Origin of the sequence: Sorangium sp. So ce834, assembly GCF_051521425.1 — a bacterium.
Lineage (GTDB): Bacteria > Myxococcota_A > Polyangia > Polyangiales > Polyangiaceae > Sorangium > Sorangium cellulosum_D.
This window is the reverse complement of the sequence record NZ_CP150351.1, coordinates 11165178-11221410: the sequence shown is the minus strand read 5'-3', so window position 1 is coordinate 11221410 and position 56233 is coordinate 11165178. Positions and strand designations below refer to the sequence as shown.

Annotated in this window: 49 protein-coding genes (2 of these 49 only partly in view); 21 read left to right on the top strand and 28 right to left on the bottom strand. The window is 72.0% G+C overall.

Annotated elements, in window-relative coordinates; translation table 11 throughout:
* The 4 genes from ychF to WMF20_RS41245 all read left to right on the top strand — a co-directional run.
* A protein-coding gene (gene ychF, locus WMF20_RS41260) for a redox-regulated ATPase YchF (protein ID WP_129579393.1) crosses the window boundary here: on the top strand, nucleotides 1-1028 show its 3' portion. It extends 64 nt beyond the left edge of the window; 1028 of the gene's 1092 nt are visible here — the last part of the coding sequence; its start codon lies beyond the left edge, outside the window; the stop codon is at nucleotides 1026-1028.
* A 238-nt stretch (nucleotides 1029-1266) separates the two neighbouring features.
* Entirely contained in the window at nucleotides 1267-1671 is a 405-nt protein-coding gene (locus WMF20_RS41255) for a hypothetical protein (RefSeq protein WP_437607173.1), read from the top strand.
* A gap of 144 nt (nucleotides 1672-1815) precedes the next feature.
* A complete protein-coding gene (locus WMF20_RS41250) occupies nucleotides 1816-2454 on the top strand; it encodes a hypothetical protein (protein ID WP_129579391.1) in 639 nt (212 codons plus the stop codon).
* Nucleotides 2451-3077 (top strand): hypothetical protein, encoded by a 627-nt coding sequence (locus WMF20_RS41245; RefSeq protein WP_061623024.1) that lies wholly within the window; start codon nucleotides 2451-2453, stop codon nucleotides 3075-3077. Before WMF20_RS41250 ends, WMF20_RS41245 begins: the two co-directional genes overlap by 4 nt.
* Nucleotides 3078-3132: 55 nt before the next feature.
* On the opposite strand, the gene WMF20_RS41240 is transcribed toward WMF20_RS41245, so the two are convergent.
* Complete coding sequence (locus WMF20_RS41240) at nucleotides 3133-3660, bottom strand: DUF4142 domain-containing protein (RefSeq protein ID WP_129579390.1); 528 nt, start codon at nucleotides 3658-3660, stop codon at nucleotides 3133-3135.
* Between the two features lie 307 nt (nucleotides 3661-3967).
* Between WMF20_RS41240 and WMF20_RS41235 the strand changes: the two genes are divergently transcribed.
* The gene (locus WMF20_RS41235) at nucleotides 3968-4240 is read left to right on the top strand and encodes a hypothetical protein (RefSeq protein ID WP_129579389.1); all 273 of its coding nucleotides are present in this window, start codon (nucleotides 3968-3970) and stop codon (nucleotides 4238-4240) included.
* Between the two features lie 43 nt (nucleotides 4241-4283).
* Here the strand turns inward: WMF20_RS41235 and WMF20_RS41230 are convergent, their stop codons facing one another.
* From WMF20_RS41230 to WMF20_RS41200, 7 genes are all read right to left on the bottom strand, one after another.
* Nucleotides 4284-4640 (bottom strand): 2Fe-2S iron-sulfur cluster-binding protein, encoded by a 357-nt coding sequence (locus tag WMF20_RS41230; protein ID WP_437607172.1) that lies wholly within the window; start codon nucleotides 4638-4640, stop codon nucleotides 4284-4286.
* Nucleotides 4640-6649 carry a Fe-S protein assembly chaperone HscA gene (gene hscA, locus WMF20_RS41225; RefSeq protein WP_437607171.1) on the bottom strand — a complete coding sequence of 670 codons (2010 nt, stop codon included), beginning with the start codon at nucleotides 6647-6649 and terminating at the stop codon, nucleotides 4640-4642. The genes WMF20_RS41230 and hscA overlap by 1 nt, the downstream gene beginning before the upstream one ends.
* Complete coding sequence (gene hscB, locus WMF20_RS41220) at nucleotides 6646-7182, bottom strand: Fe-S protein assembly co-chaperone HscB (RefSeq protein ID WP_129579386.1); 537 nt, start codon at nucleotides 7180-7182, stop codon at nucleotides 6646-6648. The genes hscA and hscB overlap by 4 nt, the downstream gene beginning before the upstream one ends.
* Nucleotides 7183-7238: 56 nt before the next feature.
* Nucleotides 7239-7703, bottom strand: coding sequence for a HesB/IscA family protein (locus tag WMF20_RS41215; protein WP_437607170.1), 465 nt, complete (start codon nucleotides 7701-7703; stop codon nucleotides 7239-7241).
* 48 nt (nucleotides 7704-7751) lie between these two features.
* Complete coding sequence (iscU, locus tag WMF20_RS41210; RefSeq protein WP_129579384.1) at nucleotides 7752-8201, bottom strand: Fe-S cluster assembly scaffold IscU; 450 nt, start codon at nucleotides 8199-8201, stop codon at nucleotides 7752-7754.
* A gap of 83 nt (nucleotides 8202-8284) precedes the next feature.
* On the bottom strand, nucleotides 8285-9502 hold the full coding sequence (locus WMF20_RS41205) for an IscS subfamily cysteine desulfurase (RefSeq protein ID WP_437617214.1): 1218 nt from the start codon (nucleotides 9500-9502) through the stop codon (nucleotides 8285-8287).
* 17 nt (nucleotides 9503-9519) lie between these two features.
* Nucleotides 9520-10140 (bottom strand): MerR family transcriptional regulator, encoded by a 621-nt coding sequence (locus WMF20_RS41200; RefSeq protein WP_237244580.1) that lies wholly within the window; start codon nucleotides 10138-10140, stop codon nucleotides 9520-9522.
* A gap of 1149 nt (nucleotides 10141-11289) precedes the next feature.
* On the opposite strand from WMF20_RS41200, the gene WMF20_RS41195 reads away from it, so the two are divergent.
* Together WMF20_RS41195 and WMF20_RS41190 are read left to right on the top strand one after the other, a co-directional pair.
* Nucleotides 11290-12801 (top strand): glycosyltransferase family 4 protein, encoded by a 1512-nt coding sequence (locus tag WMF20_RS41195; protein ID WP_437607169.1) that lies wholly within the window; start codon nucleotides 11290-11292, stop codon nucleotides 12799-12801.
* 64 nt (nucleotides 12802-12865) lie between these two features.
* Nucleotides 12866-13612 carry a class I SAM-dependent methyltransferase gene (locus WMF20_RS41190; protein ID WP_437607168.1) on the top strand — a complete coding sequence of 249 codons (747 nt, stop codon included), beginning with the start codon at nucleotides 12866-12868 and terminating at the stop codon, nucleotides 13610-13612.
* 63 nt (nucleotides 13613-13675) lie between these two features.
* Here WMF20_RS41190 and WMF20_RS41185 read toward each other — a convergent pair whose 3' ends face one another.
* The 4 genes from WMF20_RS41185 to WMF20_RS41170 all read right to left on the bottom strand — a co-directional run bounded on the left by WMF20_RS41185 (nucleotide 13676) and on the right by WMF20_RS41170 (nucleotide 20486).
* Nucleotides 13676-15211: a heparinase II/III domain-containing protein gene (locus WMF20_RS41185; protein ID WP_437607167.1), complete on the bottom strand. Its 1536-nt coding sequence runs from the start codon at nucleotides 15209-15211 to the stop codon at nucleotides 13676-13678.
* Nucleotides 15208-16473, bottom strand: a complete 1266-nt coding sequence (locus tag WMF20_RS41180; RefSeq protein ID WP_437607166.1) for a glycosyltransferase family 4 protein — start codon at nucleotides 16471-16473, stop codon at nucleotides 15208-15210. The genes WMF20_RS41185 and WMF20_RS41180 overlap by 4 nt, the downstream gene beginning before the upstream one ends.
* A 142-nt stretch (nucleotides 16474-16615) precedes the next feature.
* Complete coding sequence (gene wzy / locus WMF20_RS41175) at nucleotides 16616-18184, bottom strand: O-antigen polysaccharide polymerase Wzy (protein WP_437607165.1); 1569 nt, start codon at nucleotides 18182-18184, stop codon at nucleotides 16616-16618.
* 13 nt (nucleotides 18185-18197) lie between these two features.
* Complete coding sequence (locus WMF20_RS41170; RefSeq protein WP_437607164.1) at nucleotides 18198-20486, bottom strand: GumC family protein; 2289 nt, start codon at nucleotides 20484-20486, stop codon at nucleotides 18198-18200.
* A gap of 288 nt (nucleotides 20487-20774) precedes the next feature.
* Between WMF20_RS41170 and WMF20_RS41165 the strand changes: the two genes are divergently transcribed.
* A complete protein-coding gene (locus WMF20_RS41165; protein WP_437607163.1) occupies nucleotides 20775-24239 on the top strand; it encodes an FG-GAP-like repeat-containing protein in 3465 nt (1154 codons plus the stop codon).
* A 158-nt stretch (nucleotides 24240-24397) separates the two neighbouring features.
* Here WMF20_RS41165 and WMF20_RS41160 read toward each other — a convergent pair whose 3' ends face one another.
* Both WMF20_RS41160 and WMF20_RS41155 read right to left on the bottom strand, forming a co-directional pair.
* A complete protein-coding gene (locus WMF20_RS41160; RefSeq protein ID WP_129579376.1) occupies nucleotides 24398-25660 on the bottom strand; it encodes a hypothetical protein in 1263 nt (420 codons plus the stop codon).
* Between the two features lie 59 nt (nucleotides 25661-25719).
* Nucleotides 25720-28359: an O-antigen ligase family protein gene (locus WMF20_RS41155; protein ID WP_437607162.1), complete on the bottom strand. Its 2640-nt coding sequence runs from the start codon at nucleotides 28357-28359 to the stop codon at nucleotides 25720-25722.
* A gap of 157 nt (nucleotides 28360-28516) precedes the next feature.
* Between WMF20_RS41155 and WMF20_RS41150 the strand changes: the two genes are divergently transcribed.
* Both WMF20_RS41150 and WMF20_RS41145 read left to right on the top strand, forming a co-directional pair.
* Nucleotides 28517-29848 carry a phage head spike fiber domain-containing protein gene (locus WMF20_RS41150; RefSeq protein WP_437607161.1) on the top strand — a complete coding sequence of 444 codons (1332 nt, stop codon included), beginning with the start codon at nucleotides 28517-28519 and terminating at the stop codon, nucleotides 29846-29848.
* Nucleotides 29849-29873: 25 nt separating this feature from the next.
* Nucleotides 29874-30509 (top strand): phenylalanine--tRNA ligase beta subunit-related protein, encoded by a 636-nt coding sequence (locus WMF20_RS41145; RefSeq protein WP_437607160.1) that lies wholly within the window; start codon nucleotides 29874-29876, stop codon nucleotides 30507-30509.
* Between the two features lie 41 nt (nucleotides 30510-30550).
* On the opposite strand, the gene WMF20_RS41140 is transcribed toward WMF20_RS41145, so the two are convergent.
* Both WMF20_RS41140 and metK read right to left on the bottom strand, forming a co-directional pair.
* Nucleotides 30551-31873, bottom strand: coding sequence for a hypothetical protein (locus tag WMF20_RS41140; RefSeq protein ID WP_437607159.1), 1323 nt, complete (start codon nucleotides 31871-31873; stop codon nucleotides 30551-30553).
* Nucleotides 31874-32213: 340 nt separating this feature from the next.
* A complete protein-coding gene (gene metK / locus WMF20_RS41135; RefSeq protein ID WP_437607158.1) occupies nucleotides 32214-33461 on the bottom strand; it encodes a methionine adenosyltransferase in 1248 nt (415 codons plus the stop codon).
* A gap of 417 nt (nucleotides 33462-33878) precedes the next feature.
* On the opposite strand from metK, the gene WMF20_RS41130 reads away from it, so the two are divergent.
* The gene (locus tag WMF20_RS41130) at nucleotides 33879-34274 is read left to right on the top strand and encodes a YbjN domain-containing protein (protein ID WP_237244578.1); all 396 of its coding nucleotides are present in this window, start codon (nucleotides 33879-33881) and stop codon (nucleotides 34272-34274) included.
* A gap of 16 nt (nucleotides 34275-34290) precedes the next feature.
* Here the strand turns inward: WMF20_RS41130 and WMF20_RS41125 are convergent, their stop codons facing one another.
* The gene (locus WMF20_RS41125) at nucleotides 34291-34659 is read right to left on the bottom strand and encodes a PDZ domain-containing protein (protein WP_437607157.1); all 369 of its coding nucleotides are present in this window, start codon (nucleotides 34657-34659) and stop codon (nucleotides 34291-34293) included.
* Nucleotides 34660-34780: 121 nt separating this feature from the next.
* Between WMF20_RS41125 and WMF20_RS41120 the strand changes: the two genes are divergently transcribed.
* Nucleotides 34781-35728 (top strand): CDP-alcohol phosphatidyltransferase family protein, encoded by a 948-nt coding sequence (locus WMF20_RS41120; RefSeq protein WP_437607156.1) that lies wholly within the window; start codon nucleotides 34781-34783, stop codon nucleotides 35726-35728.
* 63 nt (nucleotides 35729-35791) lie between these two features.
* Here the strand turns inward: WMF20_RS41120 and WMF20_RS41115 are convergent, their stop codons facing one another.
* The 5 genes from WMF20_RS41115 to WMF20_RS41095 form a co-directional block, all read right to left on the bottom strand.
* Nucleotides 35792-36499, bottom strand: a complete 708-nt coding sequence (locus WMF20_RS41115; protein WP_437607155.1) for an NTP transferase domain-containing protein — start codon at nucleotides 36497-36499, stop codon at nucleotides 35792-35794.
* A complete protein-coding gene (locus tag WMF20_RS41110) occupies nucleotides 36496-37059 on the bottom strand; it encodes a thiamine pyrophosphate-dependent enzyme (RefSeq protein WP_129579368.1) in 564 nt (187 codons plus the stop codon). The genes WMF20_RS41115 and WMF20_RS41110 overlap by 4 nt, the downstream gene beginning before the upstream one ends.
* Nucleotides 37056-37568 (bottom strand): thiamine pyrophosphate-binding protein, encoded by a 513-nt coding sequence (locus WMF20_RS41105; protein WP_437607154.1) that lies wholly within the window; start codon nucleotides 37566-37568, stop codon nucleotides 37056-37058. The genes WMF20_RS41110 and WMF20_RS41105 overlap by 4 nt, the downstream gene beginning before the upstream one ends.
* A 4-nt stretch (nucleotides 37569-37572) precedes the next feature.
* Nucleotides 37573-39237, bottom strand: coding sequence for an isocitrate lyase/phosphoenolpyruvate mutase family protein (locus WMF20_RS41100; protein WP_129579366.1), 1665 nt, complete (start codon nucleotides 39235-39237; stop codon nucleotides 37573-37575).
* A 181-nt stretch (nucleotides 39238-39418) separates the two neighbouring features.
* Nucleotides 39419-39745 (bottom strand): 2Fe-2S iron-sulfur cluster-binding protein, encoded by a 327-nt coding sequence (locus WMF20_RS41095; RefSeq protein ID WP_437607153.1) that lies wholly within the window; start codon nucleotides 39743-39745, stop codon nucleotides 39419-39421.
* A 118-nt stretch (nucleotides 39746-39863) separates the two neighbouring features.
* Between WMF20_RS41095 and WMF20_RS41090 the strand changes: the two genes are divergently transcribed.
* On the top strand, nucleotides 39864-41123 hold the full coding sequence (locus tag WMF20_RS41090) for an NAD(P)/FAD-dependent oxidoreductase (protein WP_437607152.1): 1260 nt from the start codon (nucleotides 39864-39866) through the stop codon (nucleotides 41121-41123).
* Nucleotides 41124-41190: 67 nt separating this feature from the next.
* Here the strand turns inward: WMF20_RS41090 and WMF20_RS41085 are convergent, their stop codons facing one another.
* From WMF20_RS41085 to purQ, 4 genes are all read right to left on the bottom strand, one after another.
* Nucleotides 41191-41583 (bottom strand): hypothetical protein, encoded by a 393-nt coding sequence (locus WMF20_RS41085; protein ID WP_437607151.1) that lies wholly within the window; start codon nucleotides 41581-41583, stop codon nucleotides 41191-41193.
* 61 nt (nucleotides 41584-41644) lie between these two features.
* The gene (locus tag WMF20_RS41080) at nucleotides 41645-42982 is read right to left on the bottom strand and encodes a DNA methyltransferase (protein WP_437607150.1); all 1338 of its coding nucleotides are present in this window, start codon (nucleotides 42980-42982) and stop codon (nucleotides 41645-41647) included.
* Nucleotides 42960-43757 carry a zinc ribbon domain-containing protein gene (locus WMF20_RS41075; RefSeq protein ID WP_437607149.1) on the bottom strand — a complete coding sequence of 266 codons (798 nt, stop codon included), beginning with the start codon at nucleotides 43755-43757 and terminating at the stop codon, nucleotides 42960-42962. The genes WMF20_RS41080 and WMF20_RS41075 overlap by 23 nt, the downstream gene beginning before the upstream one ends.
* Nucleotides 43754-44479: a phosphoribosylformylglycinamidine synthase subunit PurQ gene (gene purQ, locus WMF20_RS41070; RefSeq protein ID WP_061625438.1), complete on the bottom strand. Its 726-nt coding sequence runs from the start codon at nucleotides 44477-44479 to the stop codon at nucleotides 43754-43756. Before purQ ends, WMF20_RS41075 begins: the two co-directional genes overlap by 4 nt.
* Before the next feature lie 93 nt (nucleotides 44480-44572).
* Here purQ and WMF20_RS41065 point away from each other — a divergent pair, with 93 nt between their 5' ends.
* On the top strand, nucleotides 44573-45181 hold the full coding sequence (locus tag WMF20_RS41065; RefSeq protein ID WP_437607148.1) for a CPBP family intramembrane glutamic endopeptidase: 609 nt from the start codon (nucleotides 44573-44575) through the stop codon (nucleotides 45179-45181).
* An 82-nt stretch (nucleotides 45182-45263) separates the two neighbouring features.
* Here WMF20_RS41065 and WMF20_RS41060 read toward each other — a convergent pair whose 3' ends face one another.
* Nucleotides 45264-46559 (bottom strand): response regulator, encoded by a 1296-nt coding sequence (locus tag WMF20_RS41060; protein ID WP_437607147.1) that lies wholly within the window; start codon nucleotides 46557-46559, stop codon nucleotides 45264-45266.
* A gap of 155 nt (nucleotides 46560-46714) precedes the next feature.
* Here WMF20_RS41060 and mnmA point away from each other — a divergent pair, with 155 nt between their 5' ends.
* From mnmA to ftsH, 7 genes are all read left to right on the top strand, one after another.
* On the top strand, nucleotides 46715-47872 hold the full coding sequence (mnmA, locus tag WMF20_RS41055; protein WP_129579359.1) for a tRNA 2-thiouridine(34) synthase MnmA: 1158 nt from the start codon (nucleotides 46715-46717) through the stop codon (nucleotides 47870-47872).
* A complete protein-coding gene (locus tag WMF20_RS41050; RefSeq protein WP_129579358.1) occupies nucleotides 47869-48522 on the top strand; it encodes a hypothetical protein in 654 nt (217 codons plus the stop codon). Before mnmA ends, WMF20_RS41050 begins: the two co-directional genes overlap by 4 nt.
* A 190-nt stretch (nucleotides 48523-48712) precedes the next feature.
* Complete coding sequence (locus tag WMF20_RS41045) at nucleotides 48713-50965, top strand: protein kinase domain-containing protein (protein WP_437607146.1); 2253 nt, start codon at nucleotides 48713-48715, stop codon at nucleotides 50963-50965.
* Nucleotides 50962-52344, top strand: coding sequence for a class I SAM-dependent RNA methyltransferase (locus WMF20_RS41040; protein ID WP_437607145.1), 1383 nt, complete (start codon nucleotides 50962-50964; stop codon nucleotides 52342-52344). The genes WMF20_RS41045 and WMF20_RS41040 overlap by 4 nt, the downstream gene beginning before the upstream one ends.
* A 142-nt stretch (nucleotides 52345-52486) precedes the next feature.
* Nucleotides 52487-52723 carry a hypothetical protein gene (locus WMF20_RS41035; RefSeq protein WP_437607144.1) on the top strand — a complete coding sequence of 79 codons (237 nt, stop codon included), beginning with the start codon at nucleotides 52487-52489 and terminating at the stop codon, nucleotides 52721-52723.
* Nucleotides 52720-53724 (top strand): tRNA lysidine(34) synthetase TilS, encoded by a 1005-nt coding sequence (gene tilS, locus WMF20_RS41030; protein ID WP_437607143.1) that lies wholly within the window; start codon nucleotides 52720-52722, stop codon nucleotides 53722-53724. Before WMF20_RS41035 ends, tilS begins: the two co-directional genes overlap by 4 nt.
* A 162-nt stretch (nucleotides 53725-53886) precedes the next feature.
* Nucleotides 53887-55833 carry an ATP-dependent zinc metalloprotease FtsH gene (gene ftsH, locus WMF20_RS41025; protein WP_129579353.1) on the top strand — a complete coding sequence of 649 codons (1947 nt, stop codon included), beginning with the start codon at nucleotides 53887-53889 and terminating at the stop codon, nucleotides 55831-55833.
* A 148-nt stretch (nucleotides 55834-55981) separates the two neighbouring features.
* Here ftsH and WMF20_RS41020 read toward each other — a convergent pair whose 3' ends face one another.
* Nucleotides 55982-56233: the 3' end of an alginate export family protein gene (locus WMF20_RS41020; protein ID WP_437607142.1), read on the bottom strand. The gene runs 1218 nt beyond the window's last position; 252 of the gene's 1470 nt are visible here — the last part of the coding sequence; its start codon lies beyond the right edge, outside the window — the gene reads right to left on this strand; its stop codon occupies nucleotides 55982-55984.

Below are 56233 nucleotides of genomic sequence, written 5' to 3'. Positions count from 1 at the left end.
TGACGGCCGCGAAGGCCGAGGCGCAGAACTACCCGTTCTGCACGATCGAGCCCAACGTCGGCGCCGTCCCTGTCCCTGACGATCGGCTCGCGACGCTCGCGAAGTACATCAAGAGCGAGAAGATCGTCCCCGCCATGGTGCGGGTGGTCGACATCGCCGGGCTCGTGCGCGGCGCGAGCACGGGCGAGGGGCTCGGGAACAAATTCCTGAGCCATATCCGCGAAGTAGACGCGATCCTCCACGTGGTCCGCTGCTTCACGGTCGCCGACGTCGTGCACGTCGACGGCGGCGTCGATCCGATCCGCGACATCGACACGATCGAGACGGAGCTCATGCTGGCCGACCTCGGCTCGCTCGAGGGGATGCTGGAGCGCACGAAGAAGCAGGCGAAGGGCGACAAGGAGCTCCTGCCGAAGATCGCCCTCATGGAGCGGTGTCTCGAGGCGCTCCAGGCGGGCAAGCCGGTCCGCGGCCTCTCCTTCGACGACGAGCAGCGGAAGGTCGTGAAGACGTTCGGGCTGATCACCTCGAAGAAGGTCCTTTACGTGGCGAACGTCGACGAGTCCGACGTCTCCGGCACGGGCCCGCTCGCGGCGAAGGTGCGCGAGCGCGCCGCCTCCGAGGGCAGCGGCGTCGTGCCGGTGTGCAGCAAGCTCGAGGCCGAGCTGAACGAGCTCGCGCCCGAGGAGCGCGCGGAGATGCTCGAGAGCCTGGGCATGAAGGAGCCGGCGCTCGCGACGCTCGCGCGCGAGGCCTACCGGCTCCTCGGCCTCCAGAGCTACTACACGGCCGGTCCCAAGGAGATCCGCGCCTGGACGATCCCGGTCGGGTGCACGGCGCCGCAGGCCGCGGGGGTCATCCACACCGATTTCGAGAAGGGCTTCATCCGGGCGGAGGTCTACAGCGTGGACGACCTCGTCGAGCACCGGACCGAGGCCGCCATCCGCAGCGCCGGCAAGCTGCGTGTGGAGGGCAAGACGTACGTCTTCCAGGACGGCGACGTCGCGCACTTTCTCTTCAACGTCTGACCTGTCCGTTTCTCGAGCGCGCCCGCTCGCCGCCGCCGGTCCTCCCGAGCGCGCGCTGCGCCCCTGGCTGGCGCAGCGCCCCTGCTGTGCGCGTGCCCCTGCTTCGCGGGCGGCGCGGCATCGCCATTGCTCCTCGGCCGTGTGCGCGGGCGCGGTGTGCCGGCCGCGATCGCCGGCGTTCCGGCCCCGACCGCCGGCGTTCCGGCCGGCCTTGCGCCTCGTGAACGGAGGCAGGGCGGTGCCCAGGGCGAGCGGCGGCGCGTGGTCTGTGCTGGTTCTCCTCACCTCGCCGGCGGGCGCCGCGGCGGGCTGCGTCGTTGCCGCGGCCGACGTCCCGCCCGAGGAAGCGGGCGCTCCGGACCCGGGCGGCGACGCGTCGCTGGCGCCTCCTCCGCCCGCGCCGTGCGCGCTGCCGCACGGGTTTTCGGCGGGCGCGCCGCCCCGCTTCCCCGCGACGCCCGCGCCGCCCCTCGGCCACAGGCCCGCGGCGGCTCCCGGCGACGACGCCTTCGGTCGCTTCGTACGGTCCACCGTCGCGTTCTGCGGTCCCGACGAGCGGCCGTACTTCCTCCGCTACCGCTTCTACCTCACCGGCCCGTTCTCGGGCCGCTGGCGGCGCCCGCCTCTCGCCCAGCCGCTCTGATCCGAGCGCGCCGCGCCGCCGCGCCCCGTGGCCGGCGCCCTCGCCGCGCGCCGCCTCCACGGCGGCAGCGCGGCGTCCGGTTTTTTGACCCCCCGGATCCGCTCGGCTACCTCCTTCGCCTTCACGGGACGAAAGGACGATCATTTGGGCGCACTCAAAGGATCCATCTCATTCTCGAAGTTCTATGTCCGCGGCGACCTCCCCGAGGGGTTCCGCGACAAGTTCGTCGAGCGAATCCGGCTCCGCGCGTTCCGGCCGCTGACGGTCGACGAGGACGCGGAGCAGCGCGCCGGGTGGTGCTCCATCGAGAACCCGCTCGATTGCGAGCTCGATCACGGCAAGATCTTCTTCAACTCGTACCTCAACCTCGGCCTCAGGACCGATCGCTGGCAGGTGCCCGCGGCGCTCTTCAAGGCGCACTTCGCCGAGGCGGAGCGGGAGCACCTCGCCAAGCGCGGCCGCGAGAAGCTCGGGCGGCGCGAGAAGGAGGAGCTCCGGGCGGTCGTGTCGAGGAAGCTCCGCGCGCAGCTCATGCCGGTGATGAAGGTGGTCGACCTCTCCTGGAACCTGGAGGCCGGCGTCGTGCGGTTCTGGAACCAGTCGCCGCGCGCGCACGAGGGGCTCGCGGAGCTCTTCGAGGACACCTTCGAGCTCGATCTCGTGCCCGAGAGCCCCTACACGGCCGCCCGCGAGCTCGGCCTGACGACCGAGCAGCTGGCCGCCTTCGAGGTGCTCAAGCCCACCGTCTTCCACGCCGAATCGACCCTTGGAGGTGCCCTGTGAGCCTCGCCGAGCTGATCGAGCAGCGCCGGTTCGTCGGCCGCGAATTCCTTGTCTGGCTCTGGTTCGAGAGCGAGCTCTTCGAGGGCCGCTTTTCCCTCGACGCCCTCGGCGTCTGCGAGCTCTGGCTCGAGGGGCAGATCACGCTCGTCCAGGAGAAGGAGCAGAGCCGGCTCAAGGGCGCGGCGCCGAGCAGCGCCCCCGAGGCCCACGAGGCGCTGCGCCAGGGCAAGCTCCCGTCGCAGGCGCGCGTCCGCGTCACCCGCGGAGAGCTCGAGTACGCGTTCCTCTTCAACGCCGACGCGTTCGCGCTCGCGGGTGTCAAGATCCCGAGCGTCGTCAAGGACGCCGTGGACGAGCAGTTCTACGAGCGCATGTACCTCATCGAGGAGCTCGAGACGCTCTTCACCGCGCTCTACGGCGAGTTCCTCGCGCTGCGCCTGAGCGCCGCGTGGGAGACCGGCGTTTTGCCGTTCCTCCGCGCCTGGGTGCGGGGCGAGCCGATCGACGCGGCCGCGTACCAGAAGCTCCGGGGCAAGCTCGCGCCGGTCCGCGGCGCGGCGAGGTCGAGGACGACCCCGCCGCCCGCTGCGGCGCCCGAGCGCGCGGCGCGCGTGGTCGCCTGAGCCGGCCCTCGGCCGAGCGCTGGCCGCGCTGCGCGCGGCCGGCGCGCCCGCGCCGCTACTTCCCCTTCACCTTGCCGTGGATCTGCTTCGCCATCGCGAGGTGCTCGCGGAGCTGCGGGAGCGTCGCGGCGGCGAAGCCCTTCACATCGGCGTCCTTCGCATCCTTCGAGGCCTTCTCGAACTCCGCGACGTCGTGCTCGTGGTCGTCGACCATCGCGCTCATGTAGGCCCGGTCGAACTCGGTCCCTGTCTTCTGCGACAGCTTGTCGACCTTCTCGCGGTGGTCCTTGTCGAGCTCCTGCGGCACGAGCACGCCCTTCTGCTGCGCGACCTGCGCGAGCCGCTTGTTCGCCGCGGAGTGGTCGTCGATCATCCGCTGCGCGAAGCGCTTCACCTCCGGGCTCGCGGCGCGCTGCTGCGCGGCCTGCCCGAGCCGCACCTCGAGGAGCCCTCCCTGGCCAGCCTTCTCGACGAACTCCCGGTCAGACTTGCTGAGCTTGACCTCGCCGGCCTGGCCCTGATGCCCTGTCGAGCCCTGCCCCTGCGCAGCCACCGAGGCCGGCAGGATCGCTGTCCCGATCAAGATGGTAAATAGAACAGGCTTGAGCATTGCAGTCCCCTCCTTGTCCCGGCCCCGCCGGGCGGCCGCGTCGAGCGCCGCATGGACCCGGCGCGGCCGGGCTCCACGGCACGGGCACCCCGGTCGAGCCACCCGTGATCTGTCGTGAGATCCCGGCGCTCTGGCAAGGGGCAGCGGGCACGGGGCGGCCCGCCGCGGCCGCACGGCGGCGCGCGCGCTCGGCGTCGGCGTGGCCTTGGGCGCCTCGTCGAAGGGCAAACGACCCCCAAGAACTGGGCCCAGGCTGCTCGCTCATCTACCCTCGGCGCCTGTGGTCGGCGATTTCTTCAAGCGCCTCACGAACGGCATCGTCTTCCTCCTCGCCGCCCTGACCTTCTTCCTCGTCCCCATCGGCAGGAAGACGGCCGCGCAGCACCTCGTCGCCATCGTCTCGACGCCGCCCGCCAGGGAGGCCGCCTCGGCCTTCGCCCACATCGCTCGCCGCATCACCGCCGAGGCGCGCTCCGAGCTGGACAAGCTCCGCAACCCGCCGCCCGCGCCGCGCGAGCCGAAGCCGCCGGCGAAGGCGAGACCGCCGTCGTGACCCCGGCCCTGGCCGGCCCGCGCTGGGCGGGCGTGCGGAGGGCTCAGCCCTTGCGCGGATCCTTCACGTTCGGGTGCTCGTTGTAGAACGCATCGAGGCTCTCCCGGGAGATCTCCGCCTCGATATCGCCGTCCCTCAGGATCTTCGCCTGACAGCCGAGGCGGCTGCTCGACCGCACGTCGAACGCCTTGTCGAGGATGTCCTCCTCGTCCTCCTCGGCCTCGCTGAGGAGCTCGCGCCCCTTCGTGACGTACACGTGGCAGGTGGAGCACGCGCAGACGCCGCCGCACGCGTCGCCCTCGGGGGCGCCCACGGACTTCGACGCCTGGAGGACGGTCGATCCCACCGGGACCTCGACCTCCCACGCGCGACCGTGCGCCAGAAAGCGGACCTTCGCCATCAGCTCCTCCTCGCTTCGACGGCGGCCTGCGCCGCGCTCGCGCCGCCCGCCTCGACCGTCTCGCGGCCCGCGTCGTCCCCGCGGTGCTCGGCCAGGTGCGCGTCCACGCCCTTCGCCGCGGCGACCTTCGCCTCGACGTCCTCGACCTGCTTGCCCGCGATCGCCCTGGCCACGGCGCGGTCCATCCGCCGCCCCGCCCACGCGCGCGTCGCGTCGTCGAGCGCCTCGGTGCGCGCCAGGATCAGCCCCGGCTTCTCCCCGCGGATCGCCGCGTCGAGGGCGCTCAGCGCGCCCTCGATCGCCTCGCGCTCGCCTGGCGCGAGCAGGTCGGCGTCCGCGGAGAGCGCCTTGCGCGTCGCCATCGCCACGCGCTCGCCCTCGACCCGCGCCTCGACCAGCCGCCGCTTGAGCAGGTCCTCCTCGCCGTGGTCCAGCGCCGCGAGGAGCATGTTCTCCACCTCCTCGTCGGTGAGCCCGTAGCTCGGCTTCACCTCGACCTTCTGCTCGACCCCGGTCGTCAGCTCGCGCGCGGTCACGCCGAGCAGCCCGTCGGCGTCCACGCGGAACGTCACCTCGAGCCGCGCCATGCCCGCGGGCATCGGCGGGATCCCCTTCAGCACGAAGCGCGCGAGCGACCTGCAGTCGGCGGCGAGCTCCCGCTCGCCCTGCACGATGTGCAGGTCGAACCCGGTCTGGTTGTCCGCGTAGGTCGTGAAGACCTGCCGCGCCCCGGCCGGGATCGTCGTGTTCCTCGGCAGGATCTTCTCGGCCACGCCGCCCATCGTCTCGATGCCGAGCGACAGCGGCAGCACGTCGAGCAGGAGCACCTCGTCCGCGCGCTCCATCGAGCCGGCCAGGATGTCGGCCTGGATGGCCGCGCCGAGCGCGACGACCTCCTCCGGATCGATGTCCTTGAGCGGCTCCCTGCCGAAGAGCTTCGCCACGTACTCGCGCACGTACGGCACGCGGGTCGCGCCGCCCACGAGGATCACGCCGTCGACGTCCGAGGCCTGGACGCCCGCGTCGCGGAGCGCGCGGCGGCAGGCCGCGCCCGTGCGCTCCACGATCGGCGCGATGAGCGCGTTCAGCTCGTCGCGGGTCACGGTCACGAGCTTCGACGCCGGCTGGCCGTCGCCCGCCTCGCCCGCCTGCACGGGCAGCTCGACCTCGACCCGCTCCGCGTCGGTCAGCGCGTGCTTGATGCTGCGGGCGGTGTCAAGCGCGAGCCGCACCACCTCGGGCGTGCGCCGCGCCGCGCCCATCTCCTGGAGCAGCCGCTCGGCGAGCGCGCGGTCCATATCGTCGCCGCCGAGCGCGCTGTCGCCGCCGGTCGACTTCACCTGGAAGACCCCGTCGTCGAGCAGGAGGACGGTGATGTCGAACGTCCCGCCGCCGAGGTCGTAGACGGCGAACAGGCCGTTTTGCTGCTTGTCGAGCCCGTACGCGAGCGCCGCGGCCGTCGGCTCGTTGAGCAGGCGCAGCACCTCCAGCCCGGCAAGCCGGCCGGCGTCCTTGGTCGCCTGCCGCTGGGCGTCGTCGAAGTAGGCCGGCACCGTGATCACCGCGCCGCCCACGGACCGCAGCTCGCGCTCGGCCGAGGTGCGGAGCTCCCTCAGGATCTCCGCCGACACCTCGACGGGCGTCACGACCCGGTCGCGCACCTTGAAGCGCACGCTCTTCGCGTCCTCGGGGCCCTTCGGCTCCACGAACTCGTACGGCCCGAGCCGCCGCGTCTCCGGGTCGTTCGCGCCGCGGCCCATGAAGCGCTTCACGCTGACGATCGTCTCGCGCGGGTGATTCTGCGCCACCCGCCGCGCGCTGTAGCCCACGATCGCGTTACCGCGCTCGTCGTAGTGCACCACCGACGGCACGAGCCGCTCGCCGTTGCAGTCGTCGATGACCACGGGCCGGCCGTCGCGCACGCGGGCGACGAGCGAGTTGGTCGTCCCGAGATCGATGCCGATCGGGCTGGGCCTTGCCTTGGGGTCGAAAATTTCGAGGAGGGTCATGTCTGATCCGCGAGTTCTTCTTCGATTGCGCTCACTTCGTCGAGGAAGCGCCGGATGTAGCGGAGCTCGCTCAGCATGGCGAGCACGCCCTTCATCCGTTCCGGGTCGTCCCCTGCGGCGGCGAAGGCCGCCTGGATGGCGGCGAGGGTCGCCTGCTCGCGCGCCCGCATCTCGTCGCCGAGTCGCGCGATCCGCGCGCGATCGCGCCGCTTCGACGCCTCGGAGAGCTCCTCGCGCGACTCCATCATCTCCATCAGCAGGGCGGGGGAGGCCTTCTGCTCGCCCTCCTCGCCCCGCGCGATCCCGGCGCGCTGGAGCAGCGCCTCGGCCCGGCGGATCGGATCCCTGAGGACGCGCAGGGCGTCGTTCGCCTCGATCGCGCGCCCCAGCGCGAGCCTCCGCTCGGCCGCGGGGGCGCCCGCGTAGCGATCGGGGTGGAGCGCGCGCGAGAGATCGCGGTGGCGCTGCTCGAGCGCGCGCAGGTCGAGGTCGAACCGAGGCTCGACGCCCAGGATATCGAAGGGATCGGTCATCACGTGCTCTGGGGAGGAGCGCCTCGGCGGCGAGGGCGGGCGCTCCCTGCGGCGGCTCAGGCCACCGTGAACGAGTGCCCGCAGCCGCAGCGCGTCGCCTCGTGCGGGTTCTTGAACTTGAAGCCCTGGTACATGAGCGTCTTCTCCCAGTCGAGCACCGAGCCGCCCAGGTAGAGGATGCTCTTCTTGTCGCAGAGGACGCGCACCGTGGCCTTGCCCGGCTCCGCGAACTCCAGGACGAGATCGCCGGATCGCGGCGGTTTGTCCTCGAACTCGATGACGTAGGAGAACCCGGAGCAGCCGCCGCCGCGGATCCCGACCCGGATGGCGCCCTCGGGCGTGCCGCGCTTGGCGAGCTGGGCGCGAATGGCCTGGACCGCCGCGTCGCTCACCGAGAGCGTCCGCTTCGGCTTGGCCTCGGCCTCTCCCGCGGCCCCGCTGCTCTGCGCGGGCGCGGCGGGCGCGGGGTGGGCCCCGCTGTCCGCGGCTCTGGTCGTGGTCGTCTCCTCGCTGCTCTGCATGGCGCTGCTCCCTCTCCGGTGCTCCGGGCCGCCCCGGAAGCCGGTGTGTTACTCCGCGCTCGCCGTCGCGGTGCCCTCGGCGGCGCCCGCGGGCGCGGCGCCGCCGAGCTCCTTCTTCGCCTTCTGCTTGGCCCGGAAGTCGGCGATCGCGCTCTTGATCGCGTCCTCGGCGAGGACCGAGCAGTGGATCTTCACCGGCGGCAGGTGGAGCTCCTCGGCGATCATGCTGTTCTTGATCGTCTCCGCCTCGTCGATCGTCTTGCCCTTCAGCCACTCGGTGGCGAGCGACGACGACGCGATCGCCGACCCGCAGCCGAACGTCTTGAACTTCGCGTCCTCGATGACGCCGCCCTCGCCGACCTTGATCTGCAAGCGCATGACGTCGCCGCAGGCCGGAGCGCCGACGAGCCCGGTGCCGACGCGCTCGTCATTCTTGTCGAGCGTGCCGACGTTCTGGGGGTTCTCGTAGTGCTCGATGACCTTATTGCTGTATGCCATGGCTCTCTCCTCGACCGTTTCCTTTCGTCTCGAAACCTTGCCTTGACGGGCCGGCGCCCTCTGCGCCGACGCTCATCCGACGCTCAGTGGGCCGCCCACTGCACGGAGTTGAGGTCGATCCCCTCTTTGTGCATCTCGTAGAGCGGCGACATGTCGCGCAGCTTGTTCACCTTGCGGATCACGAGGTCGGCGACGTGATCGACCTCTTCCTCGGTGGTGAAGCGCCCGAGGCCGAAGCGGATGGACGAGTGGGCCAGGTCGTCGCCGATGCCCATGGCGTGCAGGACGTAGGAGGGCTCGAGGCTGGCGCTCGTGCACGCCGAGCCGCTGGAGACGGCCACGTCCTTGATCGCCATCATCATGGCCTCGCCCTCGACGAAGCTGAACGAAACGTTGAGGTTGCCCGGCAGCCGCCGATCGGGCGAGCCGTTCAGCTGGATGGCGTCGAGCTCCTTCCAGAGCCGGGTCCGGAGCCGCTCGCGCAGCGACAGGATGCGCGCCGACTCCGCCTCGCCCTCCTCCATGAGGATCTCGGCGGCCTTGGCGAACCCGACGATGCCGGGCACGTTGAGCGTGCCGGATCGCATGCCGAACTCGTGGCCGCCGCCGTCCATCTGCGCGGTGATCCGGACGCGCGGCTTCGACCTGCGCACGTAGAGGAAGCCGATGCCCTTCGGCCCGTAGATCTTGTGGGCCGTCACCGACGCGAGGTCGACCCCCATCTGCTCGACGTTGAAGGGGATTTTCCCGACGCCCTGCACCGCGTCGCTGTGGAGGAGGATGCCCTTCGACTTCGTGATCTTGCCGATCTCGGCGATGGGCTGGATCGTGCCGACCTCGTTGTTGGCGAGCATGATCGAGACGAGGATCGTCTTGTCGGTGATCGCCTTGGCGACGTCGTCCGGGTCGACCATCCCGTACTTGTCGACCTTGAGGTAGGTGACCTCGTAGCCCTGCTTCTCGAGCCGCTTGCAGGTGTCGAGCACCGCCTTGTGCTCGATGACGCTCGTGATGATGTGGTTGCCTTTGTCCTTGTAGAACTCGGCGACCCCCTTGATGGCGATGTTGTCGCTCTCGGTCGCGCCGGAGGTGAAGACGATCTCCTTCGGGTTCGACGCGCCGATGAACTTGGCGAGCGTCTCGCGAGCGTGGCTGACGGCCTCCTCGGCGGTCCAGCCGAAGACGTGGCTCCGGCTCGCGGCGTTGCCGAACTTGCTGTTGAAGTACGGCAGCATGGCGTCGAGGACACGCGGATCGACCGGCGTCGTCGCGTGGTAGTCCATGTAGATCGGAAGTTGGATGGCCATGGTGTTCTCGCTCAGCGGTGATTCGAGCCCTGGCGGCACTGCCCATTGCCGCCGCGGATCCCGGCGACGAGCTCGGGCTCAGCCTTGCTCTTGTCGTGAAGATTACAGTTCGTGCAGGCGGCGACGAGCTCTGCCGGGTCGCACGTCTCGCAGGTGTCGAGGTAGGCGAGGCTCGCGACGAGCTCGTGTTCGAGGTTCTCGAGGTGCGCGATCTGCTCCCGCACCTCTTCGAGTTTTTGCTGGTAGACGTCCCGGATGCGCGACATGGCGCCGGGGGCCGACGAGGACGACTCCCAGGTCGAGACGATCTGCTGGATCTGGCTCAGCGACAGGCCGAGGTCGTGGAGCTTGCCGATCCACCGGACCCGGGTGAGGGCGGCGTGGTCGTAGAGCCGGTAGCGCCCCTTGGAGCGGGCGTGCGGCCTGAGCAGCCCGACCTCCTCGTAGTGGTGGATGGCCCGCACCGTCTTCCCGGTCGCCTTGGCGATGTCGCCCACCTGCAGGAGGCGCTCGTCTTCCTCAGCCTCGGCGCAGCCCCCGGTCCGGGAGCCGTCCGTTCTGGACGGGCTGGACAGGATGGGCCCGTCGATGCTGTGCTCGTGCGCGACAGGGAGGTGGTGCCGGGTCGTCATGGGTGCGCCAGGTTGAAACCATGACCCTTACGTATGCGTGAGGGTTGCGGACCTTCTAGGGCGCTGGACGGAGGCTGTCAACCGGCTTGTACTGCTACCGACACGGGGCGGCGCCCAGGTTGCCGGCCTGGCGTCCCAGGTTGAGGCGCCCGCGGCAGCGTCCCAGGTTGAGGCCGCCGGCGTCCCGGGTTGAGGCGGCCGCGGCAGCGTCCCAGGTTGAGGCCGCCGGCGTCCCGGGTTGAGGCGGCCGCGGCAGCGTCCCAGGCTGAGGCCGCCGGCGTCCCGGGTTGAGGTCGCCCGCGTTCCAGGTTGAGGTCGCCACCCGCACGTCCCGGGTTGAGGTCGCCCAGGTTGAGGTCGCCCGCGTCCCAGGTTGAGGTCGCAAGGTCGCCCGCGCGGCGTCACGAGGCCCTGCACGAGGCCCTGCACGTCGAGCAGCTCGGCCTCGATCGCGCCCAGCGACGGATCACGGCGAAGCCGCTGGCGCTGCGCGCGCCGGAGCGGCGGGCGGAACTCTCCGTTGCAGGTGGAGCCAGGATGTCACGCTGTGACAGGATCCCCGCAACCGAAGAGACATCCCTGGAAGATACATTCCTGGGGTGATGCAAGGATGCCTATGCCGGCCGGCGTGGCTGAGCTCGGCAATCCCATCCTCGAGCCAACGCCGCCGTGTTTAGGGAGCGCCCGAGCACCGACGTCGCCGGCAGCTCGTTCCCGATCATCGCACCTGGACGAACGGTGAGGTGCATTGTGCTCGCCGCACAGACCGTCGGAATCGAACGATCAGCAAATGAGACTTGCCTATTGGCTGCCGACGAGCCGCGCGACAACAAGGGAATCGACGGACGCCGAGGTTGTATTTTTCCGCTCAGCGACCGCCACGAAATGCCTCATAATGCAACTGTTTACAGTGTGGGTGTAAAATGTATGATCTCTCACCGCGACGGAAGGTTGGCTTACTAGGGCTTTTTCTTACCTGCAGCACACACTTGTGTCCGTAACCTGCTCGACGGGTTGTCTCGGGCGCATGATTGAGGTAGTAGGGGCACATCGACCAAGGCTTTTCTGGCGTTTTATGATGACGAGCTATGAATATCGCGCTCCGCGCTGCACCAAAGGGGGGGCGGACTCCCAAAGGGAAGGAGAGCGATGGTAAGTACGCTCACTGCGGTCATCCTTGCGCTGGTGCTCTCCTGGGCGGCGACGCCGCTCGCGCGCAGGTTTGCGTTCGCTGTGGGGGCGGTCGATGAGCCGACCGCGCGCCGCGTGCACACCCGCCGTATCCCGCGCCTTGGCGGGCTCGCCATCGTTGCAGGCTTTTTGCTGCCGCTTTTCATCCTCGTGGCGCTGCAGACAGACATCGCGCTTCAGTGGTTCTCGCAGCACTCGCTCGTCGTGGGCCTGCTGGCGGGCGGGCTGACGATCGCGGCGGCAGGCGCCTGGGACGACACCAAGGGGATGCGCGCGCGGCACAAGCTGCTCGCGCAGATCCTCGCGGCGTCGATCGCGTGGATCTTCGGGCTCCGCCTCGAGTGTGTGACGCTGCCGTACTTCGGCCACGTCTCCTTCTGGCCGCTGTCCTTTCTCGTGACGATCCCGTGGTTCGTCGCGATCATCAATGCGGTCAACCTGATCGACGGGCTCGACGGGCTCGCCGCGGGCGTGGGCTTCTTCGCGTGCGTCGCCAACTTCATCACCGCATACCTGGGCGGCTACCCGGGCAACCTGGTGATTTGCCTGCTGGCGGCGACGCTGGCGGGCGCGATCGTCGGCTTCCTGTTCCACAACTTCCACCCCGCGACGATCTTCATGGGCGACACCGGGAGCATGTTCCTCGGGTTCATGCTCGCGGCGATCCCGCTCTTCGGCGTGGGCACGCACAAGGGTGGCACCGCGCTCGCGGTCCTCGTGCCGCTGCTCGCGCTGGGCTTGCCGATCTTCGACATGATCTCGGCGATGGTGCGGCGCTTCATCGCTCGCAGGCCGATCTTCTCGGCAGATCGGTCGCACATCCACCACAAGCTCCTCGATAAAGGCCACTCGCACCGCGGCGCGGTGCTGATCCTCTACGGGCTGAGCCTGCTCTTCACCGTGATGGCGCTCGTGGCGTACGTCGGCCGCTCGCACGAGATCGGCTTCGCGCTGGTGGCCTGCAGCGCGGTGCTCTTCATCGTGGTGCGCGCGGCGGGCTCGTTCGCGCTCTTCGGAGCGCGCCCCGCCGCCGCCAAGCGCTCGCGGGAGGCGGTCGTCGAGGCGCTGCGCCGCGCCGTGCCGCGGGCGCTGATCGAGATCGAGACCGCGAGCGGGCCCGAGCGGCTGCGCGTGGTGCTCGAGCGCTTCGCGGCCGAGGCGCGGCTCCTGGCCATGGAGGTGAGCTCCAAGGGCGCGAACGGCAGCGCGCGCGTGAAGCCCTGGGCCTGGACGCGGGACATGGCGACGCCGCTGCAGCTGCGCGAGGCGGTCGCCGCGGTGTTCACCTTCGAGCTCGCGGGCGAGACCGTCGAGCTGCGGTTCCGCTGGGACAGCGAGGAGAGCGCGGTCAATCCGCAGGCGGACATGTTGCTGCAGCTCGTGGCGGACTCGGCGGAGCGGCTGCTGTTGCGCCGGCCGTCGTCGCGCACGCTCGAGCCGCTTCCGCAGGGGCGCCTGTCGGTGGTTTGAGCCCTTCGTCCAGCGGCTTTCGGAGCTCGTATGCCCGCGCCCGTAGGACGACCCAGGAGATACAGTGGAGCTCATTCGTAAAGTCGTCGACTTCAACACAAAGGCGAACGCGCTTTATTACCGGTTCACGGATCGCCCGCACTACTGGAAGGTTTACCAGGGGTTCGTGGACGAGGCGGTCCTCCCAGCGAAGGACGTGATCCACCTCGGCTGCGGGCCGCTGTGGTTCGGCAAGGTGGCGACGGTGCCGCTCGACGGAAAGACCATCTACGCCGTCGATCCGGACGAGGAGGCGCTCGCGAGGAACCCGGCGCCACAGCACATCTGCGCGTTCGGCGAGTCGGTCCCGCTGCCGGACGGTTGCGCCGACGTGATCGCCGCGGACCACCTGCTCGAGCACCTCCAGAACCCTGAGGCGGTGCTGCGCGAGGCGCATCGCCTCTTGCGTCCGGGCGGGCGCTTCGTGTTCACAGCGCCCAACCTCCTCTCGTACTCGGGGCTCGCGACGCACCTGACGCCGCAGTGGTTCCACGATTTCTATGTGGGCCGGCTGCGCAGGTGGAGCGGCAGCAAGAACTCCAAGCCGTACCAGACCTACTTCCGCATGAACACCCTGTGGGCCGTACGCCGCATCGCGAAGCAGGCGGGCTTCCGCGTGGACAAGCTCTATACGGGGGTCGATCATCCGGCCTATACGGTGTTCTTCCCCGGCATCCACCAGACAGCGGTGGCGCTGCACGTGCTGCTGGCGAGGGTCGAGGCGCTCGCGCCGTTCCGCATCACGCTCACGGGGAGCCTCGTCCGGGAGTAGGGGGCGCCTTCGCGCTCGGCCGCGAGCTCGTCGTCGCGGCCGGGCGCTCTCGGGCGGGGCGCGTCACCACCGGACGCGAAACCCGCCGCGAAAGCCGCCCCGGACCTGGAAGCTCGCCGAGAAGACCGCCGCCGCCCGCGGCTGCCGGAAGCAGGGGAACCACACGCCCGAGCTCCGCTCCGGCGTGAGCGCTCTGCCCTCGATCGCGATCGATCGAGCCCGCAAAGCGGCCTCATCGAGCCTGAGCCGGGAGCACCCGCTCGTCTGGCCGCCGAGGATCTCGTCGTGGATCGCGAGCTCCCGCTCGGAGAGCTCGAGCGCCCGTCGATGCACGGGGGCTCCGGGGAGGAACCGGTATCCGTTGTGCTCTGCCTCCACGGCGACATGCGCGCGGGCCTGCTCGATCCGGCGCACCTCGGCGTCGGCTCGGCGGCCGACGCGGAAAGCGCTCCACACCTCGCTCGAGTCGGCGTCACCGAGCTCGATGGTGTTGTGCGCCCGCGTGGCCCGGGTCTCCTCCCGATCGCGATCCGCCTTGTAGCTGGAGACGCCATAATCGACGACGGCGCGCTCGCCCCCGATCCACAGCTCGAACGTGAGCGCGTCGGCGTGCACGTGTCCGGGCTGATAAGACGCCCCGTCCGCCCCGGCGTCGAACGCGAGCCAGGCCCGATCGCCATATCGCAGGATCACCCAGCCGGTCGCGGCGAGACGATGGAGCGAGGGCGCGTCGTCCGGCGCTGCGCCGGGCGCTCGGGCCGGCTCGAAGAGGCCGAGCTCCGCGCCGAGGCCGAGGACGCGATCGAGCTCGGGCGCGGCGTCGAGCGCGGCGTCGTTGAACAGAGGATAGGTGCCGTCCGGAGCGCGGACCGCCGCGGCCCACGAGAGCGCCCTCGCCGCCGTCGTCCGCCAGAGCTCGGGCACCTCGCGCCCGGACGCTTGCGCGAGCTCGATCGCTTCGAGCAACGCGGCCGTCAGCGCGAGGTGGTACGAGGCGGAGAGCTCGAAATGCCCGCCGTCCTCCAGGAACTGCTCCGGCAGCTGCCAGGCGAGGAGCGCCGAGCCGAGCTTCCACCACGCCTCGGCCTCGATCCCCTGGGTCACCGCGCCGCCGCACACGAGCCCGATGGCGTTCTCCACCAGATGATTGCCGAGCAGGTGCAGCTCGAGGCCGAGCGCGATGGCCCGACAAGCGCGCCCGAGCTCGGCCGAGAGCCCAGGACGCCCGAGGCGCGCGGCGACCGCGAGCCGACGGGCGCGCACCGAGGCGGGGAACGGGTGCGACGCGATGGGGTCGTCCCACGCGCTCGGGGCCTCGAGCGTCGGATCGGCCCCGAGCTCGTAGCCATAGGCGCGCTCGTACGCATGCAGCAGCGATCCCTCGGGGATCGCGGCCAGGCGCGCGCCGCCGCGCGCTCGTTCGGCGTCCGCGAGGGCCGCGAAGCGCGCGCGCGGCGGGGCGAAGCCGGGGCGGACGCGCGGAGATCGCGCCGACGTGGGGACCTTGCCGAGCGCGCGCTGACCGAGCGCGAGCGGGCGGGCGAGCACTTGAATCGGGTGGAGCTGCGCCACGGTACGGGCGATCCGCGGGAGGTTCATGCCCTGTTTCTCCCTTGTTCCCCTCGAGATCCCGAACGAAGGAGCACGCGCTCCAGCACCTCGATGTATTCGCGCGCGAGCGCGTCGCGATCGAACGAACGGATGACGTAGGACCGCCCCGCTTCCCCCATGCGGCGCCGCCTGTCGGCGTCGGACGCGAGCTCGACGATGGCCCGCGTCATCGCCGGCACGTCCTCGGGCGGAGCAAAGATGCCGGCGCGCGCCTCCTCGACGATCTCCCGTGCCTCGCCGTCGACCGAGATCACGACCGGGCGCGCCATGGCGAGGATCTCGAAGATCTTCGAGGGGATCACGGTCTCGAACAGCTCGGTCTTGCGCAGGGGAACGAGGCAGATGTCGGCGGTGGCGTACACCTCGGTGATCGCGTCGCGCGGGAGCGCGCCGAGGAACGTCACGTTGGTGAGCCCGAGCTCACGGGCGCGCGCCTCCAGGCTCGCCCGCTCCGCCCCTTCTCCGACGAAGAGGAAGCGAATGTCGTCGCGCGCGAGCAGGCCTTGGGCCACGTCGAGCACCGCGGAGAGGCCGTGCGCCATCCCGTGCGTGCCGACGTACGCCACCACGAGCCGGTCCCCGAGGTCGAGCTTCGCCCGGAGCGGCGTGTCGCGCGGCGACGGCGTGAACCGGCCGAGATCGACGCCGTTGCGGATGACCTCGATCTTGTCGGCGGGCACGCCCCGGGCGACGAGGCGCTCGCGGAAGCTCTGCGTGACGACGACGACCTCGTCGGCCGCCCGGTAGAGCTGCTCCTCGACGACCGTGAGCCCACGCACGACCGGATGCCCTGCCGGGAGCGCGCCCACGGCCACGATGGACTCGGGCCAGAGGTCGCGCACCTCGAAGACGAACGGCAGCCGGCGGAGCGCGGCGAGCCCGTAGCCGGCGACGGCCGTCAAGAAGTGGGGGCTCGTCGCGATGAGCACGTCGCTCGGAGGCAACGCGAGCTGCGCGAGCGTCAGCGCGGAGGCGGCGAACGACCCGTACGCCAGCGAGCGCCGCACCGTGCCCCGGTTCGGGGCGGCGTAGATCCACGTGCGGAGGACCCGCACTCCATGGAAGTCCTCTTCGATGCGGACCCGACCTCGGTACTCGGGCGGGACGACCCCGGTCGGGTGGTTCGGAAGGCCTGTGAGGACGGTGACTTCGTGTCCGTCGCGACGCCACGCTCGGGCGAGCTCCGAGACGCGCGCCGCGGGGGCGCCCGGCTCGGGTGGGAAGTAAGGGGAGACGTAAAGGATGCGCATGATCAGCGTGGCGCTTCAGGCCAGGTCCTCGTTGGGGGTTGGTTCGGCCGTTCTCCTGGCGGAGCCGCTCGTGCCCGCGGCCGCCGCAGCCTCGGACCGAGGCGGAGCGGGCCGCCGGCACCCGGACGGCGACGGGGAGGCCCTACGGGCCCGACGAGGACGGCTGGCCGAGGCGTCTGTGGCGCAGGGGCCGCTCATATCCATGGCGCACTTTAGCCATGGCAGCGAGCTTGCGCCGCACGAGCTTGGCGAACGACGCCGTCACGAGCGCCACGAGGACGCCGATCCCCAGCGTGAGCGTGATTTTGAGCAGGGCGGTGAGCTCGCCCCGGAACTGATTGTACGCGAAGGACGCGAGGCACGCGCCGGTTGCCCGGCCAAGGAGCGACGTCTCGCGCGCGGCTGCCACGACGAGCGGCAGCATGAAGAAGACGCCGCACATCACCGAGATCTGGATGAACGTACCGACGAGGCCGAAGTTCACGTACCCCTCGGCGGCGGCGCTCATCGCGTAGCCGCCGCCGCTGCGCGCAAAGTCCGGATCCTTCCACATCACGTAGCGCTGCGACAGGGCGAGCGGCCGGTCCTGCCAGAGCGGGCTGGGAACAAGGATGAGCACGGCGTTGACCCAGCTCTCGCCCGGGTAGTTCACGAGGGGAGGCTCCTCGTTCACGATGCTTGCGAGGTTGTCGTAGACGCGCTGGAGCTCGACAATATCCAGCACGTTCTCGGTCTGCTCGAGGCGCGCGGCCGCCGACTCGAGCTGCGCGTCGAGCCCGCTGCCCTGCTTGAAGCGGAAGCCGTCGATCGCAATGCCGTAGAAGATGGCGCACACCACGCCGATGGCCAGCCACAGGCGCCGGATCTGGATACCGAAGGCATGCAGCCCGAGCCCGACGGAGGCGACGGCAAAGATGAGAGCGCCTCGCCGCCCCGTCGCCGTATAGATCAGGAAGCTCAGGAGGAACAACGCCCCGGCGACGGACACCAGCGTCGGGACCCGTAGGCGGGCCTTGCGGAGCGACGCGAATCGGAGAAAGAAGTAGACGGCCGCGAGCTGGATCAGGTACCAGCCCGAGATCAGGATTCCCTTGCCGAACCCTTCGAGGTAGGTGTCCGCGTAGCTCAACGTGAAGAACCTCCTCACGCCGATCGAGGCGATCCACGCGAACACGAGCCCGAGCCCGAGCACTCCGACCACCATGTTCCCCCAGTCGTGGTCCAGGATTGCCTTCGGCTTCTGCATCGGCACCAGGCGCTCCAGGTTCGGCGCTTCGGGGGGCCGGCTCAGGGCGGTGCACACGAGCGCGCATCCGGCTGCGCCGGCGTAGGCCACCTCCATGGCCGCCTCGTCGCGGCTCGACAGATGGAGTGTGCTGGACATCAGCAGGCGCAGGACGGGCGTGTAAGCGACGCTGAGGAAGTACGTGACCGGCACGTACGTCTCCGGATCGAGCGGATGGAAGCGGGGACCGCCGGCGCGCGCGAGCGACGGGACGAGCATCAGGATCACGAGGCCGATCGTCCACCCGAGCCCGTCGCCGAGCGACCCCTCAAGGACGGGGCCAAGCGCCGCGAGGGCGGCGACGAGGATCGCCACCCAGAGCCGGACGCGGGGCGCCCTCGCCCGGTCGGGGGCTGCCTTGACGACGCGACGAGCGCCGCGGGTGCGGGGGAGCCCCCGACCGCCGGGGAGCCTCAAGGACAGCAAGGGCCGGCGCTCCTCAATTCGGCAGGGGCGGCGGAGGCGGCTCCGCGGGGCCTCCGGGCGCCGGTTCGGCAGGCGTCTGGTAGTAACCGTCGCTCTTGTAGCCGTAGTAGTGATAGACGCCGTACTCTTTCCGGTTCAGGTCGACGGCGTTCAGCACGACCCCCACGGTCTTGCCCCCGACGTCGTAGAGCGCCCGGATGCCGTGGCGCGCGAAGTCGCGCGTCGTGATGGCCGCTCGCACGACGAGCACGGTGCCGTCGACAAGCGTGGACAGCACGGTGCCGTCGGTCACCGCGACCAGGGGAGGGCTGTCGATGAGCACGCGGTCGAAGCGGCCTTGGAGCTTGCGGAGCAGCGCCTTGAAGCGATCGCTGTGCAGGAGCTCCGCGGGGTTCGGCGGGATGGGGCCCGCGGGGATGACATAGAGGTTCTCCACCTCCGTCCTGAGCGCGCTCTCGTCGTCGATGACCGAGTCGTCGAGCAACGCGCTCGTGACGCCGATCTCCATGCCTTTCCCGAAGATCTGGTGGAGGCGCGGTTTGCGGAGGTCGCAATCGATGAGGACGACCTTCTGCCCCGCCTGCGCCATGGCGACGGCGATGCAGCAGCACGCCGTCGTCTTGCCCTCCGCGGGCCCGGCGCTCGCGACGAGCAGCGTCTTGTAGGGGCGGTCGGGCGCCATGAAGAGCAGGTTGGTCCGGATCGCGCGGGCCGCCTCGGCGATCCCGCTCTTCGGTTGATCGTGGACGACGAGCTCGCGACGGCCCGGCTGGCCAGCGCGCCTGCCGCGGCGGTTCGCCCTGCGGAGCTCGGCCTCCCGCTTGTTCCCTCTGTCGAACGCCGGCAAAAGGCCCAGGAGGGGCAGCCCGAGCTCCCGCTCCACCTCATCCGGCGTCTTCAGGGTGCGATCGAGCAACGCCCGCCCGAGCGCCGCCCCGATCCCGAGGAGCAGCCCGGCGAAGATGCCGACCGCGATGTTGGTCGCGACGCGGGGGCGCAGCGGGTCGATCGGGCGGCTCGGCCGGTCGAGGACGCGGATGTTGTTCACCCGCATCATCCGCTGCAGGTCGCTCTCCTTCGTGCGCTCGAGCACGAGCTGATAGAGCTTCTCGGTGTTGTCCTTCGTCCTGCGGAGGCGGTCGTACTCGATCTTCAGCGAGTTCAGCTCGAAGGCCTGCTTCCTCGCGTTCTCGAGCAGCGCCGCGAGGCCCCCCTCCTGGCGCTTCACGATGGCGAGATCGCGGCTCACCGCTCCCTGAACGTTCTTGACCTCGGCGATGAGCGCGCTCCTGTTGGCGGCGATCCGCTCGTTGGCCGCGCGGACGTCCGGGTGATTCTCGCCCTTGCCGGAGCCGATGAGCGCGTCGCGCTCGCGGACGCACTCCTCTTGCCGCGCCCGCAGCATCTGGAGGACCGGGCTCTGGATGAGCTCGGAGGCGGGGAGGTCGGTCGGGCTGTTCGGGTCGACCTTCGACAGCTCGAGGCTCCGCGCGGAGAACTCCTCCCGTCGCGTGCGCACGGACGTGAGGGCGTCGTTGATCTGCTTCATCTCCTCGCGAAGCAGGTTGGTCTGATCCTCGAAGTCCACGTCGAGGATGTTGTTGCTGAGCTTGTACTCGTGGAGCGAGGTCTCGCTCGCCTCCAGGTCGTTCTTCAGCTTGTCGAGCTGCGTCCTCAGCCAGTCGACGGCCGAGTTCGTCGAGGCGACCGCTTCATCGAGGTTCTGCTCGATGTACACATCCATCAGGGTGGCGAGCACGCGCTGCGCGCGCTCGCGATCCGCATCGTTGTAACGCACGATCGCGAGGCGGCTGTCCTTCACCGGCTCGACCAAGAGCCGCTCGAGCAGCAGGTCCGCGGCCTCCTCCGGGGTCACGGACTTGGGCGCGGGGGCCGCCGCCTCCTTCGGGAGGTTCTCCAGGAAGTAAGTGTCGTTCTGCAGGCTTAGCTGGGCGACGACCGCGAGCGCCACCCGCGTCGAACGGATGATCTTGTACTGGGTCTCGTAATAGTCGCGGTTGTTCCAGTACGACCCAGCGCCCATGTCGACCACCGCGTCGACCCCGCGGCCGAGCGGCCGCGGAGGATTCGGATCGAACAGCACTGTCGCCGTCGACTGATAAATTTTCTTCTGTCCGAGCGTGTAGAAGGTGACGCTGAGGGCGACGAAAATCATCGTCGCGAGCGCGGTGGCCCAGTGCTTGCTGACGATGCGCCAGGCGGCGACGAGATCGAACGAGCGCTCGGCCGAAGCGTCGTTCGGGGACAGGGAAGGCGAGGGGGCTCTGAATTCGTCAGCCATAAGTCGTACGCTCTAGGCGCGTTTCCCAGGGTAGGGGGCCGCGCGGAGGGCTAAGGTGCTCCCCAAGTCCCCAAAATTCAAGCCGGCGTTCCGAATTGGGCGGGAATGTAGTATAACATGCGCACCTCGGGCTGTCCACGGCCCGAGCGCCCGGGCGGCGGCGCGGAGAAGTGCGCGCTGGGAGGACTTTTGCTCGCTGCTGCCGCTCCTCCGGGATGGATTACACTTCGGCCGCGTGCGCAGCGCTACGCTCGCTCGCTGAGGACAAGCAGAATGACACGGTCATCGATGGTCACGCGTGCAGGCGCGATGGCGGCGTGCTCCGCGCTCCTCTTCGCCGGCAGCGACGCGTTTGCAGACTGGCCTTCTGCCCGTCACGACCCGCAGCGCACGGGCGCCACGTCGTCCACGAGCAATATCGCCAAGCCGGCTCCCTACTGGCGATCGTACCTGGGCGGTACGCTCACGTCGAGGAGCATGTTCGCGGGCGACGTGAACCAGGATGGCGAGATCGACCTGCTCTTCGCTTCCGGAGGGCGCGTGACGCTCTCCGATCCGCAGGGCTTCACCCGCTGGAGGACCCCTTCGATGGACTTCCGGGGGCTGCAGGCCGTCGAGGATCTCGACGGGGACGGGCTGCTCGAGGTGGTCGCCGTGACCGGCGCCGGGGCGGCCGTGCTCGACGGAGCGAGCGGGGTCATCCTCTGGATGGAGCACGCCACGGAGCTCGGCGTGCTCGGCGCAGCGCGCCTCGCGGACTTCAACGATGACGGCCACCTCGATCTGTTCCTCGACGAGTGCGGCTGCTGCGCGGTGAAGACCGACAGCCCGGGCGTCATCTACAGCTTCGCGCGTGGGTTCAGCGCCGTGGAGACGCTGCCCCCGCCGCCGCGACGCGTGCACTGCAACGCCGCCATCGATACGGTCGGCGACTGGGACGGGAACGGAACAGCCGATCTCCTCGTGTCCTCTCACGACCGGCTGTTCTTCGTCTCCGGGTCTGGGGACGTCTTCGCGGAGTCCGGGCTCGTCGGAATGCACCTCGGGGGCGCGATGTGCGAGGCCGTGACGCTGGGCGACCCCCCGGGCCGCCAGCAAGCGCTCTGCTTTCAGAATCGGGTGTTCGGCGCGCAGGGGGCGCGCGAGGTCTCCCTGCTCGCGTACAGACCGGGCGAGAGCCCGTCGCTGGCCGTCGCGTGGCGAAAGACGCTCAGCCCCAACGACGGCGGCGACGCCCGGGCGCCGACGCGCCTCGCCTGGGATCTCGACGGCGACGGCGCGCTCGAGGTGCTGGCGAGCGGCAAGATGGGCGAGACGTGGACGTCCTTCGTGCTCGACGCGGCCACCGGCGCCGAGCTCGCCGTCATCCCCGACGAGATCGTGCAGGGAGCGGTCCCGGGAGAGGCCGGCGCCGAGCAGTGGATCCTCACCTCGCGCGACGAGCGCGTGTCGGCGTTCCGGTTCAGCCGCGCGGCAGGGCAGCGGGTCGAGCGGCTCTGGTCGCTCGACGGGGAGCTGGTCCGCACGCGGTACGACTGGGAGCGAGCGCAGCACACAGGGCTCAGCCAGTCGCTGATCATGCCGGATCTCGACGGCGACGGGCGCGGCGAGCTCGTGCTCGAGTCGACCTCGGCGCCGGTGGCGGTCACCGCGTACGCGACGCGCGCAGGCGGGGCCTCGCCGGCCGCGGCCTACCGGGTCGACCTCGGCGTCGGCGTCGCGGCGCTCGACGCGCCGGCGGCGACGTCTCCGGCGTCGCCGCGGCTCATGGTCTCCCGCGAGGACGGCTTCCTCACGCTGCTCGACGCCTCGCTCGCGCCGACGAACCTCCTTCACGAGGGGCGCGAGGTCGTGCCGGGGCTGCGCGTCGGCGGCTACCTCGCCGGCCCCGGCGCGTACGTGAACTTCGGCCGCGCTCCGATCGCGGCGAAGCTGTCGCCGGGGGACACGGCCGACAGCGTGGTCGTCGTCGACAGCCGGGGCGATCTCCTCCGGATCGCGTCCGAGGACGCGAGCAACGTCGCGCCGGCCAAGCCGGCCTGGCGCGTCGTCGACGCGTTCGGCGCCTCGATCTGGCCCGCCGATGACAGCTCGCCAGCCACCCTCGCGTGCTTCCGGCGGCGCCACCCGCTCGTCGATCCGCCGAGGTACGCCGTCGTGGCGCTCGACGCGAACGGCAGGCAGACGAGCGAGACCGCGGTGCAGAAGCCGCCCGCGTGGGACGTGCTGCACGGAGACCTCGACGGCGACGGGGCGCCCGAGCTCGTGGCGCTCACGGTCGACGCCGCCTACCGCACCGAGATCCTCGCGCTCGATCGGAGCGGCGGGGTGCGTTGGAAGGATGACTTCAGCGCCTCGGCCGGGACGCAGGCCGTCGCGATCGCCGACTGGAACGGAGACGGGGGGGAGGACGTGGTCGTGGCGATCAACTCCGCCCGGGTGCTGTCGGGCCGGGACGGCCGCGCCCTCCGCGAGAGCACGGAGCGGTTTCCCTACTTCATGCCGATCCTCGCCGACGTGTCGGGAGACGAGCAGCTCGAGATGACGCTGCAAGGAGGATATAACCCCGAGCGAACGCTGCCGCACGATCTGAGCTCCGCGCTCTGGAAGGGCCCCGCGAACAGCCGGCCGTACCCGCACGGCGCGATCGCGAGGTGCGGGGGGAGGTCGCTCCTCGTCGAGGGGTCGTACTTGCACCCGGCGCGCCTCACGTTCACCAAGCTCGACGGCCCCGGCGCTGGCCAGTCGAGCTCCGTCGTGCTCGCCGGCGATACCCTGTTCCCCGACGAGCAGGCCGCGGAGCAGGCGGGCGCGGTCATGGGCCAGCTCAGCGACGCCGCGATCTCGCAGAACCTCACCGGGCTCCCGTCCGCAGGTCCCGCCGTCGTGATCGGCTCCACGAACGGCTTCCTCTACGCGGTCGACGCGTGCTCGGAGCGCCTCCTGTGGTCGTACGCCTTCGGCGAGCCGGTCGGCTCGCCGATCCTCGCGGACACCGACGGTGACGGCCACGACGACATCGTCGTGAGCGTCGCGGACGGCTACCTCTACAACCTGCGGCACGAGATCCTGCCCGCGCCCGAGTTCGTTTGGGAGATCGACCCGAGCGTGAGCGGCTCTAGCGAGGACGTCGACGAGATCGAGACCCGAGACACCCTCCACGTGAAGTGGTCGAAGGTCCCGACGGCCACGTCCTACCAGGTGGCGATTGTGGGCGGCCAGGGGAACTACGTGAGCTCGCCGCCATGGCGGGACGTCGGTGACGTCTCCGAGGCGTCCATCGACGGATTGCCGCTCCTCGACGGGGCGAAGTACTACGTCGGCGTCCGCGCGGTCTCCGCCGCCGGGCTCTCCCCGGACCGCGGCTCGGACGGGGTGATCGTGCGCATGCCGCAGGGCGAAGGGGGCGCCGGTGGTGGAGGCGGCGCCGGCGGGTCTGGGGCCGGCGGGGCCGGCGGGGCCGGCGCGGGCGGCGCGGGTGCCGGTGGGGCCGGCGCAGGCGGCGCGGGGGCCGGCGGCGCTGGAGGGTCCGGGGCCAGCGCGGGCGGCGCCGACGGCGCGCTGCCGGTGGACACGCTCCTCTATGGCCGGGGCTGCGCCTGCTCCGATGCGCCCGGGCAGCCCGGCGCCTCGTGGACGGCCGGCCTCGGCGGCGTCGCGCTCGCGCTCATCGCCCTCGCCAGGGCCCGCGCCACGGCGGCCGTTCCGGCGCGCCGCTGCGCTGCGCGCCGCGGAAGCGCCGCGCGATCCTGAGCGGTTTTCGCCCGTCTCTGGTACATGCGTTACAGAGCGTCGGTCACACGCACAGGAGACGGGTCCAGCTCGGCGTTTTCGGCGCGGAAGCGCACTCCAGTGCGCTGAGCACCGAAAACGTCGAGATGGGCCCGTATCCGAAGCGGGTGACCGCCGCTCTAGAAGCTCACGCCCTGCCCGAGCGCCAGCGCGGCGGCGAACGCGGCGATGAGCAGGAACATCGCTCCGAGCGTGTAGCGTCGCACCGGCGCGTCGAGCACGAAGGCGAGGCGCGCCACGCCGACCAGCACCGACGGGCCGAACACGCCGAAATGGCGGACCAGGGGCGCCGGCGCCAGAAGAAGGCATCCGGCCATACAGGCGCTGCTCAGCACGCTGCCGATGGGGAGCGCGCGGCGCGAGCGCGGGCCGGAGAAGTAGACGCACAAGGTGTCGGTGACGAGCGGGCCCGCCACGGAGACCAGCATCGTCGCCGTCATGGCGTCTCGCGCAGCCCCCGTATGGGGGATCCCGGGAATCGGGATCGCAAAGAGCGCGTAGATGAGCGCGCCGGCGGCCCAGAGCGCGACCCCTGACGGCAGCCAGGCGCGCAGGGCGCGCGCTTGCCAGGTCGCCTCGTCTCCCGAGCTGCTCGCGCCCGAGACGGCACGCGCGGCGAACGCCTGGGAGGCGTTCGAGAGGGCCAGGGCGAACGACCAGTAGAGCACCTGCTGCCCGACGCGATGCTCGCCGATGTGCTCCTGGTTCACGCTGAGCGAGATGGGATAGACGACCACCGTCGCGAAGGTCGCGATCGAGTACGGGATCGACCGCCGGATGATGCTCATCGCGTAACGGGCCGCGCGCCGGAGCCGGGTCGGGCGCAGCAGGAGCAGCGCGGGCGAGGCGCCGGCGAGCCCGATGGCCGTGGCGACGGCGCCAGGGAGGCCGGCCAGCGCGCCCAGCATCGACGCGCCAGGCGAGAAGACGAGGAGCACCGCGAGCGACCGAAGGTACCGGCCCTCGCGCTGGAAGAGCGGCCAGAGGCTGGGCGAGGCCGCGGCGAGCAGCGAGCACGCGCTGAAGAAGGCGGTGACGAGCCCCGCCGTGCCGCCCAGCCCGAGGGCGAGCTCGTGGGCGAGCGTGATGCTGAAGGCGAGCGCGGCGATCATCGCGAGCGCGCCGCCGGCGAGCGCGCGGCCCGCCCTCGTCGCGAGCGCGCGCGTCCGGCGCGCCAGGATGGGGGAGAGGCCGGCGTGGACCAGCGAGACGACGACCATCCCGCGCGACATGTAGTTGGCGAGCGCGGCGAGGGCCGCAGGCTGGCTCGAGAGCGCGAGCACCCATTGCGCAGCGAGCGAGAGGGCCCGCGGCAGGAGGACGGCGAACGCGACCCCCGTGCCCCCGTGCATCAGGGCGCGCAGCAATGACGACAGCTTCACGAGGCGCTTCGCTGGAGGCGGACAGAGTCGCGCATGACCACAGGGGGCGCGCAGTCTACCTACGGCGCGAGCGTAGGCGCCAGGGCCTTACCCCGCTCGTCGAGGATCCTCCGGCGCAGCTCGGCGTCGTTGCCGCCGCGGCGCTGCAGCAGGCGCTCCAGCGCGCTCGCGGCCTCCACGTGCGCGCCGGCCGCGCTCGCGGCGTCGGCGAGCTTGCGGAGGCGCTCCTCCGTCGGCTCGTCCTGCGCCGCCCGCGCGTAGTAGGTCACGGCGGACGAGTAGTCCTTGCGCGCGGCGAGCAGGTCGCCGACCCAGGTCGCCGCCGACGCGCACTCCGCGTGGGAGCTGCACGCCGCCGGCATCAGGTCGCGGAGCGCCGGGAGGAGCCGCTCGGACGAGCCCAGCTGCGACGCCGCGACGACCCGCAGGCGGAGGCAGCCGAGCCGATTGTCGAGCCGCTCGCAGCTCTCCGCGAGCAGCTGCTCCGCCTCCGCGCTCTTCTTGCGCGCGAGGAGGAGCCGCGCCCGCAGCTGGACCGCGAGGTACGAGTCGCTCTTCGTCCCCTGGATCGCCGCCGCGTGCGCCTCGACCTGCCGCTCGCAGGTGCCCCGCTGCGCCTCGTCGCCGCCGCAGCGGGCGGAGGTCGGATCCTCGAGCATCGCGAGCAGCGCGGTGCCCGCGGCCCAGCGCGCGCCGATGCGCGACGGGTCGCGCGCGACCGCCTCCTCCGCGCAGCGCAGGCGCACGTCGAGCGCCTCCCGGCGGTCCCCCACGATCGCCATGCGCTCGAGCATCTCGACCCCGGCCTTGCCCTCCGGCACCGCCCGCAGCAGCTCCTCCCAGCGCTCGGTCCATTGCCGGGCGAGGACCGCGGCCGTGCCGGTGACGTTGGCGTCGTCCTCCACCGCGAGGCGGAGGCTCAGGAGCGCCTGCTCCTTGGCGCCGCGCGACGCGAGCACCTCCGCGAGCAGGAGGTGGGCGCGGCCGTGGCGGCGCGAGCGCTCGAGCGTGCGCTGGAGCCACGGGATAGGGCTCTCGATCCGGCCCTGCAGCACGGTCACCGCGCCGAGCAGCGGGAAGTAGGGCTCCGCGGGGTGGCGGAGCATCGCCGCGCGGAGCCCCTCGCGGAAGCGCGGCCAGCCGGCGCCGCTCGCCGCCCCGGCGTCGCTCACGGCGCGGAGCTCCCGGCGGTCGTGGTCGACGTCGCGCCAGCCGAAGCGCAGCATCAGCGCGACGAGCGCGAGCCCGGCGGCGGCGGCGCACGCCGCCTCCTGCCACGGTCGCCACCCCTCGGGGGCGGCCTCGTCCGTCGGAGCGCCGCGCCGCGGGCGCTCGCGGTGGGCCTCGCCCCAGAGCGAGCCCAGGGTCGCCGCCAGCGCGATGGTGACGCCTGGGACCTCGAGCCCGAGATCCAGCAGGTTCTGGAGGAGGAGCACCACGCAGCCGACCCACGCGCCCAGCGCCGCCGTGCTCCCGCGGAGCGCGATCTTGCTCGGGCGAAACGCGACGCCGAGCGCGACGAGCGCGGCGGCCGCCGCCGGGACGCCCCACTCGGCCGCCCACTGGAGCGCGAAGTTCTCCGCGTGCGTGAACACGATGTTCCCCGGCTCCTGCCGGTAAGCGGGGAACACCGTCTCGAAGGCGCCGCGCCCGATGCCGAAGAGCCAGTGGTCCGCGAGCAGCGGGAGCGTCGCGTAGAACAGCGACAGCTTGTTGAGGTTGTCGTCCGCGATCTCCGAGAACGTGCGGTTCGTGGTGGCGAGCGCGGCCAAGAGCGCGCCGCCGGCGATGGCGAAGCTCAGCAGCCAGGCCGCCGGGCGCTGGATGCGGGCGCCCGAGCGCCGCCTGCCGCGCCGCCGCCGCGAGAGCAGCGCGAAGAGGGCGAGGCCGAGCGGCAGCACGAGCAGCCCTCCGCGCGAGGACGCGATGATGCCGACCCCGACGATCGTGGTGATCCCGACCCCGGCAGCCCAGGCCGGCAGGAGCGGCCGGCTCGTGAGCAGCAGCCCGACCCCGGAGAGGATTCCGAGGTTCAGGTACCCGGCGAGGTTGTTCGGGTTGAGCAGCGGACCGATGTGCCACGCCGCGACCGAGAACCGCGGTTGATACAGGCCAAAGACCTTCGTCGCGCCGAGCAGCCCGTGGGCGATCGTCGTGAGCGCGGCGAGGAACGCGCTGCCGAAGACGAAGGTGATTCCAAGCCTCGCGCCGTGCCGCCCGCCGACGAACGTCGCGGCGATGAAAATGCCGGAATACGTGAGCCATTTCACGGCCTCGACCAGCGTCGCCCCCGGATCGAGCGAGATGCTGGCGTACCGCGGCGCCGCCTCGCCGAGCGGCATCAGGGCGCGCGACCAGATGTCGGCGCTCGCGGGCGAGAGGCGCTCGAGCCACGCGAGCGGCAGGGGCACGGCCTGCAGCAGCGTATAAGCGGTCAAGCCGAGCAGCGTGAGGACGGGCAGCGTCCTCACCAACGATCGTCCCTCGGTGAGCGCGCCGGCGCGGAGCGAGAGCGCGGCGGCGATCGTCGTGATCGAAGACACCAATGCCAGCGTGGGCGTATGGACCGCGCCGATGGCGAGCACGGATCCGGCGATGGCGGCCGCGAGGAGCCACGGGATCACCCGCTCGGCGAGCGGCGGCGCGGCGCCTCCTGGTCGGCTCCACGCCGCGGCGCCCATCGAGCGCCGGCGTTCCATGGGCGACCTCGGCTTCGAGCGGGGGTAGTCCGGATCCACAGCCCGCCAGGGTAGTCGATCTCGGTCGCGAAGGGACGAGATCGATCACGGCATGACAGGCTCGATGGGCCCGGTGCCAGGATTGACAGCGAGAGAGTGGGAGGACAATCATCACGCCATGAGAGCCGCCGCGCTCCGCCGCGCATCAACGGTCCTTCCGTTCGCGGTCCTCGTCGCGAGCGCGGGGGCCGCGTGCACGCTCGACGTGCAGGGCACGGGAGGGAGCGGGGCGGGCGGCGCCCCCGCCTCGCCGGGCGATGACGGGGGCGGCGGCGAGGGGAGCGTGGACGGCCTGCCGAACGGGATGCTCTACGGGTGGTCCGCGAGCGCCCCGGCGCAGCCGGGGATCTACGAGCTTCCAGGGTGGCTGACGCTGGAGAGCCCCACTCCGGACAAGACCGTGCAGATCGGCGAGGGCGCCCTCGTGAGCGGAATCGCCGCGCACGCGGCCCGCGCCCGCCGGATCCGGGACGACGGCCCCTATGGGCTCAGCCTCGAGAGCGCGCGCGAGAACCGGATTCCGCTCTCGACTCCGTTGCAGCGCCCATGGCGCACGTTCCACGAGGCCAGCCTCGCGGAGGCGCGCGGGCCGGACGGCGAGGTGTCCGCCGGGCGCGTCTCCGATGAAGACACCGCGCAGGCCGCTGCAGCCTATGTGCCGGTCGACCGCAGCGACGGGTCGACCTCGACCGTCTCGGGCTGGGTGGGCGACGTCGAAGGAGAGGAGGGCGACTTCGCGTGGATACGGGCCTTCGCGTTCGACGAGGCCGCCCAGAACGATGAGCGCGCGAGGGTGCCCGCGCCGGCGCGCGCGTGGCGCCGCGTCGACCTCACCGGCGTCGAGACCGCCCGCGCCGGGCAGATCTGGGTCTATCCCGCCGCGGGCGACGACGCCCGGCAGAGCGCGGCGAGCTTCGCGTTCTTGAGCCTCGAGTCGGCCCGATACCCCTCGTCGGCCATCCCCACCTCGGGCAGCGCGCGGCGGCGCGAGGCCGACGTGCTGTATGCCAACAACGCCGAATGGTTGATCTGGAAGGGGTGGTTCAAGGCGATTCTCGAGTTCGCGCCCAACTACGCCTCTGGCGAGCAGCTCGCCGATCACGACCTCCTCTACATCGACTCCGGAACCCGGGTGTTCCTCCGCGCCTCGGACGGCGCCGTCGTGATGACCGTGACGGGCGCCGACGGCTCCGCGAGCCTGGCGACGGAGAGCCTCGCCTGGGAGCGCGAGCAGGCCTTCCAGGTCGAGGTCTCGAGCTCGCCGTCCGGGCTGTCGCTGCGCGTCGCGCTCGACGAGCGGGACGGGGGGAAGGACGTCTCGGTCGACGAGCCGGCGGCCGCCTTTGCGATCGCCGTCCCCGAGTCAGGCCACATCCACATCCTGGGAGACCCGCACGGCAGCCAGGAATGCGCGGATCTACGCCGCGTCGAGTTCTACGAGGTCCACTGAGCGCGGCTGGTGTAGAGTGCGCCGCGTGCTCACGATCTCGGCACATCCGCTGCTCGAAGCCGCCGCCTTCGTCACGACCTTCCCCGCGCCGCTCGGCGAGCTGCCGGTGAGCGACGCGCTCCGCGCCCTCCTGTCCGACAAGGCCTCGGCCCCGTTCCGCTCGGACGACGCCGTGCGGTCGGCGGTCCGCGACCTGCTCCGGCACGGCGGCTACAAGCCGACCGGCCGGGGCAAGCCGGCCTCCGAGTACCTCATCCGCGCCGCGGAGGGCGGCTCGCTCGCGACCATCAACGCGGCCGTGGACGCGTGCAACGCCGTGTCGCTGCACACCGGGCTGCCCATCAGCGTGATCGATCTCGACCGCGCGAGACCGCCGCTCCGCATCGACGTCGCGCCCGCCGGCGCCCGCTACGTGTTCAACGCGTCGGGGCAGGAGATCGACCTCGAGGGGCTCCTCTGCGTCTTCGACGCGGAAGGCCCGTGCGCGAACGCCGTGAAGGACTCGCAGCGGACCAAGACGCACGCGGGGACGACGCGCACGCTCTCGGTCCTCTGGGGCAGCCGCGCGCTGCCGGGCCGCGCGGCGGAGGCGGCCGCCTGGTACAAGGCGCTGCTCGCCGGCGTCGGCGCGGCGACCTCGGACGCGCCGATCGCGGCCTGAACCGCCGGCTCACCCGCCGCCGGCGCGGGGCGCCCTGGTCGCTAGGGGGCCGGCGGTGGCCGGTCGAGGGGCACCGTGCTCACGGTCTCGTCCTTCTCGGCGAGCCAGACCCAGTTGTCGACGAGCCCGGTCGAGTCGAGCTGGTGATCGCCGGCGTCGTACGCTCCCCACCGGATCTTGATCACCTCGCCCGGCGTCACGGGCGCGGAGGTGACGAGCCAGCCCGTCCCCGCGCGGCCCTCGAACCCCGTCCCGAGCAGCTCGCTGGTCCCGCTCGCGCACGCGTACACCCTGCCGTCGAGGTTGCAGGGCGGGCCGCCCTCGCAGGTGCAGACGTCGATGAAGGCGTTGTTGATGCTCATCGCGTTCCTCTTGTTGTCGAAGAGGATGTGGCCGTCGATGAGGTTGGCCGGCCGCGGCGAGAGGAGCGCGACGAAGTAATCGTTGAACTCGGTGCAGACGAGCGGCCAATCGTAGGTGACGTAATTGATGTTGAACGAGAAGCCGCGGACGTTCGTCGGGACCCGGATCGCGATCTCGACGGCGGTCGGGTCGGACGGCTTCAAGGGCACGAAATCGCCGCAGTCGCGCGGGTCCTTCGGAAAGCCCTCGGGAAACTCGCCGTCGTATTTCTTGTTGAACCCCATCGGGCTCTCGAACCCCTCGTCGCTCGCTTGCCGCGCCGTGCCGCTGGAGAGCGCGAGCAGCCGCGAGCCTGCCTTCGGCCGGATGTTGGCCCCGAACTTGGGCAGGATGCCGTGCCCGAGGTGAAAGTTCGCGTTCTGTTCCGCCCCTGCCGGGGGCGGCGAGCCGTCGACCATGACCCAGGCCGCGGAGACCACCCCCCAGTCGCCGGGCCCGGATGACATCTTGCACAGCTCGACCGCCCTCGCGGCGCTGAGCGGATCCGCGTCGTCGATCGGGATGTCTTCGTCGCAGGGCTTCGGCAGGTTGTCGACGGATTCGTCGCAGTCGTCGTCGACCGCCTCCGGCGCGGCGCCGCCCTCGCCGCCGACCGTCGCGAGCTCCACCACTCCCGGGTTGACGAGCGGGTTGCAGTCGTCGCAGTCGCCGAGCAGCTCCGTGTAGCCGTCGCCGTCCGCGTCGTCGTCCAGCGAGCCGCCGCAGTCCGCGCCCCCCGCGCCCCCCACGCTCCCCGCGCCGCCGCCGCCGCCCGACGCCGTGGTGATGGTCGTCGCGTCGGTCGTCGCTGTGGGCGCGTTGCCGCCAGGGCCGGCGGCGCTCTCGGCGGCGCCCGCCCCGCCAGCGGCGATGCCGCCCACCGGTCCGATGTTCCCGGTGCAGGCCGCGCTCAGGCACCCCGCCGCGGTCATGAGGCTCAAGAAATCCAACCAACGCGTCATCGGTGCTCCTCGAGGGCGCATGGAGCCAAGGAGGTTCAGGTCGATCCGGCGATACGGGAGTCTGCGATGATTTTATCAGCAGAAGCCGCAGCAACAGTCAGCCCATCCCGGCGAAGCGCGGTGCTTTTTTGTGAGTCGGACGCCCACATCGTGGCACCGGCTCTGGGCCAGGCGCGGGTGTCCGGCGCGCTTCCGAAGAGGGGCGACCGCATCGACGGAGCCTCGACAAAGCAGAGAGCGCCGGCGCTTCCACCGCGCCGGCGCTCTCGGGCCCCTCGAGGGGGCGTGGGCCGCCGGATCTGCCCCGCTCGACCGGTGCCGGGCGGGATGTTCCGGACGCTCAGGCCTGGGCGCCCACTTCCTTCTTGCCTTTGCGCTTCGGCTCCTTCTTGCCGGAGCCGTTCACGGCCGCGGGCACCGCGGAGAGCGTCGGGCGCAGCAGATCCTCGGCCATCTTGGCCGCGCGGTTCGTCTTCTCCCAGCTGAACTCGTCGCGCCCGAAGTGGCCGTACGCCGCCGTCTTGCGGTAGATGGGCTTCAGCAGGTCGAGCTGCTCGATGATCGCCTTCGGCCGCATGTCGAAGTTCTGCATGATGTACTTCTCGAGCACCTCGTCACCTACGCGGCCGGTGCCGAAGGTGTTGACGTGCACGCCGACCGGCTGCGCGACGCCGATGGCGTAGGCGATCTGCACCTCGCAGCGCGCGGCGAGCTTCGACGCGACGACGTTCTTCGCGACGTAGCGCGCGTAGTAGCAGGCGGAGCGATCGACCTTCGTCGGGTCCTTGCCGCTGAAGGCGCCGCCGCCGTGCCGGCCCATGCCGCCGTAGGTGTCGACGATGATCTTGCGGCCGGTGAGGCCGGCGTCGCCGAAGGGGCCGCCGACCACGAAGCGGCCGGTCGGGTTCACGTACACCTTCGTGTTTCGATCCATCAGCTTCGCCGGGATGCTCTTCTCGATGATCAGGCTCCGCACGGCGTCGACGATCGTCTTGTGCTTGACCTCGGGGCTGTGCTGCGTCGACACGACGACGGCGCTCACGCGGACGGGCGTGTGCTCCTCGTACTCGATCGTGACCTGGGTCTTGCCGTCGGGGCGCAGCCAATCGAGCTTCTTCGACTTGCGGAGATCAGCGAGCTTGCGGGCGAGGCGGTGGGCATAGCTGATCGGCGACGGCATCAGCTCCGACGTCTCGTCCGTCGCGAAGCCGAACATGAGCCCCTGATCGCCGGCGCCCTGCTCCTTGAAGAGGCCCTCGCCCTCGGTCACGCCGCGGGAGATGTCGGGCGATTGCTTCTCGATGGCCGTGAGCACCGCGCATGTCTCGTAGTCGAAGCCCATCGAGGCGTCGGTGTAGCCGATGTCCTTGATCGTGTTGCGCACGACCACCGGCATGTCGACCCACGCCGAGGTCGTGATCTCGCCGGCAACGACGGCCATGCCCGTCTTCACCAGGGTCTCGCAGGCGACGCGGGCCGTCGGATCCTTCTCGATGATGCCATCGAGAATCGCGTCGGAGATCTGGTCGCACACCTTGTCGGGATGTCCTTCGGTGACGGACTCGGAAGTGAACTGGTAACGGCGCATGAATCGCTCCTTCGGCGGGCTCGAAAAACGGGCCTCTACGCATAGTTCGAGCGCGGGGCACCGTCAACGCGGGCTGCGGCCGGCCGCCGACAAAAGCGCCGGCCGGACGAGCTGCCGGATGGGCCGGCTCGCGCGGCCCGAACGCGAATGGGCCGGCTCCCGCGGCCCGCGCGCGAGGTGGGCGCGCGCTGCTGCCTGGGCAACACTTCGCTTCGCTCCCCGGCGCGCATTGGTCGGGCGCGCGTCGGGCGCGCGTCGGGGCGGGCGCGCGTCGGGCGCGCCGCCGCCAGGCGAAGGAGCTGCGCCGCGCTCGGGATCGCGCCGGGCGGCCCGCGAGCGCGGGCGATCGCGGCGCGCCGCCCGCCTCGGGTCCAGCGCACTCCCGGTGGCGCGCCGTGAACGGCTATGATGCCGCGCATGACGTTCGACGAGATCAGGGCCTGCCTCGAGCGTGAAGGCTGGGCTGTGGAGGTCGTGTCCAGCGACACGATGCGCAGCGACTTCCAGGGGGCCGAGCGGCTCTTCCCCCTGTTCGTGCGGCTCTCGCCCCCCTTCGTCGTCTTCGCGGTGATCCCGTTCGTGCGGCTCCCGATGGAGCCCGAGGAGGGCGACGCGATCGTGCGGCGCCTCCTCCAGCTGAACCGCGAGATCAACATGGCCAAGCTCTCGGCCGACGAGGAGGGCGACGTGATCCTGAGTGTCGAGTACCGCCTCCAGGACCTCGATCCGAGCGAGGTGCGCGACGCCGTCGACGTGCTCTCGTTCTATGCGAACAAGCACTATGCCGAGCTGGTGGAGCTCGCCACGCCGTGAGGAGCCCCCCGGCGGCTCACGGCACGATCGGCTCCTCTCGCGGCTTGATCCCTTCGTGCGCCCTGAGCTCGCTGCGCACGACGCGGACGCGCCGCACGTCGCCCCCGCGGACGACCGTGAGCTCGACGGCGCTCCCGACGGCGCCGCGGAGCCGCTCGCGCACCTCGGCCGAGGAGAGATCCCGGACGTAGACGCCATCGATCATGAGGATCTCGTCGCCGGGGATCAGCCCGGCCCGCTCGGCGGCGAGCCCGCCCGGTACGTCGCGCACGTAGAGCGCCTGCGACTCGTTGTCTCTCCCCAGGACGGCCCCGATGGACCCCACGCTCGCCGCGCAGCCGGCCGCCATGAGCAGGAGCGCCGCGCCGAAGGACCTGCTTGCCACGGGGACACCATAGCGCCCGACGGGCGTCCCGTGCTCCTCATCGTCGGACGACGTCCGCGGAGCGCTCAATCCAGTTGGTCTTCGGGGGGAAGCTGCCCTAGAGTCCGGGCCGGAGTCGCCGATGCCCGAACCGTGCGCTGCCACCGAGAGCTCCACGCCTGCGTCCGGCGGTGTGCCCGGCGGCTGGAAGATGCGCATGGAGGACCCGTTCAATCGCTACTACCGGTACCCGATCGCGCGCTGGATCGTGCGAGCGCTGATGAGGACGCCCGTCACCCCGAACCAGGTGACGCTGGTCCAGCCGCTCTTCGCGGCGCTCGCCGGGTACCTGGTGACGTTCGATGATCCGCGGCACCTCGCCGCCGGCGCGCTCGTGTTCGAGCTCCGCTCCATCCTGGATTGCGTGGACGGCGCGCTGGCGCGGGCCAAGCGGATGGCGAGCCCCGCCGGGCACGCCATTGACGCCCTGGCGGACTGGCTCGGTGTGACCTTCCTCTATGCGGGCATCTTCTGGCACTTCCACCTTTACCCGCCGCCGGAGGGCCCGTGGAGCGCCGTCCTGTCCACGAACGGCATCCTGCTGCTCGCGCTGCTCCAGGGGGCGCTGCGCTCCTTTTCCTCGGACTACTTCAAGCTCAAGTACTGCTCGATCTTCGAGCGGGGCACCGATGAGACGGTGGACGTGCTGCGCCGCAAGATCCAGGCGCTCGGCCCGTCGTCCTCGTTCTTTGCCCACGCCGAGGTCTTCATCGGGCGGATGGGGCACCTCGCGTTCGAACACGAGTGGTTCGACCCGGAGCGGAGCCGGTCCTCCACCGGCGCGGATCAGGTAAAACAGCTGATCCGGGAGGAGACATCGCCGCTCACGCGCCTCATCGGCGCGCTCTGGGCGATATCGAACGGGGACGCGTTCCTGTCGCTGGTGGTGCTGACGCTCCTCGCGGACCAGCTCTGGCTGGGTCAGGTCTTCTTCGCGACAGGCGGGGTCGTCTGGATCGTCGCGGTCATCTTGCTGAACGGCTGGTTCCTCCGCGGCGCGTCCCGGCGCGGGAAGCTCGCCGTGGCCTGAGCTCGGCCGCCGCGGCGCCGCCGAGCTCGGGCCCGCGCGCGTTCTGCGCGTTGAGGGCGCGCGTCAGAGGGCGCTCGCCAGCCGGCGGGCCTTCTCCACGTCCTCCTCGAAGTCGATCTCGGTCCAGGGCAGGTCGTCGACGCGCTCGATGCCGAACGGCACCTCCTGGAAGGCGCGGTCCATCGCGGCCTCGTACTCCTGATCGAGGCGGCCGGCGGAGACCTCCTCCTCGAGGAGGCGCTGCATCACGCGGCCGCCCTGCGGGCCGACCTTGGCGAAGCCGACCGTCTCGCCCGCCACGTCCCAGCCCTTGCCGACGCGGCGCGCGATCTTGAGGACGCGGCCGGCGCGGACGCCGACCATCATCTCCTCGCCGCTCTCCTCCGAGCCCGCGTCGACGAGCAGGCAGTTCTCGTGAGGCGAGGACACGAGGCGCCGCAGCAGCGCGGCGGGGTACAGCACGTCCGCGTCCATCCACAGCCCGCCGCCCGACAGCCGATCGGCCGCGACGTGGAGCGAGACGATGCTCCCGTGGACGAACCGCGGGTTATCGACGAGCTCGATCTTCAGCGGGGCGCGGAGCGACGCGAGGGCCTCCTCGATCATCTCGCGCCGGAAGCCGACGACGATCGTCAGCTCGGTGACGCCGCTCTCGGCGAGGTTCACGAGGTGGCGCTCGAGCAGCGTCTTGCCCTCGATCGAGATGAGGCACTTGGGCGCGTCCCGGCCGATGCGCCGGCCGCGCCCCGCGGCGAGCAGGATGGCCCTCATCGGCGCGCCTCGGCCGCGAAGCGGGCGGCGAGCTCCGGCGGGGTCTCGGCGACGCGGCCGATGCCCTTCACGGTGCCGCCCTCGACGAGGGCGAGGACCATGACCGGGCCCGGCTGCACGAGCGCGGCGCGCAGCGACGCGTCGAACGACTCGACCGAGTCGGCGCGGTGCGTGGCGCGGTAGCCGACGGCGCTGGCGACCGACTCGAGCTTCACGTCGCCCGAGATCGTCCGCTGCCCGCCCGTCGAGGCGTGCGAGCGGTTGTCGAGGACGACGTGCACGAGGTTCGCGGGCCGCTCGCTCCCGACGCTGGCGAGGGCGCTCATGCCCATGAGGACATTGCCGTCGCCGTCGAGCACGAAGATCCGCTTGCGCGGCTGCGCGAGCGCGAGGCCGAGGCCGATCGACAGGCCGAGCCCCATCGAGCCGATCATGTAGAAATTCGAGGGCCGGTCCTGCGTCGTGTAGAGCTCGCGGCCGATCATGCCGTTGCAGCAGACCACGAGGTCGTCCTTGCCGACCGCCGCCGTGAACACCTTGAGCGCTTCGAGCTTGTTCATTCGAGCACCCCCGCCGGGACGATGAGCGCCGCCGGCTGCCTCGTGGAGAGCATGACGTCCTTCGCCCACCCGACCTGCGGGCCCATCGGCTCGCCGCCGCGGAGGACGCGGTGCTGGATCTTCATCAGATCGAGGAGGGGGAGCATGATCTCGCCCATCATGATGTGCTCCGGGGCGTCGTTGCCGCCCTCGCCGCGCCAGGAGATGACGAGCAGCGTGGGCACCTCGTACATCGTGCTGAGCGAGGCCAGCGCGTTGACGGAGACGCCGAGCCCGGAGTTCTGCATCAGGACCATCGGCAGCCGGCCGCCGAGCCAGGCGCCGACCGCCATCCCGATCGCGCTGTCCTCGCGGGTCGCCGAGATGTAGCGGGCGTCCCTGTCGGCCTCGAGCCGCGAGACCAGGCCCTTCAAGAGCGAGCAGGGCACGCCCGCGAAGAAGTCGAACCCCGCCTCCTTGAGCGCGGCGACGAACTCGGGCGCGTACGATTTTCCTGAACCGTGGGACATCGGCTCACTCCTTGATGAGCGCCCAGGCGCGGCGGTAGTCCTCGAACGTGTCGATCTCGAGCCACCCCTTATAGACGTCGATCGCCTGCACGTCCGCGCCGCGGTCGATGAGCTCCTGGAGCAGGTCGGTGAAGGTCGCGCTGCGGAGCGACTCGGCCTCGTGGAAGCTGCCCTTCGCGCGGGTCTCCTGCAGCTGGTGGTAGCAGTCCGTGAGCAGGCGCGCGCCCTTCGCGGTGAACATGGCCATGCCGACGAACTCGCCGTGCGCCTCGCTCGCCGGGATCGCGCGGCCGACGCGGGCCACCCGGTGCGGCGCGTCGGCGCCCACGAAGCGGTAGCCGGCCTCCTGCGCGTCCTTCAGGACCACGAGATCCGGCACGCCGCGGGCGTCCTTGGGCCGCTGGCCCTCGGCGTAGGCGCGGTCGACGACGATCGAGATGTCGGCCGGGCTCTTGAGGAGCTTCTCGAGGTGGCCGCGCTCGAACACGATGTCGCCGTAGAGGAAGACGAACGGCCCGTTCAGCTCCTTGGAGGCGCGGAAGAGCGAGGCGACCTCGTTCGTCGTCGCGTACTCGTCGTTGTCGTAATAGCGGGCGTTCGGGAGCTTGATCGCCTCCTTCTTGTACCCGCGCACGACGGCGACGTCCTTCACGCCGCACGCGTTGAGCACGTCGATCTGCCGCTCGAGGATGCTCTTGCCCTTCAGGTCGAGCATCGGCTTCGGCAGCTCCTCCGTGAGGGGCAGGAGGCCCTGGCTCTGGCCGGCGGCGAGGATGACCGCGGTGACGCCCGGGCTGCCGGAGGGCAGGAAGCTCGACTCCTCCTGCTTCATCTTGTCGACGCCCACGAGCTGATAGACGCGCTCGAGCGGCACCACCCTGTCGTCGACGCTGCCGGTGTACATCTCGCGCTTCAGCGTCTGGAGCGTCTCCGTCATCGCCTTGATGGAGGAGCGGATCGCGTGGTTCGCGAAGATGATCAGCTTGAAGCCGGCCTTGTGCAGGGTGTCGACGGTGGTCGTGCGGTAGATCGTCGGCACGCAGACGAGCGGCGTGCCCGGGCGATCCCACGCGCGGGCGAAGGAGAGCACCTCGTCCGGGTCCTTGCTCTTCGAGTGGATGAGGACCATGTCCGCGCCCGCGTCCGCGTAGGCGCGGCCGCGGCGGAGCGCCTCATCCATCCCCCAGCCGGCGATGAGCGCCTCGGTCCGCGCGATGACCACGAAGTCGCGGTCCTTCTGCGCCGATTTCGCCGCGCGGACCTTGAGCGCGTGCTCCTCGACCTCGGCGAGCTCGCGCTTCACGCCCGCGTAGAAGCTGCAGCGCTTCGGGAAGATGTTGTCTTCCATGCAGATGGCCGCGACGCCGGCGGCCTCGTACTCCTCGACGCAGCGGATGACGTTGACGGCGTTGCCGTAGCCGTTGTCGCAGTCCGCGATGACGGGGAGCGAGGTGTTGTTCATCATCTTGGCGGCGTGGAGGTTCTCCGCCATCGTGAGGATGTTCGCGTCCGGCACCGCGTAGCTCGCAGAGATCTCGAAGCCGGAGGCCCAGAGCCCGTCGAACCCTGCCTCTTCGCCGATCTTCGCGGAGAGCCCGTTGTGCGCGCCGATGATGACGATCGGGCCCGGGCGGGCCATGAGCTCGCGCAGCTTCCTGGCTTTGGTCACGTCTGCTCCACTCCTCTCCTCCGCGCGGCCTCGTCGCTGTCCGCCCGGCGAGCGACCGCGCCCGCTGCGCAGCGGAGCGCGGCCCGAGCGAGCGGCCCCCCGCCGTCGCCGCGCGCGGGCAGCGCCGTGGAGCGCCGGGTCTCGCCCCCCTTCGGAGCCGGGCCTCAGAACGGGGGCTGACTTAACACCGTTCGCCGGTCCCGCCAATGCCGCGCACGACGCGGAGCCGGACCAGCCCAGGGCCGGCGCGGAGCACCGCCTGGCAGGCGAGGCGGAGGCGCGGCGGAGCGCCGAGGCGCTCGAGCAGCTCGAGCTCGTCGCGCGCCGGCGGCTCGAGGTGTTGCTCCCCCTCGACGACCTCGACGCGGCAGGTGGCGCAGCGCGCGTCGCGGCACGAGAACACGACCGGCGCGCGCGCGTCGTCGCAGACGTCGATGAGCCTGCCGGCCCCGGCCTCGGCGGAGACGGAAGGGCCGAGCTCGCTGGCCTCGAACACGACCGTGGGCATCGCCGCTTCCTCCTGCGCCCTGGCTGGGGCCCCGCTCCGATGGCGCGGGCGCGTCGGCTCCGCGCTGGCGCCGCGACCGCATTTTCGCGGGCGTCTCCACGCATTATACGACGGAGGCATGACCGATCGCTGGGACGCAATCATCCTCGGCGGCGGGCCGGGTGGGTCGACGCTCGCCGCGTCGCTGGCCAAGCTCGGCCGCCGTTCCCTCGTGCTCGAGCGGGAGACGTTCCCTCGCTTTCACATCGGCGAGTCGCTGCTGCCACGCTCCCGCGAGGTCTTCGAGCGGCTCGGGCTGGACGAGAAGCTCGACGCGCGCTTCCTCCGCAAATACGGCGCCCGCTTCCTGTGCTCGTCGACGGGGCGGACGCGGACGTACAGCTTCGCCGACGCGTTCGATCCGAAGTTCGAGTTCGCCTACCAGGTGGAGCGCGACGTGTTCGACCAGCTGCTGCTGCGGCACGCGGCGGAGCTCGGCGCGGAGGTGCGCGAGTCGTGGGAGGCCGTCGAGGTGCTGTTCGACGGGTCGCGCGCGGTCGGGGTGCGCGCGCGGCCGCGCGCGAGGTCCGAGGGCGCCGGCGCGAGCGACGTCGTGGAGCTCCGGGCGCCGGTCATCGTGGACGCGACGGGGCGTGACACGCTGCTCGCCTCGAGGCTGCGGCGCAAGGCGCAGCTGGCGGAGCTCGACAAGACCGCGCTCTTCGCCCACTACGAGGGCGTGGTCCGCGAGGACGGGATCCACCAGGGCAACATCCAGCTGGTCATCTTCGACCACGGGTGGTTCTGGTTCATCCCGTTCCGCGGCGAGGTGACGAGCGTCGGCGCGGTCGTGTCGTCGAGCTGGATCCGGAGCCGGAGGAGAGGGGAGAGCCTCGACGATCTCTTCGATCGCACCGTCGCCGAGAGCAGCTGGGCGCGGGAGTTCCTCGCGGGCGCGCGGCGCGTGAGGCCGGTCGGGGCGCTCGCCGACTTCTCGTACCGGATCGACCAGCTCGCCGGCGACGGATGGCTCTTCGTGGGCGACGCCGGCGGGTTCCTCGACCCGCTCTTCTCGACGGGCGCGCACCTCGCCATCAAGGGCGCCGAGCTGGCGGCCACGGCGATCCACCGCGCGCTCGAGGTCGGGGACACCTCGCGCGCCGCGTTCGCGGGCTACGAGGCGGAGGTCCGCTACGCCGTCGATCTGTTCCTCGGCGTCGTGCAGGGCTTCTACAAGGGCCACTTCCGGGAGACGCTGTTCGAGCCGAACCAGCGGCCCACGATGCGCAAGCTCATCACCAGCATGCTCGCGGGCGACGTGTTCCACGCCGAGAAGCGCCCGCAGTGGGCGTCGTTCCTCCGGCAGCACTATCCGGCGGAGGTGCCCACCTTCACGTGACGCGCGGCGCGCGGCCGCGCGCCGCGCGCCGGCCGCTGCGCGCGCGAGCCGGCCGCCGCGCGCGCGATCACCCGCCGCAGGGGGCGCGCTCGACGACCGCCTCGCTCATCTGCTGGCAGGCCGCCGCGAGCGCGCTGCGCGCCTCGTCCCTCGCGCCGCCCTCGAGCGCCTCGTCGTCGGCCTCGGCCTTCGCCTCGAGCGCGTCGCGCGCGATCCGGATCGCGGCCTCGTGGCCCTTCCGCGTCTCCGCGGGCAGCTTGCCGGCGCAGGCGAGCATCGCGGCCAGGTAGCCGTCGCACGCGTCGACCCCGGTGCTCTCGAGCTCGGCGCTCCCCGGATCGCCGCCGGCCTTGCCGCAGCCGAGGACGCAGGTGCCACACAGGAGGAGGAGTCCGAGGAGTGCTCTCGCCATCGTCGCGCGCCCGGGGGCGCCGCCGGCGTCCGGTGCCGGCCGCGTCACGCCCCGCTCGATCGCGGAGCACCCTGCCACGGGCCCGCGCCGCGGGGCAATTTTCGGCCGGTCAGGCGCGGATCAGCAGGATGGCGTGCTCGTGGCGCGGGCGGCGCTGGAAGGCGCGCGCCGTGGGGCGGTGGAAGTGGGGGCGCGGCTGCGACGCGACCGCGCGGACCGCGAAGCGCGCGCCGGAGGCCGCGGCCTTCACCACGTCGATCGCGTAGACCGGCGCGCCGGCCACGACGCTGTCGGCGATCAGCAGCACGAGCGGCGCCCCGCGCCGCAGCACGCGCGCCAGCGCGACGAGCACGCCGCCGAGCTCCTCGCGCCAGCGCGCGCGGCCGGCCTCGGGGCCGAGCGGATCGAGGTGCCGGCGGGCGCCGATCTCGTCCTGCTCGAAGCTCGCGCTCCGGAGCCGGAGCCAGCGCAGCCTGGCCTCGTGGTGGGCGAGGTAGTCGTAGACGCCCGGGTACGGCGGCGACGTGACCGCGAGGTGGACCGAGTCGGGCGCGACGCCGCGCAGCACGCGCGCGTCGCCCTCCTCGACGAGCGCGGGCGGGCTCGCGGACAGCGGCGCGGCGACGTCGGCGAGGCGGCGGGCCAGCTCCTCCGCCTTGCGCACGAACAGCCGCGCCGGATAGCCGGCGGCGATCCGCCGCGGCAGCTCGTGCTCCGACGTGTCGGACGTGCGGCGGCTGAGCTTCGTGAGGATGGCCGAGAGCACGAGCTCCAGATCCGCGCGCAGCGCGTCGGCGCCGTGCCCCGCGAGGCGGTCGAGGCCGACGCGCAGCCCGTCGAGCTCGAGCAGCACGTGCGGCTCGAAGAGGGCGACGTCCTCGGGGCCGTACCGGCGGCTCGGGCCGGCGCGCGCCTTGCGGCGCTCGTCGGCGGCGGCCGCGACCTCGCGCGCGGCCGCGACGAGGCGCTCGCGCTCGCCCGGGGTGCTGCCCTGCACCTTCAGGCGGGCGAGGCGCACGGCGAGGGGGTTCGCGTCGACGCCGATCGCCGCGCGGCCCGCGAGCCGGGCCTCGACGAGGACGGTGCCGCTGCCGCAGAACGGGTCGAGCACCCGATCGCCCCGCCTCGAGAGCGCCTCGACGAGCCGGCGGGCCGTGTCCGGGTGCATCCGGGCCGGGTAGCTGTGGAACCCGTGCACGTGGGCGCGGGCCGCCTCCTCCGCGTCGCTCGCGCTGGCCACGTCGAGCGCGTGGGCGAGCATCGCCGCGTCGGCCGGATCGCCCTCGAGCCGCGTCTCGCCGCCCACGTTGGTCAGCGCGCGGCGCGCCTGCGGCGCGGGCCGGGGCGCGCGGGCCTCCTGGGGCGCGCGGGATTCCTGGGGCGCGCGGGGCTTCCGCCGCGGGGCGCCCGGCTTCGGCTTGGGATCAGCGCTTCGTGGGCTCGACATGGGCGGTCCGTTGCGTGAGGGGCACGTCGGCGAGCGCTTCCTCCTCGGCGGCGAGGGCGCGCGCCGCGCGCTCGGCCTCGGGCTCGCCCCCGGGCGCCGCGCCGACGCGCAGCCTCGGCGCGTAGCCGAACTCGCCCGCGGGGCTCACCGCGCCGCGCACGACGTCGTTCACCTCGAGCAGCGCGAGCAGCTCCTCGGCCTGGGCCTCGCCGATGCGGAGGGTCGAGGCGAGCGCGCCGGCGGTGAGCGGGCGCTCGGCCTGCCGGGCGACGTCGGACGCGACGGAGACCCAGGCGGCGTCGAGCGCGGGCGCGATGTCCCGGCCCCGCGCCTTGGCCCGCCGGAACGCCCACAGGGCGAAGGCGGCGACGGGCGCCATCGTCAGGAGGCCCGCGGCGAAGAGCCCGACGCTCGCGCCGAGGACGAGCAGCATCACGGCGAACAGGAGCACCTCGAAGCCGAAGAGCGCGCTCGCCGCGATGCCCGCCGCGCGCCAGACCGAGCGCGCCGAGGCCGCGGCGCGCGCCTTCTGGAGCGGCGGCACCTCGCGGCCGGATCGCTTCACGCCGTCGCCGTCGACCGGGACGCGCGGGCCGCCGCAGGCGTCGCACCGGAAGCGCAGCTCGGGGTGCGCGGAGACGCCGGCCACCCCGCCGCAGTGCGGGCACGCCTCGGCGCGCCGGTCCGCGCCGCACTGCGGGCAGCGCGCGCTCCCCGGCGCGAGCGCCGCGGCGCACACGCGGCAGCGGGCGTCGCCGGACGGCGCCTGGCTCACGGCGCGCTCGCGGCGGACGCGGCGCGGGCGCCGTTCACGCTGCGGAGCACGGCGTCGAACAGGGCGCGCCCGTCCGCGCAGCCTTGCCCCTGGAAGGGCTGGCTCATCCGCTCGGGGTGGGGCATCAGCCCGAGCACGTTGCGCCGGGGGCCGCCGTAGATGCCGGCGATGTCCATGGCGGATCCGTTGGGGTTCGCGTCCCCTCCGACCAGCCCCTCCCGGTCGCAGTACTGGAGGGCGATGGCGCGATCCTCGACGAGCTTGCGGAGCGTCTCCGGATCCGCCTGGTACCGCCCCTCGGCGTGGGCGATCGGCAGGCGGAGCACCCGAGGCAGGCCGCTCGTGAACGGCCCCTCGGCGCGCGGCGTCACGAAGACGTCGCGGCACTCGAAGCGGAGGTGCGCGTTGCGGGTGAGGGCCCCCGGGAGCAGCCCCGCCTCGGTGAGGATCTGGAACCCGTTGCAGACGCCGAGCACCAGGCCGCCGCGCTCCGCGTGCCGGCGGATGGCGGGGACGATCTGGCTCGTGCGTGCGATGGCGCCGCAGCGCAGGTAGTCCCCGTAGGAGAACCCGCCGGGGATCGCGACGAGGTCGGTGCCAGCGGGGAGCTCGGCGTCGCGGTGCCAGGCGGTCGACGTGCGGACCTGGAGCACGTCGCGGAGCGTATGGATCATTTCGGCATCGGCGTTGGAGCCCGGGAAGATGACCACGGTCGCGTGCATGGCCGTCCACGTAGTCCGGTTGCCGGCGCTCGGCCAGGGGTCGTGAAGGTGCGCGCCGCTTCACCGGCTTCCGGCGGCGTGCCATGATGGGGCATGGCTTCGCGATGGGCGCGGACCGGCCGGACCGACGCGACGCTGCGGGCGGCCTCCGGCTACCTCGTCCTCGCGGCGCTGGCGATCTCGCTGACCCTGGTGGTGCGGGATGGATTGCCGTGGATCCACCCGAGCCCCTGGCTCTCGCTGCCCCCGCTGGCCGCGTTGCTGACGAGCGCCGCGCTCGGCCTCACGCTCGCGGCCGGGGTCGTCGTGATGACCCGCGTCGCCGTGGCCCGGTTCGGCTGGGCGCGGCGCCTGCATAGCGAGCTCCGCCCGGTCGCGCTGGACCTCTCGCTCGGCCAGGTCCTGCTCCTCGCGGGCCTCTCGAGCCTCGGGGAGGAGCTGCTCTTCCGCGGGCTCCTGACGCCGCTGCTCGGCGTGGCGCTGAGCGCGCTCCTCTTCGGTCTGATGCACCAGATGCGGGGCCCGAGCCGCTGGGTGTGGGTCAGCTGGGCCGTGGGCGTCGGCGCGGGGCTCGGCGCCATCTTCGCCGCGACCGGCTCGCTCGTCGGGCCGTTCGTGGCGCACGCCGTCGTGAACGCGGTCAACCTCAGCTACCTGCGGGACCACGATCCCGGCGAGGCGGAGCAGCAGGCGACGCTCTGACGGGCACGTCCGGCCGGCCGGACGAAGGCCTTCCGTGAGGACCCCCGCCTGAGGTGGCCGAAGGGAGCGAGCGGAGCGGACCTCAGCGCTTCTTTGCGTCGGGGCGGGGAGGCCGGGCGGGCGCTGGTCGCTGCGGGACCGGGCTCAACCGCGACGAACCTTCTTCATGGCTCGCCGGCTGGGTCGTCGGGGGAGCGACGCTCCCGCGGGAGAGCTCGCCCGGCTCGCCCGAGCGGCCCGGCGAGGACGGCGGCGCGGTCGGCCGGCGGGACGGCGGCCTCGACGGGGAGAGCCGGCCCTGGCCGCGCGGGACCGTGGGCGGATCGCTCTCGTCCGTGCCGCGCCGGCTCGACGGCGGCTTCGCCGTCATGCGGGCGAGCGAGCGCAGCGTCGGCGGCGCGGCCTCGAGCTCGAAGCTCAGCTCGAGCGACGGCGGCGCATCGGAGATCGTCAGGGCGCCGTCGGCCGCCCTCCGCGACGCGACGCCGGGCTGGCGGCGCAGGAGCTCCTCGAGCGGCGCGCGCGACGACGGCGGCGCGACGTCGTCCGGGATGGACGACGGCCCGCCGAGCGCCGTCGTCGCGATCCGGGGCTCCGGACGGCGCCGCGACGGCGGCATCGGCAGCTCGACGCGGGCGCTCTCGTCCTCGAGCCGGGTCGCCTCGAGCAGGTAGGCGGCGATCGATTTTCGCTCCGACGGCACCGGGCGGCTGCCGGGAACGAACGCGAACCGCCCGACCTTCCAGGCCAGCATGGTGCGGAGCGCGGCGAGCGCCGAGACGCGCGTGCCGCCCACGGTCCCCTGGACGATGCACCCCTCGGCGATGTCGAGCTGCGCGCGCCGCTTCTTGCTGATCACCTCGAACACGCCCGAGCGCCGCTCCATCTCGAGGACCGTGAGGACGGTCGCGATCGACATCTGGCTGAGGTCGCCCTCGATGGCGGTCTGATCGACGGAGGCCGGGATGGACATGAGGCTGTCCCGCCGCTGCCGCAGGCGGGACGCCATCTGCACGAGGGCCCCGATCTGCGCGACGACCTCGGTGACCCGGAAGGGCTTGGTCATGTAGACGTCGGCGCCGACGTGGAACCCCTCGAGGCGGGATTGCTGGTCATCGAGGGCGGAGAGGAACAGGAAGGGGGTGACGGACACCCGCGAAGGTTGGGTGCGGACGTTGCGTGCGACCCAGTAGCCGTCGTGGTCGGGCAGGCCGACGTCGCAGACGATGCACTCGGGCTCCAGGGTGCAGGCGGTCGAGAGCCCGGCCTCCGCGGTGGCGCAGTAGATGACCTCGTAACCCGCCTCGCGGATCGCGGTGGCGAGCAGGTCCGCGACATACTCCTCGTCCTCGACCACGAGCACGACCCCGCTCGGCATCTGGCAGACGGTACACGCGCGCCGCGGGGGTGGCCAAGGGTGAATGGCGGCGAGCCGGTCCGAACCTCGGGCCGCGCGCCGCCGCCGGCGCGTGTTGGCGCGTGTGTGCCCGCGGCGTCCGACCGCGGCGCGGGATTCACGCTATAAGAACGGAAATGGCAACTCCTGTCCGAGAGGCCGGCGGCGCGGCGCGGCCCGGCGAGCGGCCCTCCCCGGGGGCGCGCGTCTTCATCGCGATGAGCGGCGGAGTCGACTCCTCGGTCGCCGCGGCGCGCCTCTGCGACGCTGGTTACGAGGTCGTCGGCGTGACGCTGCACCTCTGGGACTACCCCGACGACGGCAGCGTCAAGAGCCGCTGCTGCGCGCCCGAGGATCAGCACGACGCCCGCCGGGTCGCCGACCACCTCGGCATCCCGCACTACACCTTCGATCGCCGCGCCCTGTTCCGCGAGCACGTCGTCGATCCGTTCGTCGACGCCTACCTCGCGGGCGAGACGCCGAGCCCGTGCGTGGCCTGCAACCGCTCGGTCAAGCTCCGGGAGCTGTTCCCGCTGGCGGAGCGGCTGGGCGTCTCGTGGGTGGCGACGGGCCACTACGCGCGGGTCGTCGTGGAGGAGGGCGGCGCCCGCCTCTACCGCGGCCGCGATCGGCACAAAGATCAGAGTTATTTCCTCCACATGCTCCGGTCGGACGAGCTGTCGCGCCTCCTCTTCCCGCTCGGCGACTCGACCAAGGAGGAGGTGCGCGCCGAGGCGATCGCCCGCGGGCTGCCGGGGGCCGACAAGGGGGAGAGCCAGGAGCTCTGTTTCATCCCCTCCGGCCGCTACGCGCCCTTCGTGGCCGAGCGCGCGGCGGACAGGCTCCGGCCCGGGCCGATCGTCGATCGGGACGGGCGCGTGGTCGGGTCGCACGGCGGGGTGCACGGCTTCACCGTGGGCCAGCGCAAGGGCATCGGCGTCTCCCTCGGCCGCCCGGCGTTCGTCGTGGGCCTCGACGCGGCGACGGGCGCGGTGCGCCTCGGCGACGAGGCCGACCTCTACGCGGCGGGCGCCGAGATCACCGAGGCCGTGTGGTCCGACGACGCGGTCTTCCCCCTGGAGGCCGAGGTGCGGGTGCGCGCGCGGCACGAGGCGGCGCCCGGCGTCATCGAGCGACGGCGCGACCCTGCGACGGGCGCCGAGAGCTTCGTGGCGCGGTTCGAGAGCCCGGTGCGGGCCGTCTCCCCCGGTCAGATGGCCGTGGTGTACCGGGGCGACCGCGTCCTCGGCGGCGGCCGCATCCGGGCCGCCCTTCGCGCGGGGGCGGCGTCGTGACGGCGCGCCTGCTCGTGCCCCTGGCGTGCTCCCTCTCGCTCGGGTGCTCGCTCGGGCAGGGGGAGGGCGAGGTCTACAGCTCGAGGCTGCTCGCGGCGGACTGCTGGGAGGGCGCCTACGACATGCGCCCCGACTTCTTCGCTGCGGTCCCGTACCGCTCCACGCTGCAGATCCGGGTGCAGCGGGGCAGCGACCTCCAGGAGGTCTCGGACGGCCTCGCGGTCATCATCGACGACGTCGGCCTCATCCGCGGGGACGGGCAGGTGAACAAGCTCGACGTCGACCTGAGCGTCGGGCTCCCGCCCGGCGTCGAGCTGCCGGGCTCGCCCCCGCCGACGCCGAAGCCGGAGGGGCTCGCCCCGCTCGTGCACATGGCGCTCTACCTCCAGCGGTCGTGCCACAACCAGAACATCGTGCTCTACGCCGTGGATGGGACCATCAAGTTCCAGGCGCTGTTCAGCGGCGATCCCAACGAGACCGACGCGGTCGACAAGTTCACGGACGCGACGTTCGACATCTGGGTCGGTGATCCGCGCGACGCCGGGATCGGTCATCCAGCGGACGCCATCCCCCGCGAGCTCCTCTCGAGGGTCACGGGGAGCTTCCGTTTCTATTTCGAGCGAGGCCAACCTGGGCAACCGTTCCCCTGAGCTCGCCGCGACTCCGTCCTGGGTCTCTGGTGGTGTCCTACCTGTCAGGACACGGGCCTTCAGCGACCTAGTGGATTGAAGCTGACCATCTGCCCGGTCGCTCGGCCGAGACGACATGGCAAAGCGCCGCGAACTCGCGGTAAAGTAGTGACCGCTCATGCCCCAACCCCCGCCTCGACCCGCATCGCGAATGGGCGGACCTCCAAGCCCCGGGTCGACCAATTCATCGCCTGACGCGCGCGCGAAGGAGTCCGAGAAGCAGCAGGGGACCTACTTCCTGGGCCGTTACCGCGTGGTCGACGAGATCGGGGTGGGCGGAATGGCGAGCGTCCACCTGGCGCGCATGGATGGGCCGGGCGGCTTCCAAAAGTGGGTCGCCATCAAGCGGATCCACCCGCATCTGGTCGAAGACGATCAGTTCGTCGACATGTTCCTGGACGAGGCGCGCATCGCGGCTGGCATCAACCACGCCAATGTCGCGCAGGTGTTCGATCTCGGGAAGGACGACAACACCTACTGGATCGCCATGGAGTATCTCCACGGCGAGCCGCTCCGGGAGGTGATGCGGCGCGCTGAGGAGCGCCGGCTGCGCATCTCGCCCGAGCTCGCTGCGCGCATCTGCTCCGATGCGGCAGAGGGGCTCCACGCCGCCCACGAGCTGCGCGGAAAGAACGGCCAGCTGCTCGGCCTGGTGCACCGCGACGTGACGCCGCACAACCTGTTCCTCACATACGACGGCTACACCAAGGTGGTGGATTTCGGGATCGCCAAGGTGGCCGATCGGCTGTCGTCCACCCGCGCGGGAACGCTGAAAGGCAAGTTGGCCTACATGTCTCCCGAGCAGGTGCGCGGCAATGAGGTCGATCGCACGACCGACGTGTTCGCGCTCGGGGTCGTCCTCTGGGAGCTCACGACGAACCAGCGACTCTTCCGGATGGATACGGATCTCGACACCCTCGAGAAGGTGCAGGCCTGCGTGGTCCCGCCGCCGTCCACGATCGTGCCCGACTATCCGATCGAGCTGGAGAGCGTCGTCATGAAGGCGCTCGCCAAGCACAAGCAGGACCGCTTCCAGACGGCGCGCGAATTTTCGCGAGCGCTGCAAAACTTCCTGATGCGGAGCGGGATCTTCGTCGGCTCCGAGGAGGTCGCGCAGTTCGTGCAGCAGGTGTTCGCCGACCGCATCCAGAAGCGCGAGGCGCACCTCGCGTGGGCGGCGGAGGTGACGTCCACGATCAACGTCGAGCAGGTGCGCGCGCGGAGCTCGACCACGGCCACCGACAGCGTCGGGCTCCGCAGCCGCGGCCGGGAGCCCGATCCGTACCAGCGGCTCACGCCGCCGCAGGTCTTGCGGCACAACGCCGCGCCGGCGAGCGGGATCGCGCCGGTCGGACGCACGCCGTCGAGGGACGCGGCCGACAAGCAGATGGTGGCCTCGTCGCTGATGGACGACGACGAGGATGTCCCGACGACGGTCGCGACGCGCGAGCACGCCGAGCCGGTGCGGCCGCTCCCGCACGGCGAGCGCGCGATGCCGCGCCCGGCGGCCGGCATGGCGCCGGAGCTCGCGCTGGCGCCTCCGCCTCAGCCCGGTGCCCCGTCCGCCCTTCCCACGGTGCGGCCCGGTGCCCCGCCCGCGCACGCGGGCTCGCCGCGCGCGCCGGGCGGCCAGAACCTCGCTGCGCCGGTGATCCCGGCGAACCCGTATCCGCCGCTCGATCTCGGCTCGGCCGATCGGGCGCCGTTCCCCAGGGGGGGCCTCCTGGACAGCGATCTGGGTAACCCGCTCGCGTCCACGCTCGCGCTCCCGCAGCAGGCTCCGCCCCAGCCACCCGCGCCGGTCCCGCAGGGCCCGAGCGACGCCGCGCGCCGCGGGCACGCGAGCAGGGCCGCTGCGGTCGGCGCATCGCCGCAGGTGCCCTCGTACGCGCTGCCGTTCAACGGCCAGGGCTACGCTCCTTCGCCTCCTGCCGGCTCGCCCGTGCCGGCGTTCCCGCCGCCGCCGTCGACGATCGCGGGCCAGGGCCAGCCGTTCGCGCCCGCCGCGCCGGCGCAGCCTCCGCAGTCGCAGATCGAGACCGCGCTCTCGCTGCCGCGCCCCGATCCGGCGGCCATCTGGGCGGCCACGCAGGACGCGGTGTCCAAGGGGAACGGCAGGAACACGCTCGTGCTCGTCGCGGTCATCGCCCTCACCGCGCTGTGCGTCATCGGCATCGGCGCGCTGATCTACATGAAGACGATGACCGTGCAGCCCTCGCCCCCGAAGGGGGTCGACGCTGCGCCGCCCGCCTCGACCGGCGCGGCCACCACGCGCCGGCCGCGCCTCGGCGCGAACGTGGAGCCCGCGGGGGACGAGCGCGCGCGCTCGCTCGCCCTCGCCGGCGGAGCATCTCTCGTCCACCCCGGCCCGGCGAGCCTGCGGCGCGTTACGATGAAGGGATGAAGGCTGTTCACCGCCGCTCGAGCGGTGCCAGGGCGCGCGCCGGCGAGCGAGCGCAGCTGCGCATCGACGCGCTGGCCGCCGGCGGCGCAGGGATCGGTCGGCTCGCGGGCGAGGTCGTCTTCGTACCCGCGACGGCGCCGGGCGACCTCGTCGAGATCGAGCTCGATCGGAGCGCGCGCCCGGCGCGGGGCAGGCTGCTCCGCGTGGTCGAGCCGAGCGCCGACCGCATCGCTCCGCCCTGCCGCTTCGCGGAGACCTGCGGCGGCTGCGACTGGATGCACGTCCGCGTCGAGGCGCAGCAGGCCGCGCACGCGCAGATCGTCCGGCAGGCGATCGCGCGCGCGGCCTCGCTCGCCGAGGCCGATCTGCCGCCGCTCCGCCTGCACCCCGCGCCCCAGCCGCTCGGCTACCGCTCGCGCGCGCGGCTGTTCGCGCGCGCGGAGCGCGGCGAGGTGCGCGTGGGCTACCGCGCGCCGAGGACGCACGCCGTCGCGGCGGTCGATCGCTGCCTGGTGCTGGCCGACCCGATCGCGCCGCTCGCCGGCGAGCTGCCCGGCGTCCTGCGCGGGGCCGCGGGGGAGGGCGACATCCTCGTCTCGCTGGGCGCCTCGAGCCGCCCGGTGGTCGAGATCCTCTGGCGCGGCCAGCTCCCGCCGGCCGTGTGGCAGCTGCTCGACGAGCGCACGGCCCGCGGCGCGTGGGCCGGCGCCCGCGTCACGCTGGACGGGGCGCGCGAGGCCGCGTCGTTCGGCGATCCGCGGCCGGCGGTCGTGGGCGCCGACGGCTTGCCGCTGGTCCTCGCGCCGGGTGGCTTCGGGCAGCCGTCCGAGGAGGGCGCCGCCGTGCTCGCCGGCCGCGCCGCCGAGCTCGCTCACCTCGACTCCTCCCGGCCGCCGCACGTGCTGGAGCTGTTCGCGGGGAGCGGGACGCTCTCCGTGCTCCTCGCGCGCGGCGCGCCGCGACCCGCGTCGGCCGCCGAGGTCGCCTCGCCGGCCGCCCCGGGGCTCGCGTCGTTCACGGCGGTGGAGCGCTCGCCCGAGGCGGTCGCGTGCCTGCGCCAGAACCTCGCCGCCCGCGGCCTCGCCGGCAAGGCGATCGAGGCGGACGCCGACCAGGTCCCGATCCCGGCGCGCACCGACGTCGTGGTGCTGGATCCTCCGCGCGGCGGGGCGCCCGGCGCGGCGCGCGCGATCGCGGCCTCGGGCGCGCGCGTGGTCGTCTACGTCTCGTGCGACCCGGCCACCCTCGGGCGCGATCTCGGCGGCATCCTCCGCGGCGGCTTCGAGATCACGGACATCGAGGCGGTCGAGCTCTTCCCGCAGACGAGCCACATCGAGTCGATCGTCCGCCTCACCCGCGCCCGCCGGCCGGCTCGCTGAGCGGCGCGGCGCGGCGCGGCGCGCGGCGAGGAGGCGCGGCGCGCCACCCTGCGCGCACCCCGGCGAGCTCGGGCCGAGATCGCGCGCGGCGCGCGAGGTCGCAGCGCGCCTCCGCCCAGCGGCTTGCGCTACGCTGGCCGGGATGATTCACCCCCTCGACGAGCAGCTCCGCGAGGAAGCGCGGCGCTACCGCCTCGTGTTCGCCTGCCCCGACTGCGCGTCGTTCGATCCGGCGGAGGCCGAGCGCGACGAGGCCGGCGCCGCGCCCCCTGGCCGCGCGCCGCGCTGCTCGCTCGGCTATCCGGTCGCGCCGCACCTGAGCCCGTCGCTCGACGATCGCGACGAGATCATCTTCTGCAAGGCGTTCGAGCTCCGATGAGCTCGTCCCCCGGGCCTCCCCCGCCGCCCAGGCGGGGCCGGTCGCACCCCCCGTCGCTGATCCGCCTGGCCGAGCGGCTGATCCGGGACGAGCGGCTGCTCGCGCGCGGCGACGTGGTCCTCTGCGCCTGCTCTGGAGGCCCCGACTCGACGGCGCTGCTGCACGTCCTCGCCATGCTCCGGCGGCGGATCGGCCACGAGGTCGTCGCGCACGGCGTCGACCACGGCCTGCGGCCGGAGGCCGCGGCCGAGCTCGCGATCGCGCGCGACCTGGCCGAGCGGCTCGGCGTCCCCTACTCCAGCACCCGTGTGGACGTGGCGCCCGGCGCGAACCTCCAGGCCAGGGCGCGCGCCGCCCGGTTCGCCGCGCTCGCGGCGGCCTCGGCGGCCCGCGGCGCCCGCGCGATCGCGACCGGCCACACCGCGGACGACCGGGCCGAGACGGTGCTGCTGCGCCTGCTGCGGGGCGCTGGGCCGCGAGGGCTGGCCGTGCTGCCGCCGCGCGCGCCGCTGTGGACCGACGCCGCCGGCGCGGCGCCGGGCGCCGGGGAGCCGGGCTCTGCGGCTGCCGGCGTCGAGCTCATCCGCCCGTTGCTCCTGGCCCGCCGCGCCGACGTGCTGGCCCACCTCAGCCGACATCGGCTGGCTTTCGCGGAGGATCCCAGCAACGGGGACCCCCGCTTCACCCGCGTTCGTGTCCGCCGCGAGCTCCTCCCGCTGCTCCAGGACCTGTCGCCGGCGATCGTCGAGCACCTCTGCGCGCTCTCGGACATGCTCGCCGCCGGCCGAGATCGGCGCGCGGGCGGCGATCCGGCCGTCCTCGACGGCGGCGAGCCGCTCTCGATGCCGCTCGGTCGGGCGCAGCGCCTCGCGATCGAGCGGGCTCGCAAGCTCGGGCGGCCGCTGCGCGTCCTGGTCCGCGGCGGCGGAGAGATCGCCCTGGGCTTTCCAGAGGAGTCCAGCGTGCTTATCGAGGACAGGTCCGAGCGTCGCGGGGCCTGACCGCATGCACCCCACCCGCGACCCCTGTCGAGTCCCCTGTTTCGCCGTGCCGCCGCGGGGAAAACCCGCGGTCGACGACCGAGCCGACGGGTGGCATGCTGACTGGAACACGCGTACAATTTCGGTACACGCCGGCTCGCCGCGCGAGCTTAGAGGGTCCTCGTGAAGCAATCGCACAAGACGCTGCTGCTCTGGGTTCTGCTGATCATGATGTTCTTGGCGATCTGGCAGTTCTTGAGCCCGGATTCCCGGCCCGCCACGCAAGTCGCGTTCAGCGAGTTCATGGCCCAGGTCCAGGTCGAGGCCAAGGACAAGGATCCGCACGTCGAGTCGGTCACGATCAAGGACCGCGAGTACACCTTCTGGGTCAAGGACCCCAAGACCGGGGCGAAGACGAAGAAGGTCACGATCGGGCCTGACAACGCCGACGAGATCACGAAGACGATCGTCGACAACAAGGTCGCCGTCTACTTCGAGAAGGAGGACGCGTCGCCGTTCTGGCCGGGGGCGATCATGTACCTCCTGCCGACGGTCTTCCTGCTCGTGATGTTCTACCTGTTCATGCGCCAGCTCCAGGCCGGCGGGGGCAAGGCGATGAGCTTCGGCAAGTCGCGCGCCCGGCTGCTCAGCGAGGCGCAGAACAAGGTGACGTTCGCCGACGTCGCGGGCATCGACGAGGCGAAGGACGAGCTCGAGGAGATCATCGCGTTCCTCAAGGACCCGAAGAAGTTCCAGAAGCTCGGCGGCCGGATCCCGAAGGGCGTGCTCATGATGGGCCCCCCCGGGACGGGCAAGACGCTCCTCGCGCGCGCGATCGCCGGCGAGGCCGGGGTGCCGTTCTTCTCGATCTCCGGCTCGGATTTCGTCGAGATGTTCGTCGGCGTCGGCGCGAGCCGGGTGCGCGACCTGTTCGAGCAGGGCAAGAAGCACGCGCCGTGCATCATCTTCATCGACGAGATCGACGCGGTCGGCCGCCACCGCGGCGCGGGCCTCGGCGGCGGGCACGACGAGCGCGAGCAGACGCTGAACCAGCTCCTCGTCGAGATGGACGGCTTCGAGTCGAACGAGGGCGTGATCATCGTCGCGGCGACGAACCGCCCCGACGTCCTCGACCCCGCGATCCTGCGGCCTGGCCGCTTCGATCGGCGCATCGTGGTGAACCGCCCCGACGTGCGCGGCCGCGAGGGCATCCTCCGGGTCCACACGAAGAAGGTCCCGCTCGGGCCGGACGTCGACATGGAGATCCTGGCGCGCGGCACGCCCGGCTTCGTCGGCGCCGACATCGAGAACCTGGTCAACGAGGCGGCACTCCTCGCGGCGCGTCAGGACAAGGACGTCGTCACGATGATCGACTTCGAGATGGCCAAGGACAAGGTGCTGATGGGCGCCGAGCGCCGCAGCATGGTCATCAGCGACGAGGAGAAGCGGACCACGGCCTACCACGAGGCCGGGCACGCGCTGGTCGCGAAGCTCCTGGAGAAGTTCTCGGATCCGGTCCACAAGGTGACGATCATCCCGCGCGGCCCGGCGCTCGGCCTCACGCAGCAGCTGCCGAAGGAGGACCGGCTCAGCATGTCGCGCGAGTTCGCCAAGGCGCGGCTCTCGGTGCTGATGGGCGGCCGCGTCGCGGAGGAGATCATGTTCGGCCAGTTCACGACCGGCGCGGGCAACGACATCAAGCAGGCGTCGAACCTCGCGCGGCGCATGGTGACCGAGTTCGGCATGAGCGACGTCATCGGGCCGATCTCGTACGGCGCGGACGAGGAGAGCGTGTTCCTCGGGCGCGACTTCACGAGCCGGCGCCGCGACTACTCGGAGACGATCGCCAACCAGATCGACGACGAGGTGCGGCGGTTCATCCTCGACGCCCACGCCGAGGCGCGGAGGCTCCTCACCGAGAACCGCGAGATCCTCGAGCGGCTCGCCAACGCGCTCCTCGAGCGCGAGACGCTGGACGCGGAGGAGGTCGACGCCATCGTCGCGGGCCGCGAGCTGCCGCAGCGCCAGCGCGTCGTGATCCCGAGCTACAGCGATCGCGATCGCGCCGCGAAGGAGAAGCGCCGCGCGGCCAGCATCTTCGGCACCCCGAAGCCCGCCCCGAGCACCTGATCGCGAAGCGCGGGGGCCGCGCCCGGTGAGCCCGGGCGAGCCCCCCGCGCCGCCGCGCGCCGCACGGCACGGCGCGGCCCCCGAGACGCCTCACTCCCTCCCCTCAGGACAGCGAAGCGCGCGACGCGCGACGCGTCCCCGGCCCGCCTCAGGGGGCGCTCAGGGTCGTCTGCAAGAACGCCCACTGCTGCAGATCTGCCGGGCGGCCGTCGTCGTGCGCGCGGTTCGCCTTGCTGAAGATCGCCTGGGCGCCGTCGCCGAAGATGAACAGGCCGTAGCCGAGCGCGAAGCGCAGCGGCTCCCACGGCTGGAAGGCGAGCGAGACGTCGATCTCGTGGCCGAGCGCCCGGCTCTCGTTGTCGCTGACGGCGCCCACGGGAAGGAGCCGCGCGGTCACCCA

Excerpts from the sequence above, each read along its gene's own strand:
- WMF20_RS41230 (WP_437607172.1), bottom strand. The coding sequence starts at position 4,640 with ATGGCGAAGGTCCGCTTTCTGGCGCACGGTCGCGCGTGGGAGGTCGAG.
- WMF20_RS41130 (WP_237244578.1), top strand. The coding sequence starts at position 33,879 with ATGACGTTCGACGAGATCAGGGCCTGCCTCGAGCGTGAAGGCTGGGCT.
- WMF20_RS41120 (WP_437607156.1), top strand. The coding sequence starts at position 34,781 with ATGCCCGAACCGTGCGCTGCCACCGAGAGCTCCACGCCTGCGTCCGGC.
- WMF20_RS41060 (WP_437607147.1), bottom strand. The coding sequence starts at position 46,559 with ATGCCGAGCGGGGTCGTGCTCGTGGTCGAGGACGAGGAGTATGTCGCG.
- WMF20_RS41180 (WP_437607166.1), bottom strand. The coding sequence starts at position 16,473 with ATGCGCATCCTTTACGTCTCCCCTTACTTCCCACCCGAGCCGGGCGCC.
- WMF20_RS41200 (WP_237244580.1), bottom strand. The coding sequence starts at position 10,140 with ATGACGACCCGGCACCACCTCCCTGTCGCGCACGAGCACAGCATCGAC.
- hscA (WP_437607171.1), bottom strand. The coding sequence starts at position 6,649 with ATGACCCTCCTCGAAATTTTCGACCCCAAGGCAAGGCCCAGCCCGATC.
- WMF20_RS41065 (WP_437607148.1), top strand. The coding sequence starts at position 44,573 with ATGGCTTCGCGATGGGCGCGGACCGGCCGGACCGACGCGACGCTGCGG.
- WMF20_RS41195 (WP_437607169.1), top strand. The coding sequence starts at position 11,290 with ATGGTAAGTACGCTCACTGCGGTCATCCTTGCGCTGGTGCTCTCCTGG.
- WMF20_RS41035 (WP_437607144.1), top strand. The coding sequence starts at position 52,487 with ATGATTCACCCCCTCGACGAGCAGCTCCGCGAGGAAGCGCGGCGCTAC.
- WMF20_RS41080 (WP_437607150.1), bottom strand. The coding sequence starts at position 42,982 with ATGTCGAGCCCACGAAGCGCTGATCCCAAGCCGAAGCCGGGCGCCCCG.
- WMF20_RS41170 (WP_437607164.1), bottom strand. The coding sequence starts at position 20,486 with ATGGCTGACGAATTCAGAGCCCCCTCGCCTTCCCTGTCCCCGAACGAC.
- WMF20_RS41115 (WP_437607155.1), bottom strand. The coding sequence starts at position 36,499 with ATGAGGGCCATCCTGCTCGCCGCGGGGCGCGGCCGGCGCATCGGCCGG.
- WMF20_RS41045 (WP_437607146.1), top strand. The coding sequence starts at position 48,713 with ATGGGCGGACCTCCAAGCCCCGGGTCGACCAATTCATCGCCTGACGCG.
- WMF20_RS41040 (WP_437607145.1), top strand. The coding sequence starts at position 50,962 with ATGAAGGCTGTTCACCGCCGCTCGAGCGGTGCCAGGGCGCGCGCCGGC.
- WMF20_RS41155 (WP_437607162.1), bottom strand. The coding sequence starts at position 28,359 with ATGGAACGCCGGCGCTCGATGGGCGCCGCGGCGTGGAGCCGACCAGGA.
- mnmA (WP_129579359.1), top strand. The coding sequence starts at position 46,715 with ATGGCAACTCCTGTCCGAGAGGCCGGCGGCGCGGCGCGGCCCGGCGAG.
- WMF20_RS41140 (WP_437607159.1), bottom strand. The coding sequence starts at position 31,873 with ATGACGCGTTGGTTGGATTTCTTGAGCCTCATGACCGCGGCGGGGTGC.
- tilS (WP_437607143.1), top strand. The coding sequence starts at position 52,720 with ATGAGCTCGTCCCCCGGGCCTCCCCCGCCGCCCAGGCGGGGCCGGTCG.
- hscB (WP_129579386.1), bottom strand. The coding sequence starts at position 7,182 with ATGACCGATCCCTTCGATATCCTGGGCGTCGAGCCTCGGTTCGACCTC.
- WMF20_RS41090 (WP_437607152.1), top strand. The coding sequence starts at position 39,864 with ATGACCGATCGCTGGGACGCAATCATCCTCGGCGGCGGGCCGGGTGGG.
- WMF20_RS41105 (WP_437607154.1), bottom strand. The coding sequence starts at position 37,568 with ATGTCCCACGGTTCAGGAAAATCGTACGCGCCCGAGTTCGTCGCCGCG.
- WMF20_RS41150 (WP_437607161.1), top strand. The coding sequence starts at position 28,517 with ATGAGAGCCGCCGCGCTCCGCCGCGCATCAACGGTCCTTCCGTTCGCG.
- WMF20_RS41185 (WP_437607167.1), bottom strand. The coding sequence starts at position 15,211 with ATGAACCTCCCGCGGATCGCCCGTACCGTGGCGCAGCTCCACCCGATT.
- purQ (WP_061625438.1), bottom strand. The coding sequence starts at position 44,479 with ATGCACGCGACCGTGGTCATCTTCCCGGGCTCCAACGCCGATGCCGAA.
- WMF20_RS41095 (WP_437607153.1), bottom strand. The coding sequence starts at position 39,745 with ATGCCCACGGTCGTGTTCGAGGCCAGCGAGCTCGGCCCTTCCGTCTCC.
- metK (WP_437607158.1), bottom strand. The coding sequence starts at position 33,461 with ATGCGCCGTTACCAGTTCACTTCCGAGTCCGTCACCGAAGGACATCCC.
- WMF20_RS41215 (WP_437607170.1), bottom strand. The coding sequence starts at position 7,703 with ATGCAGAGCAGCGAGGAGACGACCACGACCAGAGCCGCGGACAGCGGG.
- WMF20_RS41110 (WP_129579368.1), bottom strand. The coding sequence starts at position 37,059 with ATGAACAAGCTCGAAGCGCTCAAGGTGTTCACGGCGGCGGTCGGCAAG.
- WMF20_RS41165 (WP_437607163.1), top strand. The coding sequence starts at position 20,775 with ATGGTCACGCGTGCAGGCGCGATGGCGGCGTGCTCCGCGCTCCTCTTC.
- iscU (WP_129579384.1), bottom strand. The coding sequence starts at position 8,201 with ATGGCATACAGCAATAAGGTCATCGAGCACTACGAGAACCCCCAGAAC.